At 70.7% G+C, this 44,278-nt stretch carries 42 protein-coding genes (1 of these 42 only partly in view); 19 read left to right on the forward strand and 23 right to left on the reverse strand.

The genetic code is table 11. The annotated features are described in order from the left end of the window. The 7 genes from ACWD4G_RS19825 to ACWD4G_RS19855 form a co-directional block, all read right to left on the reverse strand. On the reverse strand, positions 1–66 hold the 5' portion of the coding sequence (locus tag ACWD4G_RS19825) for an ABC transporter ATP-binding protein (RefSeq protein ID WP_451295066.1). The gene continues 1,071 nt to the left of window position 1, outside the view; only the first 66 of its 1,137 coding nucleotides appear in the window; its start codon is at positions 64–66; the stop codon falls past the left edge of the window. Next, a complete protein-coding gene (modB, locus tag ACWD4G_RS19830) occupies positions 63–938 on the reverse strand; it encodes a molybdate ABC transporter permease subunit (RefSeq protein ID WP_451295068.1) in 876 nt (291 codons plus the stop codon). The genes ACWD4G_RS19825 and modB overlap by 4 nt, the downstream gene beginning before the upstream one ends. After that, positions 935–1,789 (reverse strand): molybdate ABC transporter substrate-binding protein, encoded by an 855-nt coding sequence (gene modA / locus ACWD4G_RS19835; RefSeq protein WP_451295070.1) that lies wholly within the window; start codon positions 1,787–1,789, stop codon positions 935–937. The genes modB and modA overlap by 4 nt, the downstream gene beginning before the upstream one ends. Before the next feature lie 148 nt (positions 1,790–1,937). Further along, on the reverse strand, positions 1,938–2,336 hold the full coding sequence (locus ACWD4G_RS19840; RefSeq protein ID WP_451295071.1) for a TOBE domain-containing protein: 399 nt from the start codon (positions 2,334–2,336) through the stop codon (positions 1,938–1,940). A gap of 52 nt (positions 2,337–2,388) precedes the next feature. Continuing rightward, on the reverse strand, positions 2,389–4,113 hold the full coding sequence (locus ACWD4G_RS19845; RefSeq protein ID WP_451295073.1) for a SpoIIE family protein phosphatase: 1,725 nt from the start codon (positions 4,111–4,113) through the stop codon (positions 2,389–2,391). Positions 4,114–4,347: 234 nt separating this feature from the next. Next, positions 4,348–5,157: an aminoglycoside phosphotransferase gene (locus ACWD4G_RS19850; protein ID WP_451295075.1), complete on the reverse strand. Its 810-nt coding sequence runs from the start codon at positions 5,155–5,157 to the stop codon at positions 4,348–4,350. A gap of 330 nt (positions 5,158–5,487) precedes the next feature. Beyond that, positions 5,488–6,156: a MerR family transcriptional regulator gene (locus ACWD4G_RS19855; RefSeq protein WP_451295077.1), complete on the reverse strand. Its 669-nt coding sequence runs from the start codon at positions 6,154–6,156 to the stop codon at positions 5,488–5,490. Positions 6,157–6,392: 236 nt separating this feature from the next. Between ACWD4G_RS19855 and ACWD4G_RS19860 the strand changes: the two genes are divergently transcribed. After that, entirely contained in the window at positions 6,393–7,316 is a 924-nt protein-coding gene (locus ACWD4G_RS19860) for a hypothetical protein (protein WP_451295366.1), read from the forward strand. Then, complete coding sequence (locus tag ACWD4G_RS19865; protein ID WP_451295079.1) at positions 7,313–7,771, forward strand: ABA4-like family protein; 459 nt, start codon at positions 7,313–7,315, stop codon at positions 7,769–7,771. Before ACWD4G_RS19860 ends, ACWD4G_RS19865 begins: the two co-directional genes overlap by 4 nt. Here the strand turns inward: ACWD4G_RS19865 and ACWD4G_RS19870 are convergent. From ACWD4G_RS19870 to ACWD4G_RS19900, 7 genes are all read right to left on the reverse strand, one after another. After that, positions 7,662–8,846 carry a hypothetical protein gene (locus tag ACWD4G_RS19870; protein WP_451295081.1) on the reverse strand — a complete coding sequence of 395 codons (1,185 nt, stop codon included), beginning with the start codon at positions 8,844–8,846 and terminating at the stop codon, positions 7,662–7,664. The two genes, ACWD4G_RS19865 and ACWD4G_RS19870, sit on opposite strands and share 110 nt — an antisense overlap. Then, on the reverse strand, positions 8,830–9,660 hold the full coding sequence (locus tag ACWD4G_RS19875) for a thiopeptide-type bacteriocin biosynthesis protein (RefSeq protein WP_451295082.1): 831 nt from the start codon (positions 9,658–9,660) through the stop codon (positions 8,830–8,832). The genes ACWD4G_RS19870 and ACWD4G_RS19875 overlap by 17 nt, the downstream gene beginning before the upstream one ends. Before the next feature lie 20 nt (positions 9,661–9,680). Further along, complete coding sequence (locus ACWD4G_RS19880) at positions 9,681–10,925, reverse strand: lanthionine synthetase C family protein (RefSeq protein WP_451295084.1); 1,245 nt, start codon at positions 10,923–10,925, stop codon at positions 9,681–9,683. Continuing rightward, complete coding sequence (locus tag ACWD4G_RS19885; protein WP_451295086.1) at positions 10,922–13,828, reverse strand: lantibiotic dehydratase; 2,907 nt, start codon at positions 13,826–13,828, stop codon at positions 10,922–10,924. Before ACWD4G_RS19885 ends, ACWD4G_RS19880 begins: the two co-directional genes overlap by 4 nt. An 81-nt stretch (positions 13,829–13,909) precedes the next feature. Next, complete coding sequence (locus tag ACWD4G_RS19890; RefSeq protein WP_451295088.1) at positions 13,910–14,113, reverse strand: FxLD family lanthipeptide; 204 nt, start codon at positions 14,111–14,113, stop codon at positions 13,910–13,912. A gap of 62 nt (positions 14,114–14,175) precedes the next feature. Next, a complete protein-coding gene (gene fxlM, locus ACWD4G_RS19895) occupies positions 14,176–15,384 on the reverse strand; it encodes a methyltransferase, FxLD system (RefSeq protein WP_451295090.1) in 1,209 nt (402 codons plus the stop codon). A 70-nt stretch (positions 15,385–15,454) separates the two neighbouring features. After that, a complete protein-coding gene (locus tag ACWD4G_RS19900; protein WP_451295092.1) occupies positions 15,455–15,931 on the reverse strand; it encodes an ATP-binding protein in 477 nt (158 codons plus the stop codon). Positions 15,932–16,147: 216 nt separating this feature from the next. Here ACWD4G_RS19900 and ACWD4G_RS19905 point away from each other — a divergent pair, with 216 nt between their 5' ends. Continuing rightward, positions 16,148–16,930 carry an aminotransferase class IV gene (locus tag ACWD4G_RS19905; RefSeq protein WP_451295094.1) on the forward strand — a complete coding sequence of 261 codons (783 nt, stop codon included), beginning with the start codon at positions 16,148–16,150 and terminating at the stop codon, positions 16,928–16,930. Between the two features lie 12 nt (positions 16,931–16,942). Further along, a complete protein-coding gene (locus ACWD4G_RS19910) occupies positions 16,943–17,854 on the forward strand; it encodes an SUMF1/EgtB/PvdO family nonheme iron enzyme (RefSeq protein ID WP_451295096.1) in 912 nt (303 codons plus the stop codon). Here ACWD4G_RS19910 and ACWD4G_RS19915 read toward each other — a convergent pair. After that, positions 17,754–18,170, reverse strand: a complete 417-nt coding sequence (locus tag ACWD4G_RS19915) for a winged helix-turn-helix domain-containing protein (protein WP_451295098.1) — start codon at positions 18,168–18,170, stop codon at positions 17,754–17,756. The genes ACWD4G_RS19910 and ACWD4G_RS19915 overlap by 101 nt on opposite strands. A 388-nt stretch (positions 18,171–18,558) precedes the next feature. Between ACWD4G_RS19915 and ACWD4G_RS19920 the strand changes: the two genes are divergently transcribed. Beyond that, positions 18,559–18,873: a putative quinol monooxygenase gene (locus ACWD4G_RS19920; RefSeq protein WP_451295100.1), complete on the forward strand. Its 315-nt coding sequence runs from the start codon at positions 18,559–18,561 to the stop codon at positions 18,871–18,873. Between the two features lie 120 nt (positions 18,874–18,993). Here ACWD4G_RS19920 and ACWD4G_RS19925 read toward each other — a convergent pair whose 3' ends face one another. After that, positions 18,994–19,773: a methyltransferase domain-containing protein gene (locus ACWD4G_RS19925; protein WP_451295102.1), complete on the reverse strand. Its 780-nt coding sequence runs from the start codon at positions 19,771–19,773 to the stop codon at positions 18,994–18,996. A 28-nt stretch (positions 19,774–19,801) separates the two neighbouring features. On the opposite strand from ACWD4G_RS19925, the gene ACWD4G_RS19930 reads away from it, so the two are divergent. Beyond that, on the forward strand, positions 19,802–20,269 hold the full coding sequence (locus ACWD4G_RS19930) for a MerR family transcriptional regulator (RefSeq protein ID WP_451295104.1): 468 nt from the start codon (positions 19,802–19,804) through the stop codon (positions 20,267–20,269). 46 nt (positions 20,270–20,315) lie between these two features. Here ACWD4G_RS19930 and ACWD4G_RS19935 read toward each other — a convergent pair whose 3' ends face one another. Together ACWD4G_RS19935 and ACWD4G_RS19940 are read right to left on the reverse strand one after the other, a co-directional pair. Beyond that, positions 20,316–22,754: an immune inhibitor A domain-containing protein gene (locus tag ACWD4G_RS19935; RefSeq protein WP_451295106.1), complete on the reverse strand. Its 2,439-nt coding sequence runs from the start codon at positions 22,752–22,754 to the stop codon at positions 20,316–20,318. A gap of 221 nt (positions 22,755–22,975) precedes the next feature. Further along, a complete protein-coding gene (locus ACWD4G_RS19940; RefSeq protein ID WP_451295108.1) occupies positions 22,976–24,166 on the reverse strand; it encodes a DUF3533 domain-containing protein in 1,191 nt (396 codons plus the stop codon). A gap of 162 nt (positions 24,167–24,328) precedes the next feature. On the opposite strand from ACWD4G_RS19940, the gene ACWD4G_RS19945 reads away from it, so the two are divergent. The 3 genes from ACWD4G_RS19945 (at position 24,329) to ACWD4G_RS19955 (ending at position 28,295) form a co-directional block, all read left to right on the forward strand. Further along, positions 24,329–25,864 carry an FAD-binding protein gene (locus ACWD4G_RS19945; RefSeq protein WP_451295110.1) on the forward strand — a complete coding sequence of 512 codons (1,536 nt, stop codon included), beginning with the start codon at positions 24,329–24,331 and terminating at the stop codon, positions 25,862–25,864. A 446-nt stretch (positions 25,865–26,310) separates the two neighbouring features. Next, complete coding sequence (locus ACWD4G_RS19950) at positions 26,311–27,111, forward strand: SGNH/GDSL hydrolase family protein (RefSeq protein ID WP_451295112.1); 801 nt, start codon at positions 26,311–26,313, stop codon at positions 27,109–27,111. A gap of 104 nt (positions 27,112–27,215) precedes the next feature. Continuing rightward, positions 27,216–28,295, forward strand: coding sequence for a class I SAM-dependent methyltransferase (locus tag ACWD4G_RS19955; RefSeq protein ID WP_451295114.1), 1,080 nt, complete (start codon positions 27,216–27,218; stop codon positions 28,293–28,295). 57 nt (positions 28,296–28,352) lie between these two features. Here ACWD4G_RS19955 and ACWD4G_RS19960 read toward each other — a convergent pair whose 3' ends face one another. Next, a complete protein-coding gene (locus tag ACWD4G_RS19960; RefSeq protein WP_451295116.1) occupies positions 28,353–31,205 on the reverse strand; it encodes a SpoIIE family protein phosphatase in 2,853 nt (950 codons plus the stop codon). Between the two features lie 398 nt (positions 31,206–31,603). Here ACWD4G_RS19960 and ACWD4G_RS19965 point away from each other — a divergent pair, with 398 nt between their 5' ends. Further along, positions 31,604–32,059 carry an SRPBCC family protein gene (locus tag ACWD4G_RS19965; RefSeq protein WP_451295118.1) on the forward strand — a complete coding sequence of 152 codons (456 nt, stop codon included), beginning with the start codon at positions 31,604–31,606 and terminating at the stop codon, positions 32,057–32,059. Here ACWD4G_RS19965 and ACWD4G_RS19970 read toward each other — a convergent pair. Then, a complete protein-coding gene (locus tag ACWD4G_RS19970; protein ID WP_451295120.1) occupies positions 32,037–32,879 on the reverse strand; it encodes a hypothetical protein in 843 nt (280 codons plus the stop codon). The genes ACWD4G_RS19965 and ACWD4G_RS19970 overlap by 23 nt on opposite strands. 44 nt (positions 32,880–32,923) lie before the next feature. Here ACWD4G_RS19970 and ACWD4G_RS19975 point away from each other — a divergent pair, with 44 nt between their 5' ends. Beyond that, positions 32,924–33,352 carry an NUDIX domain-containing protein gene (locus ACWD4G_RS19975; protein ID WP_451295122.1) on the forward strand — a complete coding sequence of 143 codons (429 nt, stop codon included), beginning with the start codon at positions 32,924–32,926 and terminating at the stop codon, positions 33,350–33,352. Here the strand turns inward: ACWD4G_RS19975 and ACWD4G_RS19980 are convergent. Further along, complete coding sequence (locus ACWD4G_RS19980) at positions 33,347–35,080, reverse strand: SUMF1/EgtB/PvdO family nonheme iron enzyme (RefSeq protein WP_451295124.1); 1,734 nt, start codon at positions 35,078–35,080, stop codon at positions 33,347–33,349. The genes ACWD4G_RS19975 and ACWD4G_RS19980 overlap by 6 nt on opposite strands. A 189-nt stretch (positions 35,081–35,269) precedes the next feature. Between ACWD4G_RS19980 and ACWD4G_RS19985 the strand changes: the two genes are divergently transcribed. Both ACWD4G_RS19985 and ACWD4G_RS19990 read left to right on the forward strand, forming a co-directional pair. Beyond that, positions 35,270–36,661, forward strand: coding sequence for a tetratricopeptide repeat protein (locus tag ACWD4G_RS19985; protein WP_451295126.1), 1,392 nt, complete (start codon positions 35,270–35,272; stop codon positions 36,659–36,661). 161 nt (positions 36,662–36,822) lie between these two features. After that, a complete protein-coding gene (locus ACWD4G_RS19990; RefSeq protein WP_451295128.1) occupies positions 36,823–37,131 on the forward strand; it encodes a hypothetical protein in 309 nt (102 codons plus the stop codon). A gap of 104 nt (positions 37,132–37,235) precedes the next feature. On the opposite strand, the gene ACWD4G_RS19995 is transcribed toward ACWD4G_RS19990, so the two are convergent. Beyond that, positions 37,236–37,508 (reverse strand): DUF7848 domain-containing protein, encoded by a 273-nt coding sequence (locus ACWD4G_RS19995; RefSeq protein ID WP_451295130.1) that lies wholly within the window; start codon positions 37,506–37,508, stop codon positions 37,236–37,238. After that, entirely contained in the window at positions 37,505–37,717 is a 213-nt protein-coding gene (locus ACWD4G_RS20000; RefSeq protein WP_451295132.1) for a hypothetical protein, read from the reverse strand. The genes ACWD4G_RS19995 and ACWD4G_RS20000 overlap by 4 nt, the downstream gene beginning before the upstream one ends. A gap of 387 nt (positions 37,718–38,104) precedes the next feature. Here ACWD4G_RS20000 and ACWD4G_RS20005 point away from each other — a divergent pair, with 387 nt between their 5' ends. The 6 genes from ACWD4G_RS20005 to ACWD4G_RS20030 all read left to right on the forward strand — a co-directional run bounded on the left by ACWD4G_RS20005 (position 38,105) and on the right by ACWD4G_RS20030 (position 44,159). Continuing rightward, positions 38,105–38,707: a TetR/AcrR family transcriptional regulator gene (locus tag ACWD4G_RS20005; protein WP_451295134.1), complete on the forward strand. Its 603-nt coding sequence runs from the start codon at positions 38,105–38,107 to the stop codon at positions 38,705–38,707. A 173-nt stretch (positions 38,708–38,880) separates the two neighbouring features. Next, complete coding sequence (locus ACWD4G_RS20010) at positions 38,881–39,072, forward strand: hypothetical protein (protein WP_451295136.1); 192 nt, start codon at positions 38,881–38,883, stop codon at positions 39,070–39,072. A 249-nt stretch (positions 39,073–39,321) separates the two neighbouring features. After that, positions 39,322–39,924, forward strand: coding sequence for a tellurite resistance TerB family protein (locus tag ACWD4G_RS20015; RefSeq protein WP_451295138.1), 603 nt, complete (start codon positions 39,322–39,324; stop codon positions 39,922–39,924). After that, positions 39,882–40,196 (forward strand): hypothetical protein, encoded by a 315-nt coding sequence (locus tag ACWD4G_RS20020; RefSeq protein ID WP_451295140.1) that lies wholly within the window; start codon positions 39,882–39,884, stop codon positions 40,194–40,196. The genes ACWD4G_RS20015 and ACWD4G_RS20020 overlap by 43 nt, the downstream gene beginning before the upstream one ends. Before the next feature lie 377 nt (positions 40,197–40,573). Next, a complete protein-coding gene (locus ACWD4G_RS20025) occupies positions 40,574–41,911 on the forward strand; it encodes a serine hydrolase domain-containing protein (protein WP_451295368.1) in 1,338 nt (445 codons plus the stop codon). Positions 41,912–42,179: 268 nt separating this feature from the next. After that, complete coding sequence (locus ACWD4G_RS20030) at positions 42,180–44,159, forward strand: PASTA domain-containing protein (protein WP_451295370.1); 1,980 nt, start codon at positions 42,180–42,182, stop codon at positions 44,157–44,159. Positions 44,160–44,278: the final 119 nt, after the last annotated feature.

Consider the following 44,278-nt stretch of genomic DNA (forward strand, 5'->3'; position numbering starts at 1 on the left):
CCGGGCGTCGAGTCCTTCGCCGTTCACGACGGGTCGGTCGACGGTGGTCTTCTCGATGCCGGTCATGACGCGTCACCCGTCATCCCGCCACCCGTCATCCACCGGTCTCGCAGCCCCGCCAGCACCGCGATCGACACCGCCAGCAGGACCAGGCTGAGGGCGATGGCGGTCTCCGGGTCGTTCTGGAGGGCGAGGTAGACGGCCAGCGGCATGGTCTGGGTACGGCCGGGGAAGTTGCCGGCGAACGTGATGGTCGCGCCGAACTCGCCCAGCGCCCGCGCCCACGCGAGGACCGCGCCCGCCGCGATCCCGGGCGCGATCAGCGGCAGCGTCACCCTGCGGAACGCCGTGAAACGGGACGCCCCCAGCGTCGTAGCGGCCTCCTCGTACCGGGGATCGGCGGCCCGCAGCGTACCCTCCACGCTGATCACCAGGAACGGCATCGCCACGAACGCCTCCGCCACCACCACCCCGGCCGTGGTGAACGGCAGCGTCACCCCGAACCAGTCGTCCAGCCACCGCCCCACGACCCCGTTGCGGCCGAGCGCCATCAGCAGCGCCACACCGCCCACCACCGGCGGCAGTACGAGGGGGAGCGTGACCAGGGCCCGTACGAGACCCCGCCCCCGGAACTCGACCCGCGCCAGCAGCCACGCCAACGGCACCCCGATGACGAGGCTCACCGCGGTCGCCGCCGTCGCGCACACCAGCGACAACCGCAGTGCCTGCCACACCTCGGTGCTGGTGAGCAGGTCCGGCATGCTCCGCCACGGGGCCCGGATCAGCAAAGCCACCAGGGGCAGGACGAGGAACGCCAGTCCGATGAGCGCGGGGATGAGCAACGCCAGCGGGGCGCCGCCCTTGCGGCCGCCCCCACCGCCCCTGCCCGGCCGAGGCGGGGGCGCGGCGGAAGGTGAGGCCGAAGGCGTCGCTGTCACGGCTTGAGGAACCCTGCCTCGGTGAGGACCCGCTGCCCCTCGGCGGACCGCACCAGCGCGATGAACGCCTTGGCGGCGTCGGTGTTCCGCGATTCCTTCAGCAGGGCGATCGGGTAGTCGTTGACGGCGTCGGCCGACTCGGGGAACTCCACGCCCTCCACCTTGTCACCCGCCGCCTTCACATCGGTCTTGTAGACGACGGCCGCGTCGGCCTCCTTCAGCACGACCTTGTTGAGCGCCGACTTCACGTCCTCCTCGTACGAGACGGGGGTGAGCTTGAGCCCGCTCGCGTCGAGGGCCTTCTTGGCGGCGGCACCGCACGGCACGGCCTCGTCGCAGAGCACGACCTTCAGGCCGGAGTCCGTGAGGTCCTTGAGGGAGGAGACGCCGTCGGGGTTGCCGGGGAGGGTGGCGATCTCCAGCTGGTTGCGTACGAAAGTCTGCGGGGTGCCGGAGGCGTCGCCGGCGTCCGTGACGACCGCCATCGTCTTGGGGCTCGCGGAGGCGAACACATCCGCCGGGGCGCCCCCGGTGATGCTCGCCGCGAGCGCGTCACTCCCGCCGAAGCTGAATGTCACCGTCGTACCGGGGTGCTCCTCCTCGAAGCGCTTCCCCAGCGCCGTGAAGCTCTCCTGGAGCGAGGCGGCGGCGAACACGGTCACCTCGCCGGAGATCTTCTCCGAACCGGAGGCCGAGGAGTCCGACCCCGTCGACGAGGAGTCCGAGCCGGAGGAACCGCAGGCGCCGAGGGCCAGCAGACCGGCGGTACCGACCCCGGCGACCCGCAGGGCCCGGCTGATCCGGCCGATCTGGCTGATCCGGCGGGTCCGAGGACGCACGGCATGGGTCATCACGGTCTCACTCCTTATGTACTGTCGGCCTGCCCGTCGGCGTCGATGATAATGCCGCAGTTGCCAGAGAGATGTCTCTTACAGCTTCGCATAAGCGGCATTGAATTGAGGGGTAGCCTCGTATATGCGCTGTGGTGCGACGAGCCGCTCACACCCGGTCGATGTGCACGTTCGTCGACTTCACCCGGGCCGTGGCCTCCATGCCGATCTCCAGGCCCAGTTCCTCCACGGCCTCGCGGGTCAGCAGGGACACCAGGCGGTGCGGGCCCGCCTGGATCTCGACCTGTGCGGCGACATCGCCGAGCTTGATCGCGGTGACGATGCCGGGGAAGGCGTTGCGGGCGGAGGTGTAGGGGACGGTGTCGTCGTCACCGCCGCCGCTTCGGGCGAGTTCGACGGAGAACGCCGCGAGGTCCTTGCCGTCGATGAGGCGGCGTCCGCCCTCGTCGCGGTGGGTGGCCACCCGTCCCGCGTCCGCCCAGCGCCGTGCCGTGTCGGGGCTGACGCCGAGCAGCCGCGCCGCCTGACCGATCGTGTATGCCTGCATGCGCGCCAAGATAGGCCCCGCGACCTCCCTCCCCCGTCCACGTCCCCCGCTGTCATCCCTTCGTCCGTGCCGCGACCAGGGCGATGTCGTCCTCCGGGGCGGCGGGGGCCAGCTCGGACAGGAGGTGGTCGAGGAGCTGGTCGGGGGTGGTGCGGGGGCCGGTCGCGGGGACGTGGGCGAGGCGGTCGAGGGAGGTGTCGATGTCCTCGTGGCGGCGCTCGATCAGGCCGTCGGTGTAGAGGAGGAGGGTGGCGCCCGGTTCGTAGGGGCAGACGACGGTCTCGTAGTGGCTGCGCCCGACGCCGAGGGGCGGCCCCGGCGGCACGGGTACGGCTTCGGCCCGGCCGCCGGGCCCGAACAGCATCGGGGGCAGATGTCCGGCGCTGGCCAGCGCGCACGAGCCCCGCCCCGGGTCGGCGATCGCTATGACGCAGGTGGCGGGCCGTTCCTCACCGGCGGTGTCCAGCAGGACGTCGAGTTCGCGCAGGATGCGGCCGGGGACGGGGTCACCGGTGGCGGCGACCCGGAGCATCGCCTGGTAGCGGCTCATGGCGACCGCCGCGTCCAGGCCGTGGCCCATCACGTCCCCGACCGCGAGCAGCGTCCGCCCACCGCCGAGCGCGACGGTCTCGTACCAGTCCCCGCCGACCAGCGCCCCCTGCCCGGCCGGCCGGTACCGGTACGCCACCTCGACACCGCCGCACGGGGTGCCCGGGTCGGAGAGCAGGGCGCGCTGGAGGTGGACGACGGTGTTGTGCTCGGCGGTGTAACGGCGGGCGTTGTCCAGGCTGATCGCCGCCCGCGCGGCCAGATCCTGCGCCATCACGGCGTCCGGCTCGCCGAACTCGGGGGAGTCACCGGCGCGGATCATGTTCACGGTGCCGACGTCGTGGCCGCGCGCGGTGAGCGGCACGATCATCATCGAGTGGGCCTTGGCCTCGCGCAGTACGGCGGCCCGGTGGGCGATGAGGGCCGCCCGGTCCATCGCGTCGTCGTCGGTGTCCGGGCCCGTGACGGGGACCTCGTCGCTGAGCCCCTCCTCGCCGGGAAGCGGCACGATCACCGGCTCGCCGGTCGCCAGACAGGCGGCGACGGAGGACTCCGGCCGGTAGTCCACGTACGAGCCGAGCCGGCTCAGCGGCTGCAGCAGGGCCTCCACCTCCGGGGCGAAGGCCTCGGCGGCCCTCCGCAGCCGTACGGAACCGTCCCGGGCCAGCCGTACGGTGCCGGGCTCGGGCAGGACGTCCACGCCGACGCCGTCGGCGAGGTGCTCGGAGAGGAAGCCGGCCAGTTCCTGGCAGGTGGTGTCCGTGTCGAGGGTGGTGCCGATGAGGGTGGCGGCGTCGTCGAGGAGGGCGAGGCGTTCTCGTACGCGCTCCAGTTCGAGCTGCTGCTGGCGGTCGGCGGAGATCTCCAGGACGACGCCGACCAGGCCGAGGACCGTGCCGCCGTGTTCGAGACGGTGGTACGCGCCGTGCCAGAAGCGGCGTTCGAGCGGGGAGTCGACGCGGGTGTGGCCGCTGGACACGGTCTCCCTCGGTACGCCGTCGGCGAGGACGGCCCGCAGGACCTCGTAGCGGGCGTCGACGTCGGGGACGACCTCGGCGACGGTGCGGCCGAGGTGCTCCTCGGCGGGGAGGCCGTTCATCCGGGCCAGGGTCGGGTTGACGTAGAGGTAGCGCAGGCCGGTGTCCAGGACTCCCACCGCCGCGGGCGTCCCGTCCAGGATCTGCCGGAGCATCTCCCGCAACACCGGCGACGACATCTCCCAGAGCACCGCACCGTCTCCCGTCGCCCCCGACCACCGACGAAGCCGCCTCCCACACCACCCCGCCACAGCCACCCTCGGGGGGCCTTTTCTTTCAGCATCAGAACACGGCGGGGGGCTGGTCGCATGTGGAGGGGAGGGGCGGGCGTCGCGTGTGACGGGAGGGGAGGGAATGGAGGACCCCACACCTTCCACGTATGGCATCCGACGCGGCATACGACCGTACGCCGTGCGCCGGTGGAATCACGATGCCCGCGCGCGCCAGTAGGTCACCCAGTCATGAGCGAGCCGCCCCATGTGCTTCTTCCAGCTCTGTGGATCGTTGCGTGCGATCTCGTCCCAGCAACGGGCGTTCGCCTCGGAGAAAGCGGCTACGGACGCGTGCGGGGCCGCTGCCCATGAGGGGAACCGGGCACGGGCCCAACCATCTGCGGCCGACGCGGTGTGCCCGGCTTCCATGAGCCGCAGGATGAGGACGGCGGGGTCGATCCACGCCGCGCCACGGGTGGGCCATGCCCAGTCGATCAGATGGGCGCGGTCGCTCACGAGCATGTTGTGGGGGGCGAGGTCGGTGTGGAGCAGCGTCGTACCGGCGAACTGCTCGACGTCGGCGGCTCCCGCGTAGCCGCTCCATCGGTCCTCGGCGCGCTTGAGCTCGATGCCGGGGCACGGGGTGTTCTGAAGCTCGACCAGGGCGTGTGCGACGAGCGGAAGATCAGGGGAACCGGGCCTGTAGTCGGCGTGGCGGCCAACGAGGCGTTCGTACCCGATCAGGTCCCAACCGGCCGCCTGTACATGCCAGAGCAACCGAGGGCACGAGGACGGCAGATGTGGGTTGATCGCGGCCTCGCGCCGCTGCGTACGTGCCTGGGGGTGATGGATCGGTACGCCTTTGACGAAGAGCACCGAATCGGCGGTCTGGACGGTGGCGGCGATTCCGGAGTTCGCGCCGGCCGCCGCTGTTTCGGCTCGCAGGACACGACCGATGCGTTCCTCGACGGCGTGGCGGGCGCCGGGGGGCAGATCGGCCCAGTGGATGCGGTCTACGGGCATGAGGGTTCCTGAGGATGGACGGACGAGCCGCCCCGACCCTATGACGGGTAGGGGCGGCTCGGTGGTGCCTGTCAGGTCTAGTACGGCTGGTCGTCGTCTGCCTGGCAGGAGCAGCCGAGGCTCTCGGAGAAGGTGCCGATCTCCGGCGTGACACGGATCTCGTCGTCGGCGATCGGGCGGGACGTGATTGCGACCGGGAGCGGTGCCGGGGCGGTCGGCCGGGGAGTGATCGGGACGAGAACGGGCCTCGCCCGAACTGTGTGGCTTGGCGGAGCGGTCGGATGCGATGGGGTAGAGCGGGTACCCGGATGCGGCCCCGCTCAATTCAGTTCAGTTCGGCTCACTGTGCTGCTGATGTTGTTCCTCCGGCTCCCCCACCCCGTAGAGCCTCGCCGAGGTGTTCACGTGGGCGAGGCGGCGTAGGGCGTTGAAGACCGCCTCGCCCAGGACGGTGCCGACGACGACGCCCTCGACCTTGTCCTCGACGGCCACTCGCCGGTCCAGATAGGTGAAGTCGGCGCGGGCGACCTGCTCGGCGGCGTCGGCGTAGTCGTCGAGGACGTCGGCGAATATTCCGTGGCCCAGCCGGGCCATGGCGGCGAGGGCCTTGGCGAGGTCGACGGCGGCGGGGTCCGACCGATCGGTCCGCCAGTCACGCCGGGCGATCAGGTCGTTCACGACGGTCCGCGCGGCCTCCTCCTCGGCGTCGTCGTACTCCGTGGCCGCACCGCCGATCCGGCACGCGGCGGCGCCGAGCACCTTGTGGAGCGAACGGTCCGGGTCGTCGACGGCCGCCAGTACGTCCGCGATCTCGGCCACCTTGAGGCCGCCGATGTCGAGCAGCGCGCGGATCAGGCGCAGTCGCCGCTCGTGCCGGTCGCCGTAGTCCGCCTGGTTCGGGCTGCTCAGCGCACCCGGCGGCAGCAGACCTTCACGGACGTAGTACTTGATCGTGGGCACCGGCACCCCGGTCCTCCGGCTCAACTCCCCGATACGCAATGCCGGTTCACTCCCCACTCTTGCCGCCGCCCCGACTTTCGTCGCTGCCGCTGCCGCTGCCGCTGCCGCTTCCGGCTCGGCCCTTGCCAGTCCGCTACCCATCATAGATAGTGGCGCTATCAGATAGCGGATAGTGCCGCTATCTACTTAGTTGGCTACTGGCGAGTGTGGGGGTAGACGTGGATACACATGCATGGCGGCGGTGGCATCGGCCGCTGGTGCTGTTCTCGGGGGCGATGGCGGTACTGGCCGTCGTGTCCGCCGTAGGGATCGTGGTCGACGAGCGGCTGCTGGTGGGAGCGCCGATCTGGGCGAAGCCGTTCAAGTTCGCCGTCTCGTTCGTGGCGTACTGCCTCTCCCTGGCGTGGATGCTGTCGCTGCTGCCGTCGGGCCGGGCGCGGCGCGTGGGCCGAGGGGCGGGGAACGTCGTCGTGGCGGCCGGCGTCGTGGAGATGGTGCTCATCACGGGGCAGGCCGTCAGGGGAAAACGCAGCCACTTCAACTACGAGACATCGTTCGACGCGGCGCTCTACTACGCGATGGCCGTCACCGTCGTCGTCCTGTGGACCGGCACGCTCGTCATCGCCGTACTGCTGCTCCGCGCCCGAATACCCGACCGGGCGTCGGCGTCGGCGATACGTTCCGGCATCGTGCTGGCGCTGGCCGGGGCCGCCACCGGGTTCCTGATGACCCAGCCCAAGGCCGGGCAGCGGCGCGGTGTCTCCGACACGGTCGGCGCGCACAGTGTGGGGGTGGCGGACGGCGGCCCCTCGATGCCGCTGACCGGCTGGTCGACGACCGGCGGTGATCTGCGGATACCGCACTTCGTCGGCATGCACGCACTGCAACTCCTGCCGCTGCTGGTCATGTTGCTCGCGGCTCTCGCACCGCGCCACGTCCGGCTCACCGACGAACGGGTCCGGCTGCGCCTGACACGGCTCGCCTCGGGCGCGTACGCCGCGCTCTTCGCCCTCGTCCTCTGGCAGGCGCTGCGGGGACAGCCGCTGGTCCATCCGGACGGTACGACGCTGGGGGCGGCCGGCCTGATCCTCGCGGCCGTCGCGCTGGGCACGTACGCGTCCCTCGCCTTTGGGCGTCCCGCCCCCTCGACGCCGAACGCCTCCCCATCAGCCCCCTCCCCGAAGGACCTTGTGCCGTGACCGGATTCCTCTTCGAGTTCTCGTTCTGGCTGGTGGCGCCCTTCTGGCTGCTGATGATCCTCGCGCCGGGGTGGGGGCCGACCCGGCGGATCGCGGGGTCGCCGTTGACCGTCGTACCGGTGCTGTGCGTGTACCTCGGACTCGCGATCCCGGTCCTCCCCGAGCTGTGGACGGCGGTCAGCGCCCCGGACCTCGACACCTTCCGCGACCTGACGGCACTCGCGGACGGGGCGGGGGCGGTGTGGGCGCAGATCCTCGCCTGGGACCTGCTGATCGGCCAGTGGATGTACCTGGAGGGCAGGAGACTGCGGATCTCCCCGCTGGCGATGGGCCCGTTGCTGGTGTTCACGATCCTGCTGTCACCGTTCGCGCTGCTGCTGTTCCTGGTGCTGAGGGAGGTACGGACACGACGGGCCAGCCACGCGGTCGGCCCCGGCCGAAATTCCGACGAATGACCTGGTCGCTCGTGCGCAGAGCTGCTGTGAGCTGATCGCTCAGCTTCCCGGGGAGCGCCCCGGTACCGAGCGCACAGTCGTGGAGGAGCGCACGGCAGTCCTGCGCCTCCTGGTCGGTTGCGAGGGCCGTGAACAGCGGGTGTGCCAGTGCCTCTCGGGCGGAGTAGCCGTCGGTCGTCCTCATCGTCCGGCGGTGCAACTCCGCAACCACCAGGCGTGCTGCTGGGTCCTTGGCCGAGTCGACCAGGTCCAGCACCATGAGTCCGAGCCTCGTGTCGAAGACAGCCATGCCGTCCTGGTCCGGGCGTTCGAGGTAGTTGGTCACCAGATTTTGCAGAGCGAGCAGCCAGGGGCGCCCCGACATACGGAGGCACAGGGCCGTGAGACAGTCCGTGACGGCGCCTTCCCACGCCTCTCCGGGCACGGTACGGGCCAGGAGGCTGTCGGCGTCGAGGCTGTTTCCGCTCGTGAGGGCTGCCAGGACGGCGACCTGGCGGCCGTCGAGCATGCGCTGTCCGACGCCGCGGTACGACTCGACATGGGTGAGTGCCTCGGTCCAGCGGCCGGCCGTGGCCAGAGCGCGTGTGCCGTCGGCGAGGAGGACTCTCCATAGCCACGCGCGTACCTCCTGACGGTCGTCGGCGTTCGCTACCAGGTCAGTGGGTAGTGCGATGTCCTCGATCTGGGCGGGGCTTCCGTTGGTGACCGCATCGAACAGGGTCACGAGGTGTCGGCGGCCGAGGTCGGCCTGTCCGGCACGGAGTTGAAGGCGTGCGAGGTTGACGACAGGCTCCAGGGCGCGGATCGCGGCCGTCGTGCTCAAGGGGGCGGCGTGCAGGTAGGCGGCGGCGTGCTGGTGGCACATCGCGCGGGCGGTGGCTGAGGCGCCGACGTCGGAGGCGATCAGGGCGGCCCGGTTGTAGACCGTGGAGGCCATGCCGGGGTCACCTGTCTTCGCTGCGGTGTCGGCGAGTTCGGCCAGCGCGTTCACGCGTTGGGGAAGTGGGAGGCAGGCGGGGCGTGGGCGAGCGACGAGAGGGAAGCGCCGGGCCGCCGCATCAGGGAGTTTCCACACCGTCGACGGCACTCCTCTCGGTGGTCGGGTCCGGGCCGAAGATGACGGTCTTCGCGGTGGCGGTGAGCGTGGCCTGCGTGGTGTAGGGCAGGCCGAGCCTGTTCCACGCGAAGAGCACGTGATGAGCCAGAACATCACGCAGGCCACGGTGCAGGTGACCGGAGCTGGCGAGGTGGGCCAGTTCTCTTCCGGCGTCGGCGTAGGCGCTGGACCAGTCGGTGGCATGGTCAAGTGGCCCGCCCGTGCGCATCAGGTCCTCTCCGTTTACGGAGAGCAGTCGGTGGACGGCGGCGAGCAGGCGGTCGCTGTGGACCTGTTCGGCACCGGGGTGCGGTGCGCGATGCGCGCTGACGCGCGCCCAGACATCGCCCTGCTCGTACCAGTCCAGTCCGGCGGAGCGCATCATCAGGCTGCACAGCATGAGGGAGGTCTCGCGTCGGTGTCTTCCGGCGTCGCTCTGGAGGAAGCCCATGAGGCTCCGGCTGTCGCGCTGGAACAAGAGATGGGCTGATGCCATGGCTTCGGTACCGCCGAAGGCGTGGATCTCGGGCTCGTAGATGATCTCCGCCCACACCTTGATGTGCCCCTGGGCAACCAGCATGTCGAGGCCCCGGCCGATGTGGTCCCGCCCGTCGGCGGCGGGCAGATAACGCACGCGCCAGCAGGGGCGCTTGCGGATGATGAACCATGCGGTGACGGCACCTTCGTCCTCTGCGGCGTGAAGGAGCGGGGCGAGGTGGGCCAAGGCGATGGTCTCGGCGCGTTCCCAGTCCAGGAACGTGACGTTGGCCTGGCACCAGGTCGGTGAGTTCATGAGGCGGGTCTCCGGGGTGTTCACGCCACGGCGAGGAAGGTGTCCCAGTGCGGTGCGGGCGCGCTGCCCGTGCCAAAGGTGTGCAGGGCGAGGGCCGCTCCGGCTGCTCCGTCGAGAAGTTCCGGGTCCTGATCGTTGTGGTCGAGCGCGGCGACCAGACGGTCTGCAAGACGCGGCAGCTCCGCGGCGATCTCGGCGTTGCCTGTCTCGATGGACATCCGCCACGCGGCGTGCAGCAGTCCGGCCATGCCGTGGCACAACCCGATCTCCGGGAGCTTGTCGAGCTGGAGCGGGTCGCACAGGGCCGCGAGCATCGCGTTCTCGGCGGCCTGTACGCGGGCGGCGTCGCGGAGGGCGAGTCCGGCCAACTGCTGGGCGCGGGCGCTGCCGCTGACTCCGTAGCACCACGAGGGGCGGGGACGAAGGGCGGCATGGACGTGTTTGTCGTCTGCCTGCCGCATCGAGATATGGCCCGGCCACCATGGAGCGGTCTCGTCGCCTTGACGCCATTGGTCGGTCCAGGCACAGATCCGCTCGACCGCATCGACCGTGCCGGGCACGTTCACATCGCGCAGCAGGGCCAGGGACAGTACGGACAGGGTGGAGCCGATGCCATGGGCGAGCCCGAAGTTCCCGTGCCCGCCAGGGAAGTCGGCGTGGAGTTTGCCGCTGGGCGAGACATTCATCCACCACGGCGGCAGTCCGGACGGATCGGGTAGTGCTTCCGTCAGACGGCCGAGGTAGGACAGCACGTCGCGGGTGGTCTCGTGGTGGGGGTGGCGGCTCAGGTGGTGGGCGCCCAGCCCGGTCAGGCCCTGGATCAGGTCGAACTCCTGCATGGGTGGCCGCTCGGCGCGGTCGATGCGCCGGTGGGCCTCGGCGAGACGGTTGCGGGTGATGGCGAGGGTCGCCGCGTCCAGACGTTCCAGGACGCCTTGGTACCGGTTCGACGCGTCCGCCGCGCGGTGCGTGACGAACGCGAGGGCGGGCGCGCCGAGATACAGGTTCGCGTTGGCTGCCGCGCTGACCTCGCCGGCCACGGCCGTGGACAGCCAGGTGTGCACGGTGTCCCAGTCGCCGTGGCCGGTCCGGGCGCGCTCGATGTGCAGCAGGGCGATGCCCGCGGCTCCTCCGCCGAGCGACTGCGGCCAGGCGCGAACGCTGTCGGGTCGGCCGTCGGGCCACGCGGTGCGTGGGTCGGCCAGTGCGTGGGCCAGCCGGTCGGGGGTTGACAGTGCGGAGAGGGCGGGGGCTGACGTGGTCACGAAGTACTCCTTGCTCGTGCTGTCCAGCTCAGAGCGGCGGCTCGGGCCAGGTGAAGGTGCGCGCGTTCCTCGGGGAGCCCTGGCCCGCGCATCCGCACGTGGTGGAGGTGCAGCAGGTCCGGCAGCAGGTCCTGGGGGTTCACGCTGGCGTCTGTGAGCGTGCGGGCGTAGGTGGCCAGTGCTGTGCGGCGTGCGGACCAGGCTGTGGCGAGGTGATTGGTCAGCCTTGGAGGGCTGGTGTTCACGAGGTCGACGGCTTGGCGGTAGACGGCGCGGGGCGGAGCGGCCGGGTCGGTGCGGGTGTGCTCGATGAGCCAACGCATCGCCCTGACGTCGTCTCCGAGCAGGCCGGTGACGATGTCCACCATGCTGGCAGCCGTCAGAGCGCGGGCATCCGGTGCACCCGCCCCGGTCTGCGCGGCGAGTTGGGCCAAGGCGGCGGCGGAGTCGGCGGCGAAGTACTGCTCGGCCGCGTCGATCGCGGTGGGCCCGCCGAACCGTGCGATCTCCGGATGGTAGGTCTCCACGCTGGTGTGCGTGATCAGTCCGCTGTGTTGGATTCGCCGGCTCCACTCGCCGATGTGCTCGATGGATGAACCGAGCGTGCCGGGTGCGCACGTCAGACGCACCCGAAGGTGGTCCTCGGGGTCCGGGTAGCGGATGAACCACCAACGAGTGGGAGCCAGTTCATGCAGCAGGGTCAGCAGATGCCGGGTCAGGACCGCGTCCTGCCGGTCGCGGTGTCCGTGGAGCCGGAGATAGACGTGGTTGCCGCAGCCGGGCGGGCGGCTGTGCGCGCGGCCGATGATGTGGCGCGTGGCCCGGACGGGTGGGACGTTCTGGTCTGCGATCAGAGGGATGACGACCTCGTGGGCGTGACCTCCGGTCCAGCCGAGGCCACGGGGTTCCGGTGCGGGGCTCAGCTTCACCGAGCCGTCGCGGTCCAGATGGGTACGCAGCAGGGCTCGGTGTGATGGCTCGGTCAGGTCCAAGGCCATGCGCTGGTCGGCTTCGCTCAGGTACACCCGCTCCGGCAGATGCATGTCGCGACGCCACTGGGCCAAGGCCTCGTCCCACTCCGGCCATGGTGTCGGCATGGTGGGGAGATCGTCGCTGGTGAGGAGCCAGCGGGCCGGGGACAGGACCGTGCGCCCGTATCGCAGCGCGGGCAGGAACGGCAGGTGGGAGGCGGCGGTGCCCCATACGAACCCGCCGCATGGGACGGCCAGCGCGACGGGCGCCTCGACCAGGAACCGGGCCAGTGGATGGGAGTGGCTGTTCAGGTTGAGGGCGTTCAGCAGCAGGGTGTGCACAGGGCGACGGCGGGAGAGCGAGACCAGGTGCAGCCGTTCGGCGTCGGCGGTCACCGCAAGGTCGGTCAGGGGAATGAGACTGGTGGCCGAGTCGTGGTAGTCGCCGAGCGAGATCACCAGTTCGGTTGCCTGTGGAGCGCGCGCGACGTAGTCAGCTCGTGTGGACAGCGGGGCGGAGCTGATCTGAGCGACGAGTGCGTCTTGGTGCACTCCGGGCAGCCCGGCGTACACGGTGGTCATGCGGCGGCGGTCCTCGTCGTCCAGGATGCCCAGGAAACGGCCGGTGGTCGTCCCGGCGGACCGTGCCACCCCGACGACGCGCAAAGTGAACTCGCCCCGTCGCAGTGCCGGGATGCTTGCGGCGTCGATGTGGACAGTGATCTCGGTGCTCGGCTGCACAGGGTGGGACGGATCTGTCGTGGCCAATTCCTCGATCGTGTCGTCGTCGAGTTCGACTTCGAGGCGGCGCCGCATTCCGGCGGCGTGAGCGAGCTTGATGAGTCGGCTGTCGCGGTCGGGCAACGGCGACGGCGTCGGCGACGCGGAGGCGGACCCGAGGTAGCCGCGCGGGTATCCGAGTGCGTCGATGGCATCCCTGACGGGTACGACTGCCTGCGGCCCGTACCGCTCAAGGAACCGCCTGTGCCACGCAGTCCACCCGGGCAGTGCCGCGCGGGGCGCGAGACGGGTGAGCACCTTGGCCGCCGCTGCCGCCTCCTGAGCCACCGCCTCCGGGACGGCCAGAGTCCAGTCCACCCGCACGTCGAACACGGGCCTGGGGACGTCGTGCAGTCCCGCCGACTCATCGGGTGGGAGGCATTGTGTATGCGTGAGGAGGGCAGCAAGCGGGTCGGTGGCCGTCATGGCCGAACGGATGCTGGTCACCAAGAACCGCTGCTTGACCAAGCCCGCCAGCAGCCTCTCGATCACGGCGAACGACGCGGTCGGGAAACCGGCGGACAGCTTCGCGGCCAGTTCGCTCCAAAGGATCGGAGCCCGCGCACCTTCCAAGGCTGCGCGGACCGGCCCGGTCAGCCGTATGCGCACATGCTCGGAAGCGGCGTCGCGCGTGCCGCACGGGCGGTGCTCGACCACCACGTGGCCATCGCGCTCGACAGCGAGACTGGAGGCGACCAGCATCAGATGCGGCCGGACCGCGCCGTGTTCCTCGAACCGGTCGACAAGGGCCATGATCCGGGTCGCGTCGGGCCTGGCAGCGGTGCGGTGGTCGGTTCCCCGACGCAGCACGGGGACTGGGCCTGTCCGCACTGCCGCGACTCCGGCGAACAGACCGAACGGCGTGGCGCGCGAGCGGGCCCGCAGTAGATAGCGCAGCACGGAAAGCACCGTGCGGCGTACCGCAGCGTCCGCTATCGCCTGGCCGGCACAGATCCGGTGCACTCGGCTCGCGAGGTCCGGACTTGCCGCTGCGACGGCAGCCGCGAAGTCGGCCGTCTGCCAGGTCTGCCGCAACCATGCCCGCCATGACGTGGCGTTGGCGGACGGGCCGGTCAGCTCCGGCCAGACCACCGGACCGTCGGAGCTCAACACGGCTGCTCGTACGACTGCCGCGTCAACGTGGCGATACATGCGCCCCTCCTGTGGCCGCACGGCGCCCGGCGCGCCCCAGGGGACGAACGGCCGGGCGCCGCGAACAACGGTCTGGTGCTGTTACGGGCAGCTCGAATTGCAGGCGGACTCGCACGTCTGGCCACATCCGTCGTCCGTCAGACGGATGAGGTGGTCCGAGTTGGGGCCGCTTTCGACGATGGTGATGTCCAGGTCGAAGTCGCCCTGTTCGGGTTCCTTCTGCTCGAAAGCCGACTGAACCGGCTGAACCGGCTGAACAATGGGCGGCTCCAGATGAACGGTCATGAACGCCTCCTTGGCAGTTGGACGGTGCGGGGTCCCGGAGCCCGGGAACGGGCTCCGGAGTCTCAGTGCCAGGTCGCCGTGACGATGCCGTGCCGCTTTCGTACGGCGTCCTGGGGCAGCGGGGACGGGGCGGGACCCGGCACGTACGTGATCGATGCGGCTCCCCGGCGCCGGTGGTTGTGGGCCCAGCGCCGCAGCAGGTCCGCGTACTGGTCCGCGAGAGCTTCGGCCTGCGGGCCGTGAGCGACCACGCCGCTCTCGAAGCCGTCGGTGTCCTCGTTCACGCGGCGAGTGCGGTACGCGATGCTGTCCTTGCCGACCAGCGCCGCCACACCGAGCCGGGCCGACGGCTCCAGGAGCCCGCTTTCGACGACCTCCTTGGACGCGTGCAGGCGGGCCACGCTCGGCAGACGGAGCGTGAGGTACAGATCCAGTTCGTCGGGCAGGTCGTAGGCCGCACCCGACCAGCGCGTCAGCCGGGGGGTGTCCAGGGCCTCGTTCAGGGCTTCCGGGACGAACCGCACCTGTTCCTCATCGGTCTTCACGGCCACGCCGTCCCGGAGCAGCACCTTCCGTTCCTCCGTGGCGGCTCCTTCGCCCCGCATGGGTACGAAATGCGCCAGCCGGTAGGAGTGGCTGAGCAGGCCCTCGCCATCGCGGTCGAACGCGATCGAGCGGGTCGTGCCGTGAATCGTCAGCGGGACAACGAGCCGACCGTTCCCGCTGAGCCCGCTGATCCACGACGAGGGAATGTCCCATGCGGACGCGGTGACGATGATCCGGTCGTAGGGCGCGCCGTCGGGGACACCGGTCTCACCGTCGGCGAGGACCGTCTTCACCTGACCGTACCCGGCGTCATCCAGGCACTGACGGGCGCGGTCCACGATGTCGCCGTCGATGTCGACGGTGGTGACCACTCCGTCGTGGCCCACGAGTTCCTGGATGAGCGCGGCGTTGTAACCGCCGGACCCGATCTCCAGGACCTTCATGCCGGGCTGGATGCCGGCCTGCTCCAGCATCACGGCCTGGAGATGTGCGGCGGACATGACGCTCAGGTTGAGGCCGTGCTCGTCCTTCTTGACCGGCACGATGCCGTGGAGGTCGTAGGCGAGGTCCGACGGCGCCTCGGGGGCGAACATGTGCCGGGGCACGGCGCCGAACGCGGCGGCGACAGACTCGGACGTGATCGCGTCCTGATCGCGGAGTGCGCGGACCATGGCCGCGCGTAGCGCGTCGGTGTGACGAACGGTCGAGTCGTCGGTAGCAGTCATCCGATTACCTGTTTCTGTTTGGGGCGGTGCTTGCGATGGCACGGCTCGGCTTGGTGGCCGACGAGGAAAGCTAGCCAAGTCGGCGTGTGTGGGGGCGGTTACGCGCCAGGGAAAGGGGCTGCTCGGCAGCCGCGAGGGAGCACCACGTCGTCGTGCCGTCGTCGCTGACGCCCCACTCCTTCGAGATGGCGGACACGAGTAGCAGCCCGCGCCCACTCTCGTCGTCTGCTCCGGCGGTCCGGGGACTGGCCCGGGTCGGACTGCCATCGGTGACTTCGATGCGCAGTTCACCGGCGGAGGGGACGACCCGGAGACCGACCGGTCGGCCTTCGCCGTACCTGATGGCGTTGGTGACCAACTCGGAGACCGCGAGCAGGGCGTTGCCGATGAGGTCGGCCATGCCACAACAGCGCAGGTAGGCAGCGGTGATCCGGCGCATCTGGCGAACGCGTATGTCTGCGGGGAGGAAGGACACCTCGAAGCCGGGCGCGGCGATCAGTTCAGTGGCTGAAGTGGCTGCGGCGACAGCTGTGGTCGTCGAGGTCATCGGTGGTCTCCCGTGAGACGTGAGGGTGTGCTGGGCGGTCGATGGCAGGACTGTTCGCACGGGCCTCGCCGCCTCGCTGGTCACCAGACGTGTCCGGATGGTGACAAGCGAACAGCAGAGAGAAGGGGGAAGGGAATGAAGTTCTGACGAAGTTGACCCGTCAGTAACTGGCTTTGGGGTGCCAAGTGCCCGGCGCCTGCTGACATGCTGGGCGACATGGCGACATTGAACGAACACCCCGCAACAGTCGAAGACTTGCTGCCCCTGGCGCTCACGTCGTACGGACACTTCACGTCCATGCGCGTCGGTGCCGATCGCCGCATCCGTGGCCTGTCCCTGCACATGGAGCGACTTGTGCGGGACAGCGAGATCGTGTTCGGCGCCGCGGTGGACACCGGCCACGTCCGCGACCTGGTCCGCGAGGCCCTGGACGGGCGGGACGGGCCCTGTGTCGTCCGCGTCACGCACTTCGACCCCACGGTGGACATGGGGCATCCCGAGGAGGCCACCGAGCCGCAGATCATGGTGACCGTACGCCCCGCTGGCGCACTGCCTCCGCCACCGCTGAAGGCATTGAGCGTGCGGTACGAGCGTGACCTTCCCCAGGTCAAGCACTGCGGCCTCTTCGGTGCGCTGCACGCCCGCCGCACGGCACGGCTCAAGGGCTTCGACGACGCCCTGTTCTTCGGCCCCGACCATCACGTGACCGAGGGCGGAACATGGAACGTGGGCTTCGTCGACGAGAACGGCACCATCGTCTGGCCGGAGGGCCCGGTGCTGCCGGGTGTGACTGCGGCACTGCTCCAGCAGCGCACCGAGTACAAGGTCGCCCCCGTCACCCTCGACGAGGCCAAGGCGATGCCGGTGGCCTTCGCCACCAACACCTCCATCGGCGTCCGCGCCCTGTCCGCCATCGACGACACGCCCATGGCGATCGAGCACCCAGCGCTGAGCACGCTGCGCGAGACGTACCTGTCCGTCCCGGGCGAGGAGCTGTAGAGGAGGGCCGGTGTGACGGGGGTCACCAGATGGACCGGGCGCGAGGTCCTGCTGCTGCGCACGGCCATGCGCATGACCGGGCGCGACTTCGCGGCCATGGTCCCGGTTAGCCAGCGTCAATTGGCGACCTGGGAAGGCCGGGGTGAGACCATCAGCCTCCGCCCAGGCAATCAGGAGGCCCTGGACACCCTGCTCGCCCGCGCCGACCCTGCCGCGCAGCAGCGGTTCGCGGCGTTTCTCACCGAGCGGGCCGCCGTCGAGCACGACGAACGCGCCGAGCAGCTGCTGCGCCGCGACCCGCGCGCTGTGAAGCACGCCGTGGACGGCAAGGTCATGGTCCTGGTCGAGGAAGGCATCTACCTCTCCGGTCCCGCGAAGACCCCGACCTGGCTGGACGGCTTCCGCGTCGATGTGTACCCGACAACGAACATCGACTACGAGCGGTTCGTACGCACCACGGGCCACCGGCCGCCCCGGCACTGGCGGAACGGTCGCTGCCCCGATGATCTGTTTGACCACCCCGTTGTGTGGGTGACATGGCACGACGCCACCGCGTACGCCCACTGGTGCGGCAAGCAACTGCCCACTGCCCAGCAGTGGGAGAAGGCCGCCCGTGGCTCGAAAGGGCGCATGTACCCGTGGGGGGATGAGCCCACGGCGGCCAAGTGCAACGTCGCGGAAGCCGAGATAGGGAGGACGACCCCGGTCGCGCGCTATCAGTCCGGCGTCAGTCCGTACGGGGTGTTCGACCTGTGCGGGAACACCTGGGAGTGGTGCTCCACGGAGGAGGGCACCGGCCGGTACGAGCTGAAGGGCTCGGCATTCACCTCCCCGTTCGCACGGGCCGCGCCGTCGCTGCGCAACGCGGCGAATGCGGCGATGCAGGACAACGACATCGGGTTCCGCTGCGTCGCCCTCCCGTGACGAGATGCCGGCGATTCCCTGCCGGAGGCTCGGGGCCGTTCAGCCTTGCGGAGCCCGCGACGTACGTCCCACGCTGCGGACGAACGAAGAGCCATCCCTCTTCGACGAGTAGGGCGATAGCCCGCCGCACGGTGGGGCGGGAGAGCCCGAACTCTTCACCCAAGCGGGATTCAGAGGTGATCTGCCGATTGGGTTGCCAGTCGCCCCGCTTGATCCGGGCCTTCAAGATGCCCGCCAACTGTTCGAACGGCGCGTCGGGGGCGTCGCGCTCGATCTCGTCATCGTAAAGGTACGTAGTCGCGCCAACCAAGAGCACCCCAGTCCGGGGGCAACCGTCCTGGGGTGCGGCCCGAACAGCTAGTTAGGAGCTGAACGAACGTGGCCGACCGCCGAAGCCGCCGCCAACCAACCTTTCATCGACACCTTCAGCCCCGTACGGCGCTACCTCGACGAAGTACCCGACAGGAGTCCACGCACGGCGGAGGAGCGCGCTCAGGCGGAACGGCTGTGGGCCCTGGACAAGGCCACGCGCGGAATCGACGCGGGGCCCGCAGTGATCCACGGTGTCCACGTCGGTGCGGGTCGTCGAGCAACTCCCGGACACGTGAGAGCAGTTCACCGCCACGCCGAGCAAGCGGTGATGGCGCTGGTGCCCAGCGAGAATGCTCCGTTGACACACTTGTGCTCCATTGAAAGGAGCGCTCATGAGTGAAGGTTTCGGTCTGGTCGTGCGTTTCGCGTTGCGCGACCAGGAAGCGGCAACTGCCTTCGATGCCCTATGCGCTGACACGTTGACGGGGATCAAGGCGAAGGAGCCGGGCACGCTCACGTACGTCGTCCACACCCCTGTGGATGAACCGCTCGTCCGCGTCTTCTACGAGCTCTACGCCGACCGGGCCGCCTTCGAACTGCACGAGACGCAGTCGCACACGCGGCGTTTTCTCGCCGAACGCGAGCAGTACCTGGCGGAAGTCGACGTGACGTTCCTCGACGCCATCGCCGGGACGGCGGCGGCGTAGCCGTGTCGTCCCAGGTGCGTCGGGCCTTCGGCGCGCGAGTGGCCGAGATGCGCAGGCAGCGTGACCTCACGCAGAGCGAACTGGCCGCGGCCACCGTGCTTGTGGTGGGTGGGACAGCACTTAGGCCGAAGCTGAGGCCATGAAGAACGGGATGGCGATCAGGAAGCGGTTGGTTTCGGCGCGGTGGTGTTGGTCGGTCAGCCACTCGTCCGCCCGGGCGCGGTCGACGGCGCCGGCGGCGTGGGCCGGTTCGGCGAGCCTGGTGGCGAGCGGCAGCATCGCGGGGTCGGTGAACACGGTGGTGTGTGCCTCGACCGTGACGTCGTCGAAGCCCCCGGCGAGGAGCAGGTTGCGGTACTGGCGGCCGGCGCGGGGAGTGGGCAGGAGGTCGGCGCGGGCTTGCACGATCGTGCGGGTGAGCGTCGCGTCGTCCGAGTCGATCATGATGGCGTCCCAGTCCTGACCGACGAGGACGATCCTGCCGCCCGGGCAGAGGACCCGCCGTGCCTCCGCCACCGCGCGCGCCGGTTCCTGGAGTACGTGGAAGACCTTGTCGGCACGGTAGCCGCGCACGCTTCCGTCGGCGAACGGCAGATCCTCCGCCCCCGCCTCCCGGAAGTCGGCCTCCGGCCATCGCTCCCTGGCCGCGGCCAGCATCCGCGGGCTCGGGTCCACGCCCACCGCGTGGACACCGCGCTCGGCCAGCTCGGCGACGGCTCGTCCGGCGCCGCAGCCGACGTCCACGACGGTCGAGCCCGGGACGAGAGACAGCAGTTCATAGGAGCGGGCCCGCAGCCGAGCGGCGCTCGGCATCCGGTCCGCGGCGTCGAGGACGGCCAGCAGGGCTTCGGTGTCGCGGGGCTCTTCCAACGCTTCCCGCGCTTCCTGATGCTTGGACATGGACGTCATGCTGCGACTTAATGTCGGCATGAAGTCAAGCGAAGACGGCGGCAGCGGAGACGGCGGCAGCGGAGACGACGGCGTCGGCACGTCGAGCATCGGCGCCCTCGCGGCACGGTTCGGCCTGGCCACGCACGTGCTGCGGCATTGGGAGGCGATGGGCCTGCTGCACCCCGGACGGGACGCCGGCGGGCGCCGCCGTTACGGTGCGGACGACCTCACCCGCGTGGCGACGATTCTCCTGTTGAAGGAGGCAGGCCTCGGCCTGACCGCCATCAGGAGCCTGTCCGCGACCGCCGACCGCGCCACCCGGCACGAGATCCTGCGCCCCACGGCCGAGGAACTCCGGTCGAGAATCGCGGCGGCCCAGGCATCGTTGGAGCTCATCGAGGGCGGCCTGAACTGCGAGCACGAGGACGTCCTCCAGTGCCCGAACTACCGGCGGCACATCGCCGAAATCATGACGCCGGCACGGAAAACGGCCGCGACCTCCTGAGGAGAGGCCGCGGCCGTCGAGAAGGGCGAGCCGGGCCGGCCGGCGGCTACTTCGCCGCGCTCACCCGCACCGTCACCGTCGAGCCGTCGAAGGCCTCGCTGACGATCCTGATGCGGGTGTTGGTGTCGGTGACGCGGACGCCGCCGGTGGGGTTGGTCTCGTCGTAGTAGGTGTGGGCGTGGTCGTCGAAGACGGGGTTGCCCCGCTTGGCGCGGATCTCGGTCGGGGCGTCGGTCTTGTGGAGGGTGATGCCGTCCGTGCGGTAGAGGCTGAAGGGGGAGTCGAAGGACTGGAGGGTGTTGCCCATCAGTGTGCCGTCGGACCACTTCATGGGCGTGGGGTGGGCGTCCACGGGGAGGAGGAGGCCGACGCCCGGGTGCTTGCCGGTGTTGTTGTCGCGCTGGGAGGTGTCCCACTTCCAGATCAGCAGGCCGTTCTGGTACGGGTACCGCTCCACCCAGTCGGGGCGCTCGGCCGAACCGTAGTTGTACGGGCCCACCTTGAGCGTGCGGTCGTACGACACGTACTGGCGGTTCTCGGCGATGTAGTACTGCTCGTAGTCGGTGCTGTACGAGCTGCCGAGGCGGGAGAAGCCCTTCGCCGTCCAGGCCGGGTCGGCGGTCTCGGCGTCGTCGGAGACGAGCGGGGTACCGTCGGCCGTGACCGTGATCCGGTCGGCGGTGAAACCCTTCTGGGCCACGAACTGGTCGGTCTGGTAGCGGAAGCGCAGCTCGATCTTCCGGCCCGCGTACGCGTCCAGGGGGTAGACCAGCTTCTGGTACGTCTCGGTGGTGCCGTCGAGGGCCGGCTTGCCGGAGGAGTCACGGCTGATGGGGTCGCCGTTCGCGGTGCCGTCCAGCGCGGTCCAGGTGGCGCCGCCGTCCGTGGAGACCTCGGTGTAGAGGAAGTCGAACTCCTTCTCGATGTCCCACCAGCCGTCGAGGGTGAGCGCGGCGGAGGACCTGCCGGTGAGGTCGACGGAACGGGTCAGGGTGTTGGACAACTGGTCGCCGCTGCCGCTCCACCACTGGGTGGCGCCCTGCGCCGGGGCGACGATCTCCGTCGTCACCGCCTTCTTCGGCAACTCGACGACCAGCGCCTGCTTGTCCTTGGTGTTGTACTCGGCGACGCCCAGCTTGTGGGTGGACAGGGTCGCGGCCCTCGCCGTGTCGTAGTTCAGCCAGCCCAGCTGGAGCTTGTCCCAGGCGGTCATGTCGCTGGGCAGGTCGCCGGTCTCGGTCTGGCTCTCGCCGATGAGGGCGCCGAGCGACATCAGCGTCCAGAAGCCGGTGGAGTTGTCGTTGCCGGTGCCGGAGGTGTCGTAGTGGTCCGGCAGGCCCAGATCATGGCCGTACTCGTGGGCGAAGACGGCGAGGCCGACGTTCTCGGCCTGGATGGTGTAGTCGCCGGCCCACACGCCGGTGTCGCCGATCTGGGTGCCGCCGAGCTTGTTGCCGGCGGGGCCGGTCTCGCCCCAGGCGTCGCTGTACGCGTACCAGCGGTGGGACCAGATCGCGTCCTCACCCTCGGCGCCGCCGCCGTCGGCCTCGTCGGCGCCGGCGTGCACGATCTGCATGTGGTCGATGTAGCCGTCGGGCTCGTTGAAGTCGCCGTCACCGTCGAAGTCGTAGCGGTCCCACCGGTCGAACCCGGCCAGCTCCGACTTGATCTCGGCGTCCGACCTGCCCTTCGCCTCCTGGTCGGCGACCCAGGCGTTGAGGCCGTCGCGGACCAGGTCCCAGACGCAGTTGTCGCACTTGTTGCTGCCGTAACGGGCCTCGTTGTAGCGGACCTTGACCCAGTCCGCGACCGCGCCCTCGACCGAGTAGCGGCCCGAGGACTGCTTCTCGAAGTACTTCTTCAGCGACTCGGTGTCCTTGCCCGTGCTCTCGCCGTCGCTGGTGCCGAAGTAGAGCTGCTCGTAGTGCTCCCTGTTGTAATCGGCCTTCCACGGGAACCAGTTGTTCTTGGTGCGGTCCGGCTCGGGGATACGGTTGTGCAGTGGGCCGGGGGTGCCGCCGTAACGGCTGTCGGTCTCGTCGCCGAACTCGACGAGGATCGTGAAGATCCGGTCAGTACGCTCCCGGCCGAGCTCCACGTACTTGGGCTCGCCCTTTCCGGTTTTGAGCTGGACGACCTTGGAGCCGTCGAGGTTCCTGACCTTGAGGTCGCCGGATATGACCTGCTTCAACGCCTCTTCGCGCTGGGCCGCCTGCGTGCGGGAGAGGGGGCCTTCGAGGTTGTGCTCGCGCCCGGCGCCGTGACCGGCGTGGTGACCGTGGCCCTCGTGGCCGTCGTGGCCGTCGTGGCCGTCGTGGCCGTCGTGGTCATCGGCCTGCTGCGGGCGGGAGTCGGCGGTGGTCTGCGGGTGGCGGTGGTCCGGGGTGGCGGCCTGCGCCACCGAGAGGGTCGAGAACGTCGCCGCGGCGGTGGCGAACGCGACGCCTATCGCCGCCGTTCTGAACGCCCAGGGGGTGTGGGTCACTTGTGGGGGGTCCTTCCTGAACGCGGTCCGTCGCGGGCCGCGACGTAGGACACGCGTGATGATTCAAGTGACCATATTTGACTGGTGAGTTAAGGGTAAAAGAAAGCCCCCTACCCTGTTTTGACCAAGTCACCGCATACGGGCCGGTAACCGATCAGCTTCCGCACAGCCCACTCACAAATAAAGCGAGGGGTGTGCACAGGGCGGGGGCGATGCTTCGTCTACGGCCGGCTGACGCGCCGCTCGTTCCGCCGCTCGTTCCGCCAGGACGCCGCCCAGGCGACGAGCGCGCCGGCGATGGCGTACGTGGTCAGGACGGTCAGGGCCTGGGTGGTGGCGTGGCCGGAGAAATAGACCGTGTTGCGGACGACGGTCGTGCCCGCGCCCGGTGGCAGGAGTTGGCCGATGGCGCTCCAGAAGGCGGGGAGGAGCGGGGCCGGGTAGACGCCGCCGGAGCTGGGGTTGCCGAGGACGACGAAGAGGAGGATGACCACGCCGGTGCCCAGCAGACCGAGGAGGGTCTGGAGGGCGAGCGCGGTGGCCGCCGAGGCGAACACGACCAGGGTGCCGATCGCTGCCAGCGCCCAGAAGTGGCCGCTGAGCGCGTCGAACACCGGGCCGACGATCGCCGCGCCGGCCAGGCCCGACACCGCCGCGTACAGCACCAGGACGCCCAGGCGGATCAGGGTGCGGTGCCGGTTCGCGGGGCGGGAGCCGGCCGCCATGCCCATGATGGTCGCGGTGAGATAGCCGCCGATGACCCAGCCGAGGACCAGATAGAAGGACGTCATCCCGCGGCCGTCGCCCGAGTTCGGGGGGCGGATGTCCTTGACGGTGACCTCGCGCTGCTGCGCCGCCTCTATCTCCTGGGCGATCTGCGTCGCCGTCTGCGACAGCGAGGGGCCGCCGGCCGAGGCGACCAGCAGGGTGTCCTTCGTGCCGGTCGCGTTGAAGAGGAACGCGGCGTCCGCCTCCCTTGTGAGCACCCGCTCCCGGGCCGCGTCGCTGTCCGACACGGCCGTGGCCTTCACCGGGTCGCCATCGAGGGAGTTCAGCTGGGCGACGATCTTCGCCGACGCCTGCTGCGGGGCGGCCACCGCGACCGGGATGCGGTGCGGGGTGGGCGAGTGGAAGGCGCCGACGTACGAGACGACGAAGGCGAGTTGGACGAGGAGACCGCCGAGGACCAGTCCGAAGGCGCGGAAGGTGACGGCGTCTTTCAGCTCGGCGAGGAAGCCGGAGCCGGGGGCGGCTGCCTGCCCGGGCAAGTCCTGGGGCTCGGCGGCGGCTTGCAGGGGTTCGGGGTCGGGGGCGGCTGTCTGCCCGGGCTCGGTGTCGTCGTCGGCGGGAGTGGGCGGTTCTGTGGGGGGTGTGCCCTGAGATGGGCTGGAAAGCGAGTTCACGGCGGGCATGATCGCATGTTCGGGTAAGGGGCGCGGGTGTCGGCGTCCGGCCGACGGGTGGATGTGGACCTGGGGCGGGCTGATCCTCAGTCAAAAGGGGCGCGAGATGCGGAACTTCACCTTCCGGTTGCCCGTTCAGGGAGTGAATATCCGTGCATCTCCGGAGGTTTCATGTCCCCCACGCCCCACCATCCGTCCAGACGTACTACGCTGCGCGGCCTCGCCGTAGCGGGTGCCGCCGTCGTCGGCTTCGACCCTTCCACCAGGAGCTGGGCAGCGGCGCCGGCATCGTCACCATCAGCGTCAGCGTCGTATGACTCCACGGCCGGATTCATAGGCGTCCCCGAACTCGACGGCACCCTGCTCACCGACACCGCGTCCCGGGCCGCCGTAGCCGACGACTACGGGCACATCGTGCATCGCACCCCGGACGCGGTGCTGCGGCCGGGCTCGGTGGCGGATGTCGTCGCGATGGTCAGGTTCTGCAACGCGCACGGCATCCAGGTGTCCGCGCGCGGGCAGGGCCACGCCACGCTCGGGCAGGCGCAGATCGAGGGCGGGCTCGTCATCGAGACCACACCGCTCGCCGACATCGGCACGGTGAACGTCGGTGCCTCGGCCGGGAGTTCCACGTCCGGGAGTTCCACCGTCACCGTCGGCGCGGGCGCCAAGTGGAGCGATGTCACCCGGGCCACGCTCGCCCACGGCCTCACCCCGCCCGTCTTCACCGACTACCTCGAACTCTCCGTCGGCGGCACCCTCTCCGTGGGCGGCGTGGGCGGCCAGGCCCACCGCCACGGCCCCCAGGTCGACAACGTCGTCGCCCTCGAAGTCGTCACCGGGGCAGGGGAGTTGCTGCACTGCTCCGCGACACGGCACCCCGACCTGTTCGACGCCGTACGCGCCGGACTCGGCCAGTGCGCGATCATCGTCGGCGCCACCCTGCGGCTGATGACGGCCCCGGAGTCCGTCCGCCACTACGTCCTGCCGTACGACGATCTGGAGACGTACCTGGAAGACCAGCGTGTCCTCGCGGAGGACGAGCGCTTCGACTATGTCGAGGGCCAGGTCACCGCCGACGACAGCGGAGCCTTCACCAAGTGCTCCATCGAGGCTGTTTCCTACGGCCTGCCCGCCGGTGACACCCCCGACGACGCGGTTCTGCTGCGCGGGCTGCGCCACGACCCGCAGGGCGCGCAGATCACCGATATGCCGTACTACGACTTCCTCGACCGGATCGCCGCCGCCGTCGCCGCGCTGAAGGAGTCGGGCCTGTGGTACTGGGCCCATCCGTGGCTCAACCTCTGGTTCCCCAGCGCCCGCGCGGCCGGCATCGCCCGGGAGATCCTCGCCGATCTCACCCCGGACGACCTCGGCCCCGGCCTCGTCCTCCTCTACCCGGTACGCCGCGAACGCTTCACCGCGCCGCTGCTGCGCATGCCGGACGACCCGGTCCCGTATCTCTTCGCCATCCTGCGCGCGACCCCACCGGACGACACCGCCACCGTCGACCGCCTCCTCCAGGCCAACCGCACGGCGTACGAGATCGCTCTCGCGGGCGGCGGCCACCGTTACCCGGTGGGCGCCATCCCCTTCACCGAGTCCGACTGGCGCCGCCACTTCGGCCCGGTCTGGCCCACGCTCAAGGCGGCCCGGCGACGGTACGACCCGAGGGGCGTCCTGGGCGCGGGGCAGGGCGTGTTCTGAGGGCCGACAAGGCCGAAAGGTTGCGTTCCCCGGTGAAGGTCTGCCCATTGGGCCGGGCGGGCCTTCCTGAGGTGCAGGAATGAGGGCAGGGTGTGGGCGCGAACGCAAGGGGGTGAGGGGTGAGTATCGGTGGGGTGAGGCCGTACGGGGGAAGACGCGGGTGAGCGATGCCGGCGGGAGGGGAACCCGGGGCAGCTTTGAGGGAGTTCACGCAGGTCAGTGGTAAGGCGCGGCCCCGGAGCGGGAGTTGACGTTGCCGGGCCGCGCGCCCCTGGGGGCGGCCGCGCCGTACCGCGAAGACGGGGGTAACTGCGGCCCGCACACCGCCGGTTCAGGGCTTCCGAAGCGTGATCGCCCACCCGGCACACGGCAGTACGCTCGCGCCCACCCCCCTCTCCTCCTCCCCCCTCTTCCTCCTCCTCGAATCAGAAGGACCCATACACCTCATGCGTAAATTCACGTCGGCCGTCGCCGCTGCCCTGATGACCGTCGCGGGACTGACCGCGGCGAGCGGTTCCGCCCAGGCGGCGACCACCGCCGAGTACGTCGCGCTCGGCGACTCGTACGCCTCCGGTGTCGGGGCGGGCTCGTACGACCCGGCGAGCGGTGACTGCAAGCGGAGCACGAAGAACTACCCGCATCTGTGGGCGGCTGCGAACCCCGAGTACGCGCTGAAGGACGTCTCCTGCAGCGGCGCGACCATCAAGGACATCCGCGAGAAGCAGCTGTCCGCGCTGAGCGCGTCGACCAACCTGGTCACGGTCACGGTCGGCGGCAACGACGCCCAGTTCGCCTATGTCGCTCAGACGTGCCTCACCAACACCGAGTCCGCCTGCCAGGTCGCCACCGGCTACATGGCGGACTACGCCAAGAACGCGCTGTCCGACTCCCTCGCCGGCCTCTACAAGGACATCAAGGCACGCGCCCCCAAGGCCCTGGTCCTCGTCCTCGGCTACCCGCAGGCGATCTCCACCACCGGCACCTGCCCCGTCATCGACCTCAGCGCCGCCCGCCGCACCGCGATGAACGGCTACGCCGACGCCCTCGCCGAGGGCAGCCTGAAGGCCGCCGTCAACGCGAGCGTCTACTTCATCGACATGCGGGGGCAGTTCGCGGGCCACGGCGCCTGCGGCCAGGACCCGTGGATCAACGGCGTCGACCTCACCGACACGACCGCCACCTTCCACCCCAACGCCACCGGCCAGGAAAAGGGCTACGCCGACAAGCTGATCAAGACCTGGGGCTGACCGCTCGTTCCCCCTCCGCCGAGGCGGCCCGGGTCCGTCCACGGGCCGCCTCTCCTCCTCATCCGCAATAGCGTGGAAACCGGATGAACCATGGAGGTGCGGATATGTCCACATCCGAGATGCGGCAGGGGGCGCTGGACGACGCTCGGCGGGAGGCGTTCGCGGGGGAGGTCGTCGATGTTCTGAACAAGGGGGCCCTGGCGCTGCTCACCGCTGTGGGGCATGAGTGCGGGCTGTTCGATGTCATGGCCGGGCTGCCGCCGTCGTCCGCCGGCGGGGTCGCGGAGGCGGCCGGGCTGGACGAGCGGTATGTGCGGGAGTGGCTGGGCGGTATGGTCCTCGGCGGTTTCGTCGAGTACGACCCGGACACGCGGACCTATCACCTGCCCCCGGAGCACGCCGCCTCGCTGACCAGCGCCGCCGGGCCCGACAACCTGGCCGGGATGATGCCGTACATCGCCCTGATGGGAGAGGTCGAGGAGCGGGTCGTACGGTGCTTCCGTGAGGGCGGAGGGGTGCCGTACTCGGCGTATCCGCGCTTCCAGGGCCTTATGGCGCAGGAGAGCGCCCGCGTCTACGACCTGGCCCTCGTCGACACGATCGTGCCGCTCGTCCCCGGCCTCACCGAGCGCCTGCGCGCCGGCGTCGACGCCCTGGACGTCGGCACCGGCCAGGGCCACGCCCCGTACCTCCTGGCCCAGGCCTTCCCGAACAGCCGCTTCCGGGGGCTGGACCAGTCGGAGGAGGGCATCGCGGCGGCCCGTGCGAAGGCGAGCCGCGCCGCTCTCGGCAACCTCGACTACGTCCTCGCCGACTCCACGGCCATCGACGGCACCTACGACCTGATCACCGCCTTCGACGTGATCCACGACCTCGCCCGCCCCGCCGAGACCCTCACCGCCATCGCCCGCGCCCTCCGTGACGACGGCCTCTTCCTCATGGGTGACATCGCCGCCTCCAGCCACCTGGAACGCAACCTCGACCACCCCTTCGGCCCCGCCCTCTACGGCTTCTCCGTCTTCTACTGCATGACCACCTCCCTCAGCACCGGCGGCGCGGGCCTCGGCACGGTGTGGGGACAGGAACGGGCGACGGAGATGCTCGAAGCGGCCGGTTTCTCGCACATCGAGGTCAAGGCGGTCGAGGGCGATCCGATCAACGTGTACTACGTGGCGGCGAAGTAGGTGGGGGCGAAGTAGGTGGGGCGAAGACGAAGGGGTGACCGCCCCCGGATCACCGGTTCAGAGGACGTCGTCGAGGTTCTGTTCCGTCCAGATGGTCTTGCCGGTGGGGGTGGGGCGGGTGCCCCAGCGCTGGGTCAGCTGGGCGACCAGGAGGAGGCCCCGGCCGCCCTCGTCGTAGGAGCGGGCGCGGCGCATATGGGGCGCGGTGTTGCTGGCGTCCGAGACCTCGCAGATCAGGGAGGTGTCGTGGATGAGCCGGAGCTGGATGGGCGGTTCGGCGTGGCGGATGGCGTTGGTGACCAGTTCGCTGACGACCAGCTCGGTGACGAAGGACGCCTCGGTCAGGCCCCAGTCGTCCAGCCGCCTCAGGACGTTCTTGCGGGCCTCGGCGACGGCGGACGGTTCCGGGGTGACGTCCCAGGTGGCGACCTGGCCGGCGTCGAGGGCGCGGGTACGGGCGAGGAGCAGGGCGACGTCGTCGGTGGGCCGGTGGGTGAGCAGTCCGCCGAGGACCGTGTCGCACAGCGACTCCAGTGAGGTGGCGGGGGTGGTGAGGGACCGGCACAGCCGGGCGATGCCGTCGTCGATTCCGCCGCCGAGTCCGCTGTCGATGCCCTCGCCGCCGAGTCCGCCGTCGCGGGACTGGATCAGACCGTCGGTGTAGAGCGCGAGCAGACTGCCCTCCGGCAGCTCGGTCTCCACCGACTCGAACGGCAGCCCGCCGAGGCCCAGCGGGGGCCCGGCCGGCAGGTCCAGCAGCTCGGCGGTCCCGTCCGGGCTCACCACGGCGGGCAGCGGATGCCCGGCCCGGGCGAGGGTGCAGCGCCGGGAGACGGGGTCGTAGACGGCGTAGAGGCAGGTGGCGCCGACTACGTCGCTGGAAGGGGCGGCGGCCGTGCCAGTGGGGGTCGCGGGGGCGCCGGTCGGGGTGCCCGGGACCCCGGTTTGCGTGCTGCCGTACGGGATGCCGTCACCGGCGGTGTCGCGCGGGATACCGTCCCCGGCGGTCGTCACCACCCCCTCTCCCCGCGCGCTCCCCGCACCCTCCGCCTCCATGGCCAACCGGCCCACCAAATCGTCCAGGTGGGTGAGGAGTTCGTCGGGCGGCAGGTCGATGTCGGCGAGGGTGCGTACGGCGGTGCGCAGGCGCCCCATGGTGGCGGAGGCGTGGATGCCGTGGCCGACGACATCGCCGACGACCAGCGCGACCCTCGCCCCGGAGAGCGGGATGACGTCGAACCAGTCACCGCCCACCCCGGCCCGCGCACCCGCCGGAAGATAGCGGGAGGCGACCTCGACCGCCGTCTGCTCGGGCAGGCTCTGCGGCAGCAGACTCCGCTGCAGGGTGACGGCGGTACCGCGTTCACGGGTGTAGCGCAGGGCGTTGTCGATACAGACCGACGCCCGGGCCGCCAACTCCTCCGCCAGTACGAGATCGTCCCGCTGGAACGGCTCGGGACGCCGGTGCCGGGCCAGCACGACCACCCCGAGGGTGGTGCCGCGCGCCGACAGGGGCACCGTCATCGCCGAGTGGAAGCCGTACTCGCGGACGCTCGCGGACCGCAGCGGATCGCGGGCCAGCCAGTCGGCGATCGTCGGCTCGGTGATCCGGTGCATCACGGCCCGCCCCGCCCGCAGACTCTCCACGGGCGGCGAACCCTCCGGATACTCGTCCACCTCGCCCGGCGCCACGACCGCCTCGGGCGTCCCCTCGTGCACGGACCGGTGCGCGATACGCCGCAACGTGAGCGGCGCACCCGTCGCCGGCGCTCCCAGAGGCCGCTCGGGTACGTCGTCCAGGGACGCCAGCAGATCCACGCTGAGGAAGTCGGCCAGCTCCGGAACCACCACCTCCGCCAGTTCCTGAGCCGTCCGCGTCACATCCAGCGTGCTGCCGATCCGGGTGCTGGCCTCCGCGATCAGCTGGAGCCGTTTCCGGGCCCAGTACTGCTCCGTCATGTCGTGCCCGGTGGAGGCGACGCCGACGACGCGGCCGTCCGGGTCCCGCAGCTGATAGAGATGGACCGACCAGGCGTGTTCGCGCGGCTCGCCGGGGGCCCGGCCGTGGTTCTCCAGATGCTGCGGTTCCCCCGTCTCCAGCGCCCGCCGCATCGCCCGCTCCACCTCCGGGGCGATGGGGTCGTCCAGTACGTCCGTCAGACGCAGCCCGCGCAGAGCGTCGTCGTCGAGACCGAGGGCCGTCTGCCCGGACGTGGTGGAACCGCGGAAGCGGAGCGTCGTGTCGTAGACGGAGGTCGAGCAGCTCGGCGAGTCGAGAAAACCACGCCGTACGAGCGCGTCGTCCTCCGGACGCGGCTCGCCACCGCTGACGGCGGAGACGAGGAACCAGTCGGACGCCGCCCCCGGACCACCCCCAGATCCCGGGTGCGCCCCCCGATGGTGCGCCAGCACCTTCACCGTCACCCGGTGACCGTCACGGTGAAGGAGGGGGAGGATGCCGTGCCAACGCCGGAGGGCAGTCAGCTCGGATACGGAAGGGAGGGGGGAGGCGGTTGGGTGGCCGGCCGGTGGGTGGGTGGGCAGGTCGGGGGCGGATGCGTGGCCGGCCGGCGGGTGGGTGCGTGGGTCGGAGGCGGTCGGCTGATCGGCCGGTACGTCGGAGACGGTGGGCGGCTCGTCGGTCGGGGCACCCGGGGGCTCGGGGTGGGCGCCCGGGGGCTCGGTGGCGAGGAGGGAGGCGGCCGGGAGGCCGAGGATCTGCGACGGGGAGTAACCGAGCAGGCGTTCGGCACCGGCGTTCCAGCCGGTCACGATGCCGTGCTCGTCGACCGTGGCGCGCGCGACGGCCTCCTCCTCCGCCGCCGCTGTGCTCCCGCCTTCGGCGTCCGGACCGCGCCCCGCGATCCCCCGGGCGTCCTGCGCCCGACCGTCGACGCCAACCCGCTCCATATCCGCTCATCTCGCTCTCGTCGAGTCGTCCCACGCCCGTGGAGCTCCCCTACCGGCCCGCCCCCCGCTCTCGGGGAGCGCCGCGACCGGCTCATCCCGCTCGCTCGCGTGGGCTCTCCGCCCGGCGCGGCTCGCCGGCACCCCGCCCGCCCCCCCATGCGGCGGCGGGCGGCCCGAGTACCGGAACCGGCCCCTCTATGCCCTATTGCCCGCTTTGGCGACTCTTCACCTTATTTCGGTACCGATGCTTGGGCATGAGGAGAACCGGGCGCCACGGCCCGCCCCCGGAGGCGAGAGGCGAGGGCGGCCCGCACCCGGTGGTGCCGCACCCGGTGGTGCCGCACCCTGCCGTGCCGTACCCGGTGGTGCCCGTGGGGCGGCGGTCGGAGACTGACCGTATGGGCATCGATGTGACGGCCGAGCGGGTGCTCCCACTGGCGCCGGAGGAGGTGGCCGCGTACGCCATGGACTGGCGGCACGACTCGGAGTGGACGCAGGGCATCCGTACGGCGGAGCTGACCCGGGAGGCGGACGGCGGAGGGTTCGGTGTCGGCGCCGAGGTGACCCGTACCGCGTACTTCCTGGGCCGCCGTATCGACTACGTACTGCGTGTGACCGCCCACGACCCGCCCCGCCTCCTCGACATGACCTCGGTCGCGGGCCCCCTCCCCATGCACGTCACCTACACCTTCGCCCCCCACCCCACCGGCACCCTGGCCCGCATCCGCGTCCGAGGCGGCGAGGGCGGCTTCTACCGCCTGACCGCCCCCCTCATGGCCCGCCAGGTACACGGCAACCTGATCAAGGACCTACGCGACCTGGAGAAACGGCTCACGGAGAGGGGGGAGGGCTGACGGGGCCGCTGTCGGCCAGCCCGAGATCCGCCATGGGCCGGGTCGTGGTGACGACATGGATGGGGGCCGTGCGGGCGTATGCGGCGAGCGTCAGGGAGAGCTTCGGCTCTGCCGCAGAACTCCGTGCGGCTGTGGCCAGGTCCCGCAGCAGGCCCTGAGTGATGCGCATGCGGCCCTGCAGTAGCCGCAGGCCGTCGGCCCCGTGCTCGGTCACCAACTGGCGTGCCCGCGAAGGGCTGGGTTTCTCGACGAGCCCGACCATCGTCCGGACCGGCCCCGTACCCGCGCAGACGATCACCCCGTGATGGCCGGCCGAGTCCACGTCGAACGGCGTGGCCAGCACCGCCGGAACTCCGGGCGTTACCGCGGCGGCGAGGAGGGGGAGCGCCGCGTGCGTGGGATCGACGTTGTCAGCGAAGACCACGTACACGTCACCCGAGAGCAGATGTTCGGCACCTTCCAGCACGGAGGTGACGTCCGCGTACCGGCCCCGCTGGGCGATGAAGTCGACCTGAACACGGTCGGCGGGGCGGTGCTCCTCGACAGGCTGCCGCGCTATCTCCTGGTACCGGGCGAGTGCACCCGGCGCCAGAACCCGCCGGCTCCAGGCCGTGAGCGGCGTGTAGTACGGGTGGTGGACCACAACGGCCCGTGCGGCCCCCATGGCTCCCACCTCGTCCACGATGTGCGCGAGACCCGGCCGACCGTCAACCGGCCTGAATTCCTTGGGCAGATAGGGCGACCAGCCGCCCACCCGGGTCCCAAGACCCCCGGCGGCGATCACCACCGGCGCCACGGCGACGGTCGTCATCTGATTCATCGGTGTCCCTCTCAACTCCGGTCTGCAGGCGGTAGCGTCGGCGAATGCACACACGCGTGACAGGCATCGCCATCGAGGGCGACAGGATTCTTCTGCTGCGTCAGGACACGGACGGTCCGCGTGCCTGGTCTCTGCCCGGGGGCAAGGTCGAGGACGGCGAGACCCTGGAGCAGGGGCTGGTCAGGGAGATGCGGGAGGAGACCGGCGCCGAGGTCGAGGTCGGCCGGCTGCTGTACCTGTGCGACCACGTTCCGGCTCAGGTCGTGCACATCACCTTCGAGGTCCGCGTCGTCGGCGGGGAGATCGGCGCCGTGACCGAGGGCGCGGACACCCGGCCGATCCACGCCGTCGAGTACGTGCCCCTCGCCTCCCTGACCGACCTCGGCTTCAGCGAGCGGTTCGTCAAGCTGTGCAGGGACGGGTTCCCGGGCGCCGGATCGTACATGGGACCCAAGGCCGCCATCGGGCTATGACCCCACGGTCTTGATCAGGAGACGGTCAATGGCGCCCGGAGTGATCTGGGCGCCGCTGTCCGCCGTCTCAACCCACCGGCTGAGCTGATGCGCCAGCTCCCACGCCCCGATCCCGCCGGTACCGGTGGTGCGGCCGTCGCGCACGAGGCGGACGCCCACGCCCCGCGACGAGCCCAGCAGGTAGCGGGAACGCTCGGCGGAGACCGCCTCCCACGTGCCCGGTGTGTTCCACGCGGCGCCCACCAGGTACCGCTGCACCGGCTGCTCTCCGGACTGGGGCGGGCCGTCGGCACACCACACCTGAACGTTGCCGATCCTGTGATGCACATCCAGACGCCCGAGCCCCGGCTCGGCCACCGGGCAGGTGTCGCCCACCGTGTAGTCGCAGTTGTAGGCCCGGCCGCCGGCCGCGGCATCCAGGAACTCCGCGCGGGTAGGCAGCCTCGCGCCGGACCAGGCGGCCACGAGGGCCGCCCCGAGCCAGGTCACCCAGTACGCGGGATGCTCCTCGTACTCCCGGCTCACCCGCCACTGCCGCCGCTCCGGGTCGAAGTGCAGGCGCCCGCCCCGCTCGTGCGGCATCGGGCAGACCAGCAGATTGGTGCCCAGGCGGCTGTTCGGCGCACCTCCCGCGTGCAGCAGGGTCAGGAACTCCGCCATCTCCGCGTTGGTGACCAGCACGTTCCGCAACCGGACTTCCGAGGCTGGCCGGTAGTCGGGACGAGGGACCGGTACGGGGACCGGGACCTGCCTAGTCCGAGCGGGACGTGCGACGGGCTCGTGGGCCTCGTACAGATCGTCACCGGCGAGCCACTGCGCAGCTGTGTGCGTGACTGCCGGGACGAGCGTGTTGCGGGCACGGTCGAGCGTTGTAGCCACCGCGTCCCGGACCAAGTCGGCTTCACCGCGTCCGAGTTCGGCGACCAGCCCGTCTTTGCGCCCGGTGGTCGCGAACGTGTCGTCCATAGCCCCCCGGTCGGGGCCGGGCGCCTCCTCCTCAAGCATGGGCGCCGGTAGATCCAGGAAGCGTGCCAGCGCGGACAGTGTGGCCGCGCGGTCGGTGACGTGCCGCTCGTAGGGGATGACCAGGCGGGGCCGGGCGCCGGTGACCGGGTCGTACAGAGCCTTGGCCAGTAGCAGGACGTTGACGGTGATGAGCCGGCCCAGGGCGGTGGACGGGGCCGGGGAGTCTGCCGGGAGGAGCCCCGAGAACGATGTACGCCAGCGCGGTGCGCGGGCGGAGGCCGACACCTGCGCATACCGGTCCCCATACCGCCACCGGTCCCACAGCCGCCCGCGCGCGAACGACGAGGCGATACCGATGGGCGCCCGGGTCAGGACGACGGCCGGCGACCGGGGCAGTAGCCCGAGCACCGTGTCGGCCGCGAAGAACAGATTGGTTTCCTTGACCAGATGCCGAGGATGGCCGTGCAAGTCGCTGAGGGCGCATACCAGTTGGTGCCAGCCCAGGCCGGACAGCCCGGCCTCCGCCAGGCTCGGCGGGACGCGGTCGGGCGAGAGCGGATGCGAGCGGCTGAGCTGCTGGCGGAACGGCTCGTTGTGCTGTGGCATCACCCGGCGCAGCGAGTCGGACAGCCAGTTCGAGCCGACCCGCTCGAAGACACCCAGGGCCAGTACCGGCGCCGGAGACCCATCCGTCAGGTGCTCCACCCGGGCGGCGAGGTTCTCGACGCTGCCGTCGAGGAGTTCACTTCCATGCGTATTCACGCGAAACCTCCAGTGGGCGCAAGCCCGAAGGGAGTGGGAGTGGAAGGAAGTCTCCGAGCCCGGACGCGGCCACAACAAGGACAGGGAGCGGCCATTGAGCGGCCACTTCACGGCCGCGCATGACGGTTCGGCTTGCCTGTCGGCATTCATGCCAGTAGCTGTGGACATCCACCGTGTTGGGAGGCTGTGTTGACGATCAATCAACGGTTACGGACGGCCAGGCTCGACCGGGGATGGCTGACCCAGAAAGCGGGCGCGGCGGGGGTCAGCCGGGCCGGCCGCAAGGCCCTGGAAGATCCGTTCTTCGAGGTCTCCGAGCGCACCTTCCGCAGGTGGGAGTCCGAGGCCCCCGGCTGGCCGCGCCCCGACTACGAGACCGCGCTGCGCGCCGCGTTCGGAGTCGGGCCCGAACGCCTCGGCTTCCTGCCCCCGCAGGGGCACCCGCGCACGCCTCTCGCTGAGCCGACGCTCGCCGGTGTCGATACCGTTGAGGTGATACTCGCTCTGGAAGGGAGCCCAGTGGATCGCAGAGGATTTCTGGCCACCTCCAGCGGCGCCGCTCTCTCGCTGCTGGGCGTACCCGACCCCGAGGCCATCACCCGCAGGGTGGCCGGCCCTCTGCCGGGAGCCGTACGGGTCGGCCACGGGGAGATCCGCGCGATCCAGCAGATGGTCTCCACCCTCGGCGACCTGGCGGCCGAGTACGGCGGAGGCCACGCCAAGCACCTCGCCGCCCGCTACCTCACCGGCACCGTCGGCCCCTGGCTCCGGGGCCGCTACACCGAGGACACCGGCCGCGCCCTGTTCGCCGCGACTTCCCAACTGGCCCACCTCATCGGCTGGATGGCCCAGGACCTCGGAGACGACCCGGCCCACCAGGGCGAGGCCCGCCAGTACTACGCCAGCGCGTTCCGCCTCGCCGACGAGGCCGGCGAACCCGAACTGGCCGCCACCGCGCTACGCGGCATGACCGTCCAGTCCATCGCCATGGGCCCCCGCTACCGCGCCGAGGCCCTCGCCCTCGCGGAGCGCTGCATGGACCACGCCCGCGAGCTGAACGACCCCCGGGCCATCGCCTACTACCAGTCCACCCACGCCGAGGCCGCCGCCCTCGACGGCAACCACCGGCTCGCCGCGCAGGCGCTGAAGGCGTCCCAGGCGCAGATCGAACGTACGGCGGACGCCCCCGCCGGGGAGTCCTGGGCCGGTCACTTCAGCATCGGCCGGTGGGCGCACTCGGCCGGGCTGATCCTCGCCCGCATGGGCGACACGGCAGGTGCCCGCGTCCAGTTGCACGACGCCATGGAGATCCACGGCCTCGACCGTCGCCGCAGCCGCGCCGCGGTCCTGGGCAACCTCGGCGAGATCCACCTCCAGGAAGGCGACGTGGACGGCGCCCTCGCGACATGGGCGGACTTCCTGGACTGCGCCGAAGGCGTCCAGTCCGTGAAGGTCCGCGCGGCAGCGGAGGACATGCGCGTACGGCTCGCCCGCCACCAGAACCTTCCGGCCGCACGAGACCTGTCCCATCGGGCAGATCTGCTCCTGGGCGCTTCCCCGACCGGGTCACAAGAGGGGTGACGTGTGGCCGGGACTCCGCGCCGCGGATCGCGGAGGCGCGAACGGCCCGCTCATCCGCCTCAAGGGAGACGGATGAGCGGGGTCGCCATGGGGCCTCCCCTCGAAACGCGGGTCGATAGGCTCACGCGGACAGGTCCCCCGAGCAGATTGTGGGCCGCACGGTGATACGAGACCTCTACAACGTCCGGGTGCTGCCCGCCGAGGACGCCATCACGCCGCTCACCGATGAGGAAGAGCGGCGGGTGCGGGCGGTGTTGTTCAGTGAGCTCGGGAACCAGATCGCCGATCGGGGCTGGACACGTTTCCCGGCGTACACGCCGGAGGAGCGGCGCCGCCTGGTCGCCGTCGCGGATCGACTGACCGCCCACTGGGGGCAGCGGGTGTACGTCGAGGCGGAGGATCAGACCCGGGTGAGGCTCAGCCTGGCCGGGCACGAGGTGTTGTCGGGGTCGTCCACGGCCCAACGCTGACGACGCCTCCCTGGTGATGTCTCACTGCTCATCACTCGGACCACGGCCCCGTACCGCACAGCACCGGACCGGGGGAGTCCGCCCGGTGCGGCGTGGGTGGTTGCTCAGGAGCCCTGAGCTTCGCTCTCGCGGTAGGGGGTGCCCTCGGCGGGTGTGACGCGCCAGAACGTCTCGGCTGCGGCCTTGAATTGACGGTGTGTCGGATGCAGGCCCGTGTGCTTCAACGCCCAGACCTCAACCGGCAAGCGCTCATGGGCAGTCGGTTCTGCTCGCGCCCCGCACGTCAGGCACTCCGCCGAGTAGACACCCTGCGGGGCACCCTCGACGGTTTCCGGACCGAGTGTCCATTCGGCGGCCCTGATGATCGAGCGCGTCACAGCGCCTCCCGACTGCGCCGGTTGGCCTCGGCCACCTTGGCACTCAGCGCACCTGCGGCATCGACCGCGTCGGTGGCGGCGACAGCGACGGCGGCGCGGCAGTCCGGCGCGTCCCTGGGCGGCGGGTGGCCGTCGAGGGCCCGGCACAGGGGACGCGTGCAGGTGCTCGGCCTCGACCAACGAGAGCACGAGATCAGCGTCTGTCGCATGCTCGCCGTCGTGGGAGAGTCGCAGTGGAAGGGTCACGTATCCCTTGCCGGCGCGGCGCACACGGCTTCCGGGAGGGCATTCGATCCCCCAGCTCATGACCCCCTCCCGGCCCGCGCGAGGCGGTACGTGCCCCACAACTCCCGCCCGGTCCCACATCCCTCCCGCGCCTTGGGCCTGCCCTTGCAGCCGGCGCACTTCCTCGTGTGCTCGAACCAGAGGCGGTAGGCACGCAGCATGGGCAGTTCGGCAGTGCGCACGCCCGCCTCGACTTCTGTCGGTGACCGTAACGCTCAACTTGACCACCGCGCCAAGTTATCGTCGGCCGCCCCGAACGGAAAATGCGACCGTGGACGCCGAACACATGACCAGGCCGGGAGGAACGCCGGATGCGGGCCGACGCGCAGCGCAACGCGCAGAAGCTGCGGACAGCAGCAGCCGAGCTCTTCCGTGAACGCGGCCTGCAGGCGCCCCTGAAGGAGATCGCCCGCCGCGCCGGGGTGAGCCACGGCACCCTCTACAACCTCTTCGGCAGCCGCGAGGCGCTCATCGACGAGGTGGTGACGGAGCTGGCGGCGGCCCGTCTGGACGAGGCCGCGCGGCAGGCACTGGCGCACGAGGACCCCTGGGCCGGCTTCGCGACGTACGTCGAGACGCTGTGCGAGTTGCAGGTCACGGAGCCGGCGATCAGCGACGTCCTCACCGGCCGCTATCCGGACGCCGCGCGGCTGATGTCCGTCTGCGAGCGCTCGCGCGACGACGCCCGGCGCATCATCGAGCGGGCCCGGGCGGCCGGTGAACTGCGGCCCGACTTCACCGGCGAGGACCTGGTGTTCATCCTCGGCGCCAACGCGCTGCTGTCACGCGCCGCCCGGGACACGGCCCCCGACGCCTGGCGCCGGGCCGTCGCCTTCACCCTCGACGGCCTGCGCACCACGGCCGCCCATCCCCTCCCGGCACCCCCGCTGACCCACAGCAGGTGTACGACGTGATGAGCAACCTGGCGGGGTCGGCGTAGCCCCCCTCCTCCCCACTCACCACCTCCACAGAACAACCGCACAACCCACAAGGGGAGTTGACCCGCTCCGGAGCCGCGACCTCCCCTTGTTTACATTAAGCTTCAAGTAACTCGGGGGATCGCGTCCACCAAGGAAAGGGCAGCGGCATGACCACCGCTACAACCACCACCACGGGACTCACGAAGAACCGCCTCGCCGTACGGCTCACCGCCGCGCTGGCCACAGCGGCTGCGGCCTTCGGACTCCTCGCCTTCGGCTTCACCGGCGGCTCCACCAGCGACCAGGCCGACGCGCCGTGGAGCTGCAACCGCGACGGCAGCGTCTGCCACGACTACTGATCTGAACGGCTGACCTGGGCGACTGATCTGAACGGCTGACCCGGGCGACCGACCTGGGCAGCTGACTTGAGCGGCTGACCTGGGCGTTTCAGCGGTTTGAGGGTGCGGGGGCGCAGACGCTCCCCCGCACTCGTCGTCGGGGCCCGGAACTCCCGGGGCCCCGGTGGGCGTTCACAGGGAGACGCGCGGAACGCGTGTCGCTGGTCGGGAGACCGGAACGACGACACTGCTCAAGCCGAGGTGGCACGGATGGCGATGTGGGATCGGATCAAGGACCAGGCCAAGGGTCTGCAGCAGCAGGCGCAGGCGGCCCGGGGCGGCGGACACGGAGGGCACGCGGGTCAGCCGGGCCAGTCGGGGCACGCGCGGCCGGGTACGGGCATGGGGTCCGGGTCGCGGTCGGGCGGCAGCTCGAAGGCCCAGCTGGTGAGCGCCCTGAAGTCCCAACTCACCTCTCTGAAGACCGAGTTGAAGAGCGGCGCGTACCGTGACGCCAGCATGGCCATGTGCGCGTTGGTCGCCGCCGCCGACGGCAATGTCGACCCGGCCGAGCGGCAGCACGTGGAGTCGCTGATCCTCAACAACGACGTCCTGCAGAACTTCCCCGCCGACCAGCTCCGCCAGCGCTTCAACAAGCACGTCGACCAGCTCTCCTTCAACTTCCAGCAGGGCAAGTCGGAAGCGCTCCAGGAAATCGCCAAGGCCGCCAAGAAGCCTACGGAGGCCCGAGCCGTCATCCAGACCGGCTTCGTCGTGGCGGGCGCGGACGGCTACATCGCCCCGGCGGAGGAACAGGTACTGCGCGAGGCATGCTCCGTACTGGGCGTACCCGCCCAGGAGTTCGGCCTCTGAGGTCGTCGGTCTGGCTGGACGCCCTCGTCGCACGGCTCGCCGAGGAGGGCGTCGGGGCCGTCGCCTTCCCGGCCGACCTGTCCGATCCCGCCGGGGTTCCCGCCCTGGTGGACGCCATTCGTGGCCGGTTCGGCCGGATCGACGTCGTCGAGTACGGGCCGATCGGCGGTGAGGTCTCCTTCACCCCGGCCGCCCGGCTGGACGCGGCCACGCTCCAGGCGTACGCGGGGCTGCTGCACACGCCAGTGGACGTGTTCTATGCCGTGTGCTGATCAACGGCAGCGAAGCGGCGCGGCAGGCCCCCGGGGCGGGGGCCGAGCCGTCCGGCGCCGGCGGCGGGGGCGACGCGGCGGCGTCCGGCGGGGTGCGCGAGCGGTTCCCCGCCGTCCACCCGGACGAACTCGCCGAGCTGTACTGGGACATGTACACCAAGCGGGACCGCGTCGAGAGCTCGTACCCCGAGGCGCTGCTGTCCCGGCAGCCGGTGCCGCCGCGTAGACGACGGCCGGGGTCCTGCGGCCGAACGAGTGGAGTCGTCGGAGGGGGCGCCGGGCCCGGGCTCGTGACGGGAAGGGGACCGGACGGTGATCCCGCCGTTCGAGCCTCGCGCCGGTGCCCGCACCGGCTCCCGATCCGGAAGAGCAGCGACATGCGACGTGCCCCCTCCCGCCGGTTGTCCGCCGCTGTGCTGCTCGTGGCGGCGGCGATGGCGCTGGTGCTGGCGCCGGCCCCACTGGTGACGACATCCGCCACGGCAGCCGTCGATGCCGCCACGGCAGCTGTCCATGGCGCCACGGCCGTCGATAGCGCCACGGCAGCCGTCCATGGCGTCACGGCCATCGATAGCGCCACCGCTGTCGATGCCGTCACGGCCGTCGATACCGCCGTCGGTGACGACGGTCGGCCCGACCAGAAGGCGTGTCCTTCGGCCGGGCTCGGGTCCCGGCTGAACGCCCGGCTGGACCGGGCCGTCGAGGGTGTCCGGCGGGAGGCGGGCATTCCCGGGGTGGCCGTCGGGCTGTGGATGCCGGGCAAGGGGTGTTACGTACGGGCCACCGGGGTCGCCGACAAGGCCACCGGCAGGCCCATGACGACCGGCCTCTTCATGCGGATCGGCAGCGAGACCAAGACCTTCACGGTGACCGCGCTGCTGGAACTCGTCGACGACCGCCGGATCGGGCTGGACGACCCGATCTCCCAGTACGTCAAGCGCGTCCCCGACGGGAACCGGATCACCCTGCGCCATCTCGCCGAGATGCGCAGCGGACTGTTCTCGTACTCCGAGGACTCGGACTTCGTCCAGGCGCTCCTGAGCGATCCGACCCGCTCGTTCACCCCGAAGGAACTGCTCTCCTACGCCTTCCGGCACCCGAACACGGCCGATCCGGGCGAGACCTTCCAGTACTCGAACACCAACACCGTGCTGCTGGGGCTGGTGATCGAGAAGGTCAGCGGTCAGCGGCTCGCCGACTTCGTCCACGAGCGGGTGGTCCGCCCGGCGGGGCTGCGCCACACGCTGTTCCCGAAGGGCGCCGAGTTCCCCCAGCCGCACGCGCACGGCTACACCGATCAGACGTTGAGCGGTGAGGTCGAGGACACGACCGACTGGAACCCGAGTTGGGCCTGGGCGGCCGGGGCGATGATCTCCGATCTGGGGGATCTGCGGCGCTGGGCCGAGACCGTCGCCACCGGCAGGCTGCTCAGCCCCGCGACCCAGCGGGAGCGGGAGCGGTTCCTGCCGATCGGCGTTCCCGGCACGGCATACGGGCTCGGCCTCTTCAACAGCGGTGGCTGGATCGGCCACAACGGTTCCATCCCCGGCTATGAGAGCGTGACCGTCCATCTGCCCTCGAAGAGGGCCACGTTGGTGGTGCTGCTCAACACCGACATCCTTCACGAGGGGCAGGAGCCGTCCACCCTCGTCGCTCGCGCGATCACCGAGATCGTCACGCCGGGGAACGTGTACGCCCGTCCCGCGCGGCGGTAGCCGCACATCCGACACTGCCCCGCGCCTCTTTGGAGCGCCCCCACCCGCCCCTTTGGGGCGTGGCAGTGACCGGGGTCTCACAGCTTGCCTCGCCTGGGGTCGAGATAATTGCTCGCCAACGTGCAATTATCTGAGGGTGCCCCCGGCCATCCGGCGACCCTTCGTCATGCCTGCCCGGGGCCCGGATTTCCGACCCCTGTGGAGACGCGCGGTGAACCTCGGCGGACCAGACGATCTGACCTTTCCCCACACGGGTCACCCGGTGGCGATGCTCGGCGGCCGGTACGAGCTGCGGCTGTTGCTCGGCTCCGGCGGGATGGCCGAGGTGCACCTCGCCCAGGACCTCCGGCTCGACCGCAGGGTCGCCGTGAAGACCCTGCGCGGAGACCTCGCCCATGAGCCCGGCCTCCAGGAACGGTTCCGCAGGGAGGCCCAGTCGACCGCCTCCCTCAACCATCCGGCCATCGCGGCGGTGTACGACACCGGGGAGGACATCGCGTACGGCGGCGGGCAGTTGCCGTATCTCGTGATGGAGTACGTCGACGGGGCGACCCTGCGCGACACCCTGCACTCGGGGCCGCCGCTGACCGTCGCCCGTGCCCTGGAGGTGACCGCCGGCGTACTGCGCGCCCTCGCGCACTCGCATCGGCACGGCATCGTGCACCGGGACATCAAGCCCGCCAACGTCATGCTGAACCGGGCCGGCGAGGTCAAGGTCATGGACTTCGGGATCGCCCGGGACGCGCGCGACACCGGGATGACCCAGACGTCCGTCGTCATCGGCACCGCCCAGTACCTCTCCCCGGAACAGGCCCTCGGCAACGACATCGACGCCCGCTCCGACCTCTACTCCGCCGGCTGTCTCCTCTACGAACTGCTCACCTTCCGTACGCCGTTCACCGGGGAGACCCCGATGGCGGTGATGTACCAGCAGGTCCAGGAGACCCCGCGCCCGCCGAGCCTGTTCAACCCCGAGGTCGGCCCCGAGGTGGACGAGATCGTGCTGCGCGCCCTGGAGAAGGACCCGGCCCACCGCTATCAGTACGCCGAGCACATGCTCGCCGCCATCGAGGCATACCTCGGTACGGGTACGCAGTCGACAGGGGCGGCCGATCTCGCGTACGGCGACACCGAGCGGGGCGAGCAGGAGGAGCCGGAGGAGGAACCCGGCCGGCGCCGGGGGAGTGTCGCGCTGGTCGCGGCGGGGGTGGCGGTCGTCGTCGTGGCGCTGGTGCTCGGGTGGTTCGTGTTCGGGCGCGGCACGGGGGACGACGGCAGGACGGACGTACCCGATCTGGTCGGTCGGACCCTGGAGGAGGCGCGGCGCACGGCGGACAACGTCGGGCTCACCGTCACCGTCGACAAGGAGGAGCCCTGCGCCGACCAGCCCAAGGACCGCATCTGCGCCCAGAGCCCCGTCGACGGTGAACTCGCCGAGGGGGAGGCCGTCACGGTCACCGTCTCCACGGGCGCCCCGAAGGTCGAGGTGCCGGATGTGACCGACAAGGACGAGGACGACGCCTCCCGCATCCTTCAGGACAAGGGATTCAAGGTGAAGCTCCGGCACGTCGAGGCCGAGGACGACGCCGGGACCGTGCTCAAGCAGAACCCCGCGGGCGGCGAGAAGGCCGAGAAGGGCACCGAGATCACCCTCACCGTGGCCGAGGAGGCGGCCAGGGCCACCGTTCCCGACCTCACCGGAGGCACCCTCGCCGAGGCCCGCAAGCTCCTCGCCGAGGAGGGGCTGGAACTCGGCGACACCATCGAGGTGGAGAGCGACGCCGAGGCCGGGACCGTCGTCGGACAGGGCACGGCTGCCGGTACGGAGATCGCGCCGGGCACGGCCGTCGACGTCCAGGTCGCCAAGGCGGTGGAGACCGTCCGTATCCCGACTGACGTCGTCGGCCGGACGCTGGGCGAGGTACGTGAGCAACTGGGCGCACTCGGCCTCCAGGTGAGCGTCGCCACCGGCTACTCCCGGGCCTCCGACGCCGTCGTCACCTCCACCACACCGGTCGCGGGCAGCGAGGTCGAGGTGGGCAGCACCGTGGTCGTCGTCACCGAGAACGCGAGCGACGCGCAGTCCGACGAATCCGGCCAGTCGGAGGGCGGAGACGGTACGACGACGGAGGAGAGCGGGGACGACAGCGGCGACAGCGACGGCGATGGCGATGGCGACGGTACGACGACGGACGGCGACACGAGCGCCGTCGAACCCGAACTGCTGCCGGCGCCGTCCGTCCCGTAGCCCTTCGGCCGGGCCTCCCGTGGCCCTTCGGCCGGGCCTCCCGTGGCCCTTCGGCCGGGCCTCCCGTGGCCCTTCGGCCGGGCCTCCCGTGGCCCTTCGGCCGGGCCTCCCGTGGCCCT

It is taken from the genome of Streptomyces sp. NPDC002643 (assembly GCF_053592555.1).

What these genes read in the sequence shown, in the direction of transcription:
- modA (WP_451295070.1), bottom strand. Translation starts at nt 1,789, where the DNA reads ATGACCCATGCCGTGCGTCCTCGGACCCGCCGGATCAGCCAGATCGGC.
- ACWD4G_RS19840 (WP_451295071.1), bottom strand. Translation starts at nt 2,336, where the DNA reads ATGCAGGCATACACGATCGGTCAGGCGGCGCGGCTGCTCGGCGTCAGC.
- ACWD4G_RS19850 (WP_451295075.1), bottom strand. Translation starts at nt 5,157, where the DNA reads ATGCCCGTAGACCGCATCCACTGGGCCGATCTGCCCCCCGGCGCCCGC.
- ACWD4G_RS19860 (WP_451295366.1), top strand. Translation starts at nt 6,393, where the DNA reads ATGGCGGTACTGGCCGTCGTGTCCGCCGTAGGGATCGTGGTCGACGAG.
- ACWD4G_RS19875 (WP_451295082.1), bottom strand. Translation starts at nt 9,660, where the DNA reads ATGAACTCACCGACCTGGTGCCAGGCCAACGTCACGTTCCTGGACTGG.
- ACWD4G_RS19885 (WP_451295086.1), bottom strand. Translation starts at nt 13,828, where the DNA reads ATGTATCGCCACGTTGACGCGGCAGTCGTACGAGCAGCCGTGTTGAGC.
- ACWD4G_RS19890 (WP_451295088.1), bottom strand. Translation starts at nt 14,113, where the DNA reads ATGACCGTTCATCTGGAGCCGCCCATTGTTCAGCCGGTTCAGCCGGTT.
- fxlM (WP_451295090.1), bottom strand. Translation starts at nt 15,384, where the DNA reads ATGACTGCTACCGACGACTCGACCGTTCGTCACACCGACGCGCTACGC.
- ACWD4G_RS19900 (WP_451295092.1), bottom strand. Translation starts at nt 15,931, where the DNA reads ATGACCTCGACGACCACAGCTGTCGCCGCAGCCACTTCAGCCACTGAA.
- ACWD4G_RS19905 (WP_451295094.1), top strand. Translation starts at nt 16,148, where the DNA reads ATGGCGACATTGAACGAACACCCCGCAACAGTCGAAGACTTGCTGCCC.
- ACWD4G_RS19920 (WP_451295100.1), top strand. Translation starts at nt 18,559, where the DNA reads ATGAGTGAAGGTTTCGGTCTGGTCGTGCGTTTCGCGTTGCGCGACCAG.
- ACWD4G_RS19925 (WP_451295102.1), bottom strand. Translation starts at nt 19,773, where the DNA reads ATGTCCAAGCATCAGGAAGCGCGGGAAGCGTTGGAAGAGCCCCGCGAC.
- ACWD4G_RS19930 (WP_451295104.1), top strand. Translation starts at nt 19,802, where the DNA reads ATGAAGTCAAGCGAAGACGGCGGCAGCGGAGACGGCGGCAGCGGAGAC.
- ACWD4G_RS19940 (WP_451295108.1), bottom strand. Translation starts at nt 24,166, where the DNA reads ATGCCCGCCGTGAACTCGCTTTCCAGCCCATCTCAGGGCACACCCCCC.
- ACWD4G_RS19945 (WP_451295110.1), top strand. Translation starts at nt 24,329, where the DNA reads ATGTCCCCCACGCCCCACCATCCGTCCAGACGTACTACGCTGCGCGGC.
- ACWD4G_RS19950 (WP_451295112.1), top strand. Translation starts at nt 26,311, where the DNA reads ATGCGTAAATTCACGTCGGCCGTCGCCGCTGCCCTGATGACCGTCGCG.
- ACWD4G_RS19955 (WP_451295114.1), top strand. Translation starts at nt 27,216, where the DNA reads ATGTCCACATCCGAGATGCGGCAGGGGGCGCTGGACGACGCTCGGCGG.
- ACWD4G_RS19960 (WP_451295116.1), bottom strand. Translation starts at nt 31,205, where the DNA reads ATGGAGCGGGTTGGCGTCGACGGTCGGGCGCAGGACGCCCGGGGGATC.
- ACWD4G_RS19965 (WP_451295118.1), top strand. Translation starts at nt 31,604, where the DNA reads ATGGGCATCGATGTGACGGCCGAGCGGGTGCTCCCACTGGCGCCGGAG.
- ACWD4G_RS19970 (WP_451295120.1), bottom strand. Translation starts at nt 32,879, where the DNA reads ATGAATCAGATGACGACCGTCGCCGTGGCGCCGGTGGTGATCGCCGCC.
- ACWD4G_RS19975 (WP_451295122.1), top strand. Translation starts at nt 32,924, where the DNA reads ATGCACACACGCGTGACAGGCATCGCCATCGAGGGCGACAGGATTCTT.
- ACWD4G_RS20000 (WP_451295132.1), bottom strand. Translation starts at nt 37,717, where the DNA reads ATGCGACAGACGCTGATCTCGTGCTCTCGTTGGTCGAGGCCGAGCACC.
- ACWD4G_RS20005 (WP_451295134.1), top strand. Translation starts at nt 38,105, where the DNA reads ATGCGGGCCGACGCGCAGCGCAACGCGCAGAAGCTGCGGACAGCAGCA.
- ACWD4G_RS20010 (WP_451295136.1), top strand. Translation starts at nt 38,881, where the DNA reads ATGACCACCGCTACAACCACCACCACGGGACTCACGAAGAACCGCCTC.
- ACWD4G_RS20015 (WP_451295138.1), top strand. Translation starts at nt 39,322, where the DNA reads ATGGCGATGTGGGATCGGATCAAGGACCAGGCCAAGGGTCTGCAGCAG.
- ACWD4G_RS20020 (WP_451295140.1), top strand. Translation starts at nt 39,882, where the DNA reads ATGCTCCGTACTGGGCGTACCCGCCCAGGAGTTCGGCCTCTGAGGTCG.
- ACWD4G_RS20025 (WP_451295368.1), top strand. Translation starts at nt 40,574, where the DNA reads ATGCGACGTGCCCCCTCCCGCCGGTTGTCCGCCGCTGTGCTGCTCGTG.
- ACWD4G_RS20030 (WP_451295370.1), top strand. Translation starts at nt 42,180, where the DNA reads ATGCTCGGCGGCCGGTACGAGCTGCGGCTGTTGCTCGGCTCCGGCGGG.